The 52,431-nt window shown below is 38.2% G+C and carries 52 protein-coding genes and 1 riboswitch (2 of these 53 cut by a window edge); of the genes, 11 read left to right on the top strand and 41 right to left on the bottom strand.

Annotated features, from left to right (window positions below; genetic code table 11):
* Positions 1–455: the 5' portion of a nucleotidyltransferase-like protein gene (locus AC4QJR_RS05995; protein ID WP_251459024.1), read on the bottom strand. It extends 421 nt beyond the left edge of the window; the window shows 455 of its 876 coding nt (coding positions 1–455); its start codon is at positions 453–455; the stop codon falls past the left edge of the window.
* A gap of 151 nt (positions 456–606) precedes the next feature.
* Here AC4QJR_RS05995 and AC4QJR_RS05990 point away from each other — a divergent pair, with 151 nt between their 5' ends.
* Positions 607–948, top strand: a complete 342-nt coding sequence (locus tag AC4QJR_RS05990) for a YgzB family protein (protein ID WP_098576222.1) — start codon at positions 607–609, stop codon at positions 946–948.
* 91 nt (positions 949–1,039) lie between these two features.
* Here the strand turns inward: AC4QJR_RS05990 and perR are convergent, their stop codons facing one another.
* The 7 genes from perR to AC4QJR_RS05955 form a co-directional block, all read right to left on the bottom strand.
* Positions 1,040–1,477, bottom strand: coding sequence for a peroxide-responsive transcriptional repressor PerR (gene perR, locus AC4QJR_RS05985; protein WP_026564336.1), 438 nt, complete (start codon positions 1,475–1,477; stop codon positions 1,040–1,042).
* A gap of 107 nt (positions 1,478–1,584) precedes the next feature.
* Positions 1,585–2,139, bottom strand: coding sequence for a cob(I)yrinic acid a,c-diamide adenosyltransferase (locus AC4QJR_RS05980; protein WP_496525631.1), 555 nt, complete (start codon positions 2,137–2,139; stop codon positions 1,585–1,587).
* Between the two features lie 249 nt (positions 2,140–2,388).
* Positions 2,389–2,859 carry a thioredoxin-dependent thiol peroxidase gene (bcp, locus tag AC4QJR_RS05975; protein WP_375376842.1) on the bottom strand — a complete coding sequence of 157 codons (471 nt, stop codon included), beginning with the start codon at positions 2,857–2,859 and terminating at the stop codon, positions 2,389–2,391.
* Positions 2,860–2,938: 79 nt separating this feature from the next.
* Positions 2,939–3,334 carry an ion channel gene (locus tag AC4QJR_RS05970; RefSeq protein ID WP_306460612.1) on the bottom strand — a complete coding sequence of 132 codons (396 nt, stop codon included), beginning with the start codon at positions 3,332–3,334 and terminating at the stop codon, positions 2,939–2,941.
* Between the two features lie 74 nt (positions 3,335–3,408).
* On the bottom strand, positions 3,409–4,194 hold the full coding sequence (locus tag AC4QJR_RS05965) for an ABC transporter permease (protein ID WP_496525630.1): 786 nt from the start codon (positions 4,192–4,194) through the stop codon (positions 3,409–3,411).
* A gap of 9 nt (positions 4,195–4,203) precedes the next feature.
* Positions 4,204–4,995 carry an ABC transporter permease gene (locus AC4QJR_RS05960; protein WP_251459027.1) on the bottom strand — a complete coding sequence of 264 codons (792 nt, stop codon included), beginning with the start codon at positions 4,993–4,995 and terminating at the stop codon, positions 4,204–4,206.
* The gene (locus tag AC4QJR_RS05955) at positions 4,996–6,003 is read right to left on the bottom strand and encodes an ABC transporter ATP-binding protein (protein WP_098576227.1); all 1,008 of its coding nucleotides are present in this window, start codon (positions 6,001–6,003) and stop codon (positions 4,996–4,998) included.
* A 158-nt stretch (positions 6,004–6,161) separates the two neighbouring features.
* Here AC4QJR_RS05955 and AC4QJR_RS05950 point away from each other — a divergent pair, with 158 nt between their 5' ends.
* From AC4QJR_RS05950 to AC4QJR_RS05940, 3 genes are all read left to right on the top strand, one after another.
* Entirely contained in the window at positions 6,162–7,457 is a 1,296-nt protein-coding gene (locus tag AC4QJR_RS05950) for a glutamate-1-semialdehyde 2,1-aminomutase (protein ID WP_496525629.1), read from the top strand.
* Between the two features lie 318 nt (positions 7,458–7,775).
* Positions 7,776–12,245, top strand: coding sequence for a glutamate synthase-related protein (locus AC4QJR_RS05945; RefSeq protein ID WP_496526627.1), 4,470 nt, complete (start codon positions 7,776–7,778; stop codon positions 12,243–12,245).
* A 168-nt stretch (positions 12,246–12,413) separates the two neighbouring features.
* Positions 12,414–13,487, top strand: a complete 1,074-nt coding sequence (locus AC4QJR_RS05940) for an FUSC family protein (protein WP_251459030.1) — start codon at positions 12,414–12,416, stop codon at positions 13,485–13,487.
* Between the two features lie 16 nt (positions 13,488–13,503).
* Here AC4QJR_RS05940 and AC4QJR_RS05935 read toward each other — a convergent pair whose 3' ends face one another.
* The 5 genes from AC4QJR_RS05935 to fabL form a co-directional block, all read right to left on the bottom strand.
* Positions 13,504–15,270 (bottom strand): ABC transporter ATP-binding protein, encoded by a 1,767-nt coding sequence (locus AC4QJR_RS05935; RefSeq protein ID WP_496525628.1) that lies wholly within the window; start codon positions 15,268–15,270, stop codon positions 13,504–13,506.
* A gap of 148 nt (positions 15,271–15,418) precedes the next feature.
* Positions 15,419–15,949, bottom strand: a complete 531-nt coding sequence (gene ntdP / locus AC4QJR_RS05930) for a nucleoside tri-diphosphate phosphatase (protein ID WP_098576231.1) — start codon at positions 15,947–15,949, stop codon at positions 15,419–15,421.
* Positions 15,950–16,152: 203 nt separating this feature from the next.
* The gene (locus AC4QJR_RS05925) at positions 16,153–16,410 is read right to left on the bottom strand and encodes a YgaB family protein (RefSeq protein ID WP_496525627.1); all 258 of its coding nucleotides are present in this window, start codon (positions 16,408–16,410) and stop codon (positions 16,153–16,155) included.
* A gap of 299 nt (positions 16,411–16,709) precedes the next feature.
* Positions 16,710–17,153, bottom strand: coding sequence for a gamma-type small acid-soluble spore protein (locus tag AC4QJR_RS05920; protein ID WP_496525626.1), 444 nt, complete (start codon positions 17,151–17,153; stop codon positions 16,710–16,712).
* A gap of 75 nt (positions 17,154–17,228) precedes the next feature.
* A complete protein-coding gene (fabL, locus tag AC4QJR_RS05915) occupies positions 17,229–17,978 on the bottom strand; it encodes an enoyl-[acyl-carrier-protein] reductase FabL (RefSeq protein WP_098576234.1) in 750 nt (249 codons plus the stop codon).
* Between the two features lie 112 nt (positions 17,979–18,090).
* On the opposite strand from fabL, the gene yfhS reads away from it, so the two are divergent.
* Positions 18,091–18,315 (top strand): mother cell protein YfhS, encoded by a 225-nt coding sequence (yfhS, locus tag AC4QJR_RS05910; RefSeq protein ID WP_251459035.1) that lies wholly within the window; start codon positions 18,091–18,093, stop codon positions 18,313–18,315.
* 23 nt (positions 18,316–18,338) lie between these two features.
* Here yfhS and mutY read toward each other — a convergent pair whose 3' ends face one another.
* Positions 18,339–19,439 (bottom strand): A/G-specific adenine glycosylase, encoded by a 1,101-nt coding sequence (gene mutY, locus AC4QJR_RS05905; RefSeq protein WP_496525625.1) that lies wholly within the window; start codon positions 19,437–19,439, stop codon positions 18,339–18,341.
* A gap of 126 nt (positions 19,440–19,565) precedes the next feature.
* Here mutY and AC4QJR_RS05900 point away from each other — a divergent pair, with 126 nt between their 5' ends.
* Positions 19,566–20,546 carry a metal-dependent hydrolase gene (locus tag AC4QJR_RS05900; protein ID WP_496525624.1) on the top strand — a complete coding sequence of 327 codons (981 nt, stop codon included), beginning with the start codon at positions 19,566–19,568 and terminating at the stop codon, positions 20,544–20,546.
* 97 nt (positions 20,547–20,643) lie between these two features.
* On the opposite strand, the gene AC4QJR_RS05895 is transcribed toward AC4QJR_RS05900, so the two are convergent.
* Positions 20,644–20,913 carry a YfhJ family protein gene (locus AC4QJR_RS05895; protein WP_026564354.1) on the bottom strand — a complete coding sequence of 90 codons (270 nt, stop codon included), beginning with the start codon at positions 20,911–20,913 and terminating at the stop codon, positions 20,644–20,646.
* Positions 20,914–21,039: 126 nt separating this feature from the next.
* Here AC4QJR_RS05895 and AC4QJR_RS05890 point away from each other — a divergent pair, with 126 nt between their 5' ends.
* Entirely contained in the window at positions 21,040–21,216 is a 177-nt protein-coding gene (locus AC4QJR_RS05890) for a small, acid-soluble spore protein K (RefSeq protein WP_098576239.1), read from the top strand.
* 68 nt (positions 21,217–21,284) lie between these two features.
* On the opposite strand, the gene AC4QJR_RS05885 is transcribed toward AC4QJR_RS05890, so the two are convergent.
* A complete protein-coding gene (locus AC4QJR_RS05885; RefSeq protein ID WP_098576240.1) occupies positions 21,285–21,602 on the bottom strand; it encodes a YfhH family protein in 318 nt (105 codons plus the stop codon).
* 89 nt (positions 21,603–21,691) lie between these two features.
* On the opposite strand from AC4QJR_RS05885, the gene AC4QJR_RS05880 reads away from it, so the two are divergent.
* On the top strand, positions 21,692–22,369 hold the full coding sequence (locus AC4QJR_RS05880) for an SDR family NAD(P)-dependent oxidoreductase (protein WP_496525623.1): 678 nt from the start codon (positions 21,692–21,694) through the stop codon (positions 22,367–22,369).
* Here AC4QJR_RS05880 and recX read toward each other — a convergent pair.
* Complete coding sequence (gene recX, locus AC4QJR_RS05875; protein WP_496525622.1) at positions 22,364–23,194, bottom strand: recombination regulator RecX; 831 nt, start codon at positions 23,192–23,194, stop codon at positions 22,364–22,366. The genes AC4QJR_RS05880 and recX overlap by 6 nt on opposite strands.
* A gap of 76 nt (positions 23,195–23,270) precedes the next feature.
* On the opposite strand from recX, the gene AC4QJR_RS05870 reads away from it, so the two are divergent.
* The 3 genes from AC4QJR_RS05870 to AC4QJR_RS05860 all read left to right on the top strand — a co-directional run bounded on the left by AC4QJR_RS05870 (position 23,271) and on the right by AC4QJR_RS05860 (position 24,739).
* Positions 23,271–24,179 (top strand): TIGR01777 family oxidoreductase, encoded by a 909-nt coding sequence (locus tag AC4QJR_RS05870; RefSeq protein WP_496525621.1) that lies wholly within the window; start codon positions 23,271–23,273, stop codon positions 24,177–24,179.
* Between the two features lie 120 nt (positions 24,180–24,299).
* Positions 24,300–24,434 carry a YfhE family protein gene (locus AC4QJR_RS05865; RefSeq protein WP_081825373.1) on the top strand — a complete coding sequence of 45 codons (135 nt, stop codon included), beginning with the start codon at positions 24,300–24,302 and terminating at the stop codon, positions 24,432–24,434.
* 116 nt (positions 24,435–24,550) lie between these two features.
* Positions 24,551–24,739 (top strand): YfhD family protein, encoded by a 189-nt coding sequence (locus AC4QJR_RS05860; protein WP_251459048.1) that lies wholly within the window; start codon positions 24,551–24,553, stop codon positions 24,737–24,739.
* 73 nt (positions 24,740–24,812) lie between these two features.
* Here the strand turns inward: AC4QJR_RS05860 and AC4QJR_RS05855 are convergent, their stop codons facing one another.
* The 24 genes from AC4QJR_RS05855 to AC4QJR_RS05740 form a co-directional block, all read right to left on the bottom strand.
* Positions 24,813–25,511: a glycosyltransferase family 2 protein gene (locus tag AC4QJR_RS05855; RefSeq protein ID WP_496525620.1), complete on the bottom strand. Its 699-nt coding sequence runs from the start codon at positions 25,509–25,511 to the stop codon at positions 24,813–24,815.
* 30 nt (positions 25,512–25,541) lie between these two features.
* Positions 25,542–27,389 carry a glycosyltransferase gene (locus AC4QJR_RS05850; RefSeq protein WP_496525619.1) on the bottom strand — a complete coding sequence of 616 codons (1,848 nt, stop codon included), beginning with the start codon at positions 27,387–27,389 and terminating at the stop codon, positions 25,542–25,544.
* 227 nt (positions 27,390–27,616) lie between these two features.
* Positions 27,617–28,855 (bottom strand): homoserine dehydrogenase, encoded by a 1,239-nt coding sequence (locus AC4QJR_RS05845; protein WP_496525618.1) that lies wholly within the window; start codon positions 28,853–28,855, stop codon positions 27,617–27,619.
* A 77-nt stretch (positions 28,856–28,932) separates the two neighbouring features.
* Positions 28,933–29,041, bottom strand: a riboswitch (SAM riboswitch).
* Between the two features lie 92 nt (positions 29,042–29,133).
* Positions 29,134–29,805, bottom strand: coding sequence for a GNAT family N-acetyltransferase (locus AC4QJR_RS05840; protein WP_496525617.1), 672 nt, complete (start codon positions 29,803–29,805; stop codon positions 29,134–29,136).
* A gap of 15 nt (positions 29,806–29,820) precedes the next feature.
* Positions 29,821–30,483: a GNAT family N-acetyltransferase gene (locus AC4QJR_RS05835; protein ID WP_496525616.1), complete on the bottom strand. Its 663-nt coding sequence runs from the start codon at positions 30,481–30,483 to the stop codon at positions 29,821–29,823.
* 20 nt (positions 30,484–30,503) lie between these two features.
* Positions 30,504–31,364 carry a carbon-nitrogen hydrolase family protein gene (locus AC4QJR_RS05830; RefSeq protein ID WP_496525615.1) on the bottom strand — a complete coding sequence of 287 codons (861 nt, stop codon included), beginning with the start codon at positions 31,362–31,364 and terminating at the stop codon, positions 30,504–30,506.
* Positions 31,365–31,483: 119 nt separating this feature from the next.
* Positions 31,484–32,860, bottom strand: a complete 1,377-nt coding sequence (gene argH, locus AC4QJR_RS05825) for an argininosuccinate lyase (RefSeq protein WP_496525614.1) — start codon at positions 32,858–32,860, stop codon at positions 31,484–31,486.
* Positions 32,861–32,920: 60 nt separating this feature from the next.
* Positions 32,921–34,132, bottom strand: coding sequence for an argininosuccinate synthase (locus AC4QJR_RS05820; protein ID WP_098576249.1), 1,212 nt, complete (start codon positions 34,130–34,132; stop codon positions 32,921–32,923).
* 84 nt (positions 34,133–34,216) lie between these two features.
* The gene (gene argF / locus AC4QJR_RS05815) at positions 34,217–35,194 is read right to left on the bottom strand and encodes an ornithine carbamoyltransferase (RefSeq protein ID WP_496525613.1); all 978 of its coding nucleotides are present in this window, start codon (positions 35,192–35,194) and stop codon (positions 34,217–34,219) included.
* Positions 35,187–38,414, bottom strand: coding sequence for a carbamoyl-phosphate synthase (glutamine-hydrolyzing) large subunit (gene carB, locus AC4QJR_RS05810; RefSeq protein WP_496525612.1), 3,228 nt, complete (start codon positions 38,412–38,414; stop codon positions 35,187–35,189). Before carB ends, argF begins: the two co-directional genes overlap by 8 nt.
* Positions 38,401–39,477, bottom strand: coding sequence for a carbamoyl phosphate synthase small subunit (locus tag AC4QJR_RS05805; RefSeq protein ID WP_496526626.1), 1,077 nt, complete (start codon positions 39,475–39,477; stop codon positions 38,401–38,403). The genes carB and AC4QJR_RS05805 overlap by 14 nt, the downstream gene beginning before the upstream one ends.
* A 5-nt stretch (positions 39,478–39,482) precedes the next feature.
* Positions 39,483–40,682, bottom strand: coding sequence for an acetylornithine transaminase (argD, locus tag AC4QJR_RS05800; protein WP_496525611.1), 1,200 nt, complete (start codon positions 40,680–40,682; stop codon positions 39,483–39,485).
* Positions 40,682–41,479 (bottom strand): acetylglutamate kinase, encoded by a 798-nt coding sequence (gene argB / locus AC4QJR_RS05795; RefSeq protein WP_496525610.1) that lies wholly within the window; start codon positions 41,477–41,479, stop codon positions 40,682–40,684. Before argB ends, argD begins: the two co-directional genes overlap by 1 nt.
* A 15-nt stretch (positions 41,480–41,494) precedes the next feature.
* The gene (gene argJ, locus AC4QJR_RS05790) at positions 41,495–42,724 is read right to left on the bottom strand and encodes a bifunctional ornithine acetyltransferase/N-acetylglutamate synthase (RefSeq protein WP_496525609.1); all 1,230 of its coding nucleotides are present in this window, start codon (positions 42,722–42,724) and stop codon (positions 41,495–41,497) included.
* Positions 42,725–42,780: 56 nt separating this feature from the next.
* A complete protein-coding gene (gene argC, locus AC4QJR_RS05785; protein WP_496525608.1) occupies positions 42,781–43,818 on the bottom strand; it encodes an N-acetyl-gamma-glutamyl-phosphate reductase in 1,038 nt (345 codons plus the stop codon).
* A gap of 242 nt (positions 43,819–44,060) precedes the next feature.
* On the bottom strand, positions 44,061–44,489 hold the full coding sequence (locus tag AC4QJR_RS05780) for a DUF4395 domain-containing protein (RefSeq protein WP_496525607.1): 429 nt from the start codon (positions 44,487–44,489) through the stop codon (positions 44,061–44,063).
* Between the two features lie 130 nt (positions 44,490–44,619).
* Positions 44,620–45,384, bottom strand: coding sequence for a type I 3-dehydroquinate dehydratase (gene aroD, locus AC4QJR_RS05775; RefSeq protein ID WP_496525606.1), 765 nt, complete (start codon positions 45,382–45,384; stop codon positions 44,620–44,622).
* A 40-nt stretch (positions 45,385–45,424) separates the two neighbouring features.
* Positions 45,425–45,943 (bottom strand): shikimate kinase, encoded by a 519-nt coding sequence (locus AC4QJR_RS05770; protein WP_496525605.1) that lies wholly within the window; start codon positions 45,941–45,943, stop codon positions 45,425–45,427.
* Between the two features lie 146 nt (positions 45,944–46,089).
* Positions 46,090–46,989 carry a nickel transporter permease gene (gene nikC / locus AC4QJR_RS05765; protein ID WP_098576259.1) on the bottom strand — a complete coding sequence of 300 codons (900 nt, stop codon included), beginning with the start codon at positions 46,987–46,989 and terminating at the stop codon, positions 46,090–46,092.
* A gap of 16 nt (positions 46,990–47,005) precedes the next feature.
* Positions 47,006–48,013: an ABC transporter permease gene (locus tag AC4QJR_RS05760; protein WP_098576260.1), complete on the bottom strand. Its 1,008-nt coding sequence runs from the start codon at positions 48,011–48,013 to the stop codon at positions 47,006–47,008.
* Between the two features lie 128 nt (positions 48,014–48,141).
* Complete coding sequence (locus tag AC4QJR_RS05755; RefSeq protein ID WP_496525604.1) at positions 48,142–49,758, bottom strand: ABC transporter substrate-binding protein; 1,617 nt, start codon at positions 49,756–49,758, stop codon at positions 48,142–48,144.
* 52 nt (positions 49,759–49,810) lie between these two features.
* Complete coding sequence (locus tag AC4QJR_RS05750; RefSeq protein ID WP_251459109.1) at positions 49,811–50,779, bottom strand: ABC transporter ATP-binding protein; 969 nt, start codon at positions 50,777–50,779, stop codon at positions 49,811–49,813.
* Positions 50,760–51,773: an ABC transporter ATP-binding protein gene (locus AC4QJR_RS05745; RefSeq protein WP_496525603.1), complete on the bottom strand. Its 1,014-nt coding sequence runs from the start codon at positions 51,771–51,773 to the stop codon at positions 50,760–50,762. The genes AC4QJR_RS05750 and AC4QJR_RS05745 overlap by 20 nt, the downstream gene beginning before the upstream one ends.
* Positions 51,774–52,040: 267 nt before the next feature.
* Positions 52,041–52,431, bottom strand: partial view of a GyrI-like domain-containing protein gene (locus tag AC4QJR_RS05740; protein ID WP_496525602.1) — the 3' portion only. Its footprint extends 233 nt past the window's final position; the window shows 391 of its 624 coding nt (coding positions 234–624); its start codon lies off the right edge, out of view; its stop codon occupies positions 52,041–52,043.

Genomic DNA, 52,431 nt, shown 5'->3' with positions numbered 1-52,431 from the left:
ACATAATTGTAGGCATCTAAAAACTGATGACTTTCAAATAAAGCTTTTCCATCCACATAGCGTCGAATCAATTTTGCAAATTCTAAACCTATTTTTATTTTGCGCCCATTAAAAGGAAAATCACGCAATTCTGTTTTTAAATTGGCTACATATTCGTTCCGATCAAAAATGATTTTGGCCTCATAAAGCCATTCAAATATTTTCCGATTCGATCCTAATAAAATCCATTCATTCAACTGCTCTTCCGTGATGATATGCATGGCTGCCTTTTTATCGTGGTAGGTATAATGCTTAATAAATAGGGGCTGCTCTGCTTCTTTGACAAGGACTAACAAGATTACATCAAATGAATCTGTTATATGACTTAACTTTTGTTTTTTTTCTACCATCAATACTCCAAGAGTATTCAATTGGCTCGCCCGTTCTTGATAAATAGGCCGAAGGATATCTTCCATCTATTATTCCTCCATTTTTTTCAGGTAGCAATATAACTTCGACAATGATAACAAATCTCCTTCTTTCTTCGGAGACAAATTTCGACATTTCTCATCCTTGCTTTTTCCTTCTTACCATAATTATGGTATAGTTTCTCTAGGAGGGAGTAACATGGCAAGATATTCGAGTAAAATAAATAAAATTCGTACCTTTGCATTATCATTAATTTTTATAGGTTTCATTGTTATGTATGGCGGGATCTTTTTTCGAACTTCTCCACTTATTATGACCATTTTTATGATTTTGGGCCTTCTTTTTATTATCGCAAGTACTATTGTTTATTTTTGGATTGGTATGCTATCAACAAAAACTATCCAAGTAACATGCCCTAACTGCGGAAAGCATACGAAAATGCTTGGTCGAGTGGATATGTGTATGTATTGTCGTGAACCATTAACCCTTGATCCTAATCTAGTAGGCAAGGAATTTGACGAGTCATATAATAAAAAATAAGAAAATAAAAGAGGAAGACTAAACCATTTTGCTAAAAAGCTACTGTGGTTAAGTCTTCCTTCTTTATTCACAAAAATCTGCTACTTTAAGGTTAATGAACCTCTTTACTTGCACATTCCGGACAGGAACCATAGATTTCCATACGGTGGTTTTCAACTTTGAAACCTGTTACATGGGAAGCTAGGTGCTCCACTTCATCTAAGCCTGGATATAGAAAATCAACTATTTTTCCACACTTTTCACAGATGACATGATAATGATGAGATGTAACGAAATCAAATCGGCTTGAAGCATCCCCAAATGTCAGTTCCTTCACAAGACCTACTTCACGAAATACTCGCAAATTATTGTAAACCGTCGCCACACTCATATTCGGAAATTTTCCTTCAAGGGCTTTATAAATATCATCTGCAGTAGGATGTGACATCGAGTTTATTAAATATTCAAGTATCGCATGACGTTGTGGAGTAATGCGTACCCCTGTTTCCTTTAAGGTATCCAACGCTTCTTTTAACTGATTCATCGCCATGCACCTTCTTTCTAAAAAATATTCTTACTTTATAATTGTTATAATTAATTTTACTAAGTAAAATGTACTTTTGTCAATATTGTTATCTTATTAACAAATAATGTTTATTATCCTTTTCCATGTAATGTTTGTTCAGATGCACTTAATTGAAAATTTACATAGCGTGCAGTTACAAACAATAAGTCGGAAAGTCGATTTAAATAAGCTAATACAAGTGGATTAACCTCTTCACCTAATCCAACAGCGCATCTTTCTGCCCTCCTTGCTGTTGTTCGCGCCACATGGAAAGCAGCACCTGCAGGATGTCCCCCTGGCAAGATAAAATTTGTTAACACTGGAATTGCCTCATTCCATTCATCAATCTGTTTTTCCAATTCTTCAACATCTGATAAAGCAAGTGCCCACTTCACTTCCATTCCTTTTGGGGTGGCCAGTTCTGCACCTACATGAAAGAGATTTGTTTGTATTTTATGATATATAGTATCAATTATTTCTTTCCCTTGAAAATTTTCCTTATTTAAATAGCTAAGAGCAAGACCAATCATTGAATTGGTTTCATCACAAGTGCCATATGCTTCCACACGTAAATCGTTTTTCGCCACTCTTTTTCCGTATATTAGTGAAGTTGTTCCTTTATCACCAGTTTTAGTGTAAATTTTCATTTATTAAACCCCCTGTTAATAAGAGCGCCTACAAGGCATTATTATGCGAGCATTTTTTTCATCATAACACCTGTCACTATATTTAGAAAACTCAAAATATAAAAACCCTTTGTGTCTCCATAAAAAAAAGGGCCACTATGGACCCAAAATTTATCTGAGGAGGTATGCCCTAATAAAAGGATATTCAATCTGACGTAACTTGCATTGGACAAATGCCTTCCCATAACAAAATAGGCTTCTGTTAAGGAATTAGCTGAGCTGCTCCCTTATGTATGATAAAGCCTCATCAACATGACCCTTGACTTTGACATTTCTCCATTCTTTCACGAGCTTGCCTTCCTTATCAATAATAAATGTAGACCTTTCAATTCCCATATATTCTTTACCAAAGTTTTTCTTTAACTTCCACACTCCGAAATTTTCTGCTAATTGATGTTCTGTATCTGCTAGAAGAAGAAAAGGCAATCCATATTTCTCGACAAATTTTTGATGACGGTCAACTGGGTCTGGACTTACCCCCAAAATAACTGCATCCACTTCAGTAAATTTTTGAATTTGATCTCGAAAATCGCATGCTTCTGTAGTACATCCTGGCGTCATATCCTTTGGATAAAAATACAAAACGATATTTGTGCCTCGGAAATTTGATAGATTTACTGTCTCGCCATTATTGGCCTCTAACTCAAAATTTGGTACTTGCATTCCAATTTCAACCGTCATCATTTACCACTCCCATATAATAATTCCTTTAGGTAAGCGTAACAAAATTCACCCATATAAAACAACTATCCTGCATCACTTATAATGTTTCCCGGTCAAACATAACTCGAGCTACAAAAGCTGCCGGTAATGTATATCCAATCAACGCCTCTGTTACTGTAATAATCCTGCCTATCCCCTGTGGAATGACATCACCATTTCCGACTGAAAATAAGGTCATCGCACTAAAATAAAAACTAGTCTCAAAAATATTCCTGTTATCTTGATTATTAACTTCCATTAGTAAGGACATGCCAATTAACTCAAAAAGTAAATAAATAAGTCCAAAGCCAAGAATAACCGTCAAATAAACCGAGCCTAAATACAAAAAATTATCAATGGATACTAACTTATCTTTAACTGTATTAGGAATAAAAAGCGTTCTTAAACTCATGAAGATGCAAAAAATAACAATTGGAAGCAAGAAAAAAAACACAATAAACCACCTCAAAATTTTACTTTTTGTAGTTTATTTCTATGCTAGCTTGGACAATAAAATATCTGTTAAAACTAATTCCCTGCTCCTCTATATTTCTTTACACCTTGATTCCAAATCATTACAGCAATGAGGAAGAAAACAACACCAATAACAGGTGTTAAAAATGAATACCAAAACCATTCCTTTTTGCCAAGGAAAAAGGCAGCGGGGTAAACACCAACAAAGGCAAATGGCAGCACCCATGTTAAGACAAATCGAATGAGTTTATTGTAAATATTTACTGGGTACCTGCCATAATTGCTAATGTTGTACATCATGGGCATTAGCGACGTACGAGCGTCTGCCCAAAAACTAATGCAGGCAATCATGATGAAAACTCCTCCATAAACAAGTGCCCCACCAATGACAAAAAGGATAAATAGAAATGGATCAAACCAATGCAATGAAAGATCCAGTCGGTTTCCGGCATAAAACATCACAGCAATTCCTGTAAGAGCTCCTAATAAGGACTCTAGTTCAAGCCTCTCAAGGATGATTTGAAAGAGACTATGGATTGGTCTGGTTAAGATTCGATCCAATTCCCCCTTCACGATATACCGTTCATTAAAATCCCAAATGTTAAAAAATGCAGAAAAAACAGCAGATGGGACAAGAAAAAATCCATAAATAAAGATGATTTCATCCTTGCTCCAGCCATTGAGTAAATTGGTATGACCAAATACAACCAATATAAAAATTAAATTTATCGCTTGTGATAATAGATCTGAGAAAAATTCAACAAAAATATCGGCTCGATATTGAAGTCTCGTTTTTAAATACTGTGATAGGTATTGAAAAAACATCGAAATATAGAACAACTCTAACTCTTACCCCCCTTGAATAATTAGTTGTTTCTTTGCCAAGGACCAAAGAATTTGGATTGGAAAAAATAACAGTATTACCCAAACAAATTGTTGAGTGATTGCATCAATGGCCTGTGCTTGAGAAAAACCTTTGGTCACAATCATACTCGGAAAATAACTAATTCCTTGAAAGGGAAGATATTTCATCACAGCCTGGGCCCAGCCCGGAAAAAAACTAATCGGCAGTAACAACCCAGAGAACAAATCAATGACAACACGTTTGGCTCGAATCAGCCCAGAGTTATTATATATGAAGAAAGTAGTAATTCCTGTTAGTAAATTCAACTCCGTATTTATAAAGAAACTCAACAAAATGGAAATGGCAAACAATCCCCACACACTTAGATCCCACGTAAATTTAACTGGAAAGACAAAATAAACGATAATCAACCCCGGTGCCGAAAAAAAGAATAGCCTGAAAATCCCTTCCCCTAACCCTTGCATAACTTTCATCCCCAAGTAGTTGTAGGGCCTAATTAATTCAACTGCTACTTTACCCTCCATAATTTCCAGGGCCATTTCACGATCAAGGTTGTTAAAGTAAAAGGCACGGGCCATCCAGGAAACAGCAACATACGTGGTCATCTGCGTAACTGAAAGACCAACAATTTGCTCTTTATTCCCGTAAATCGCAGACCATAGAAAATAATAGGCACCAATATTAATACTATAGATTAGAATTCCCGTGTAATAATTGGTCCGGTATGCAAGCATCATTAAAAAGCGGATTCTAATCATCTCAAGGTATTTATCCACTTATACCGCACCCTTTTCATAAATATTTCGAATAATTTCTTCCGTCGACGTTTCATTTATTTTGATATCTTTTATTTTAATTGCAGCTACCAGCTTGGCAATGACTTGAGAAATAACTTCATCATTATCTTCCAGCGTAGCCGTAAAGATTTGCCCTTTTTCGTCCAGGTCCCACTTTACAGGAATTTCACTGGTGAGGTTATGCACAGCAGACAGTTCGACATGTTCAAGAAACTGAAATTGAATCTCTTTCCCTTCCCCCCATTTCTCCTGAAGATTCTTTAATGCCCCATCATATATGACCTTACCTTCATCTAACATGATTACTCGCTCACACAATGCCTCAATATCTGTTAAATCGTGTGTAGTTAAAAGGATCGTAGTCTGATATTTCTCGTTAATCTCTTTTAAAAATTCACGAATTTTTAGCTTTACAAGCACATCTAATCCAATCGTTGGTTCATCCAAAAATAATAATGGCGGATTGTGAATGAGCGCAGCAGCAAGTTCGCATCTCATTCTCTGACCTAGCGATAATTTTCTTACTGGTTTATCTAGCAGCGGTTCGATATCTAACGTGCGAATCACATGACTCATGTGGCTGTTATAATCTTCATCGGACACCTTGTACACTTTTTTCAAGAGGCGAAAGGATTCTTGAACGGCGATATCCCACCACAATTGAGACCGTTGTCCGAACACAACCCCAATTGTCTGGACAAATTTTTCTCGTTCTTTATGCGGGTTCATCCCGTTTACCACGATTTCTCCTGATGACGGAGTTAAAATTCCGGTCAGCATTTTAATGGTGGTTGATTTTCCTGCGCCATTCTCACCGATATAACCTACCATTTCACCTTTTTTCACAGAGAAATTAATATCATTAACGGCAGGAACAATTTTATAATTTCTTGTTAATAAATCCCTAAATGCTCCTTTTAAACCTGTTCGGCTGGAATATGCCTTAAATTCTTTTCGCAAATTATTAACTTCTATTACATTATTCATTTTCTCCCCCCAAAACAATGACCTAGAAATTTAGTTTAGCCAAATAAGATTGATAAAACAACAAGCACGCATTCATGAAATATCCGAATAGTTAAACAGACAAAAATTAGCTGAAAAAGTGCTAAAATGGGATAGAAGTAATTGAAGGAGGGAAATATATGAAATTTATTAATTCAGAAAGATTACATAATGAAGCACTTGAACATATTGTGGGCGGAGTAAACAGTCCATCACGTTCCTATAAAGCCGTAGGCGGCGGAGCACCCGTTGTAATGGAACGGGCTCAAGGGGCATACTTTTGGGATGTGGACGGAAACCAATATATTGACTATCTAGCTGCCTATGGGCCAATTATCACTGGTCATGCCCATCCCCACATTACTGAAGCAATCAAACACGCCGCAGAAAGTGGTGTATTATATGGAACACCCACACCACATGAAGTTAAATTTGCAAAAATGTTGAAAGAAGCCATTCCTTCGATGGAAAAAGTTCGGTTTGTAAACTCTGGGACAGAAGCTGTCATGACAACAATACGCGTTGCCCGTGCTTATACTGGAAGGGATAAAATCATTAAATTCGCAGGCTGTTATCATGGTCACTCTGACCTTGTCCTGGTTGCGGCAGGCTCCGGTCCATCTACATTAGGTACACCAGATTCTGCAGGTGTCCCAAAAAGTATTGCACAAGAAGTAATAACAGTACCTTTTAATGATATTGAACCATTTAAAGAAGCTTTAGAGAAATGGGGGGACCAAATTGCTGGTGTATTAGTGGAGCCCATCGTCGGAAACTTCGGGATCGTCGAACCAAAACCTGGATTTCTACAGCAGGTCAATGACTTAACCCATGAAGCAGGTGCGCTTGTGATTTATGATGAGGTCATTACAGCGTTTCGGTTTATGTACGGTGGTGCCCAAAATTTATTAGGAATCGAACCTGATTTAACCGTCCTTGGAAAAATAATTGGCGGCGGCCTGCCAATTGGCGCCTACGGTGGACGGAAAGAAATTATGGAAACAGTAGCCCCGCTTGGTCCTGCCTATCAAGCAGGAACTATGGCAGGAAATCCAGCATCCATTCTTTCGGGAATTGCCTGTCTCGAAGTCCTAAAACAAGAGGGAATTTACGATTACCTAGACCGTTTAGGTGCCATTCTTGAAGAGGGAATTTTAGAGGCTGCGAAAGAAAATAATATCGATATAACAATCAATCGTTTGAAAGGTGCTCTAACTGTTTATTTTACAAAGGAAAAAATTGAAAACTATGTTCAAGCAGAAAATACAGACGGAGAAACCTTTGCAAAGTTCTTTAAGCATATGCTCCATCAAGGAATAAATCTTGCTCCATCCAAATATGAGGCATGGTTTTTAACAATCGCTCATACAGATGAGGATATCGAGGCCACTTTACATGCAGTAAGAAATGCATTTTCTTTACTCTCGAACGAATAAATATACAATTTTTATGCACAAAAGGAAGTGGAAATCACTTCCTTTTATTCTTTTAAACCCTTTGAAAACGTTTACATTAACATATTCACTAATCAAATCAGTGCCTTTTATCCACTATTTTCTTATCCAAAATAATGTATATTTATTTGATTTCTGAAAATTCTTATGATACTATTAAATTACTAATTTTTTAATTTATCCTTTAACTATATACCCCGTTAAAGTGACAAACGAATACACAACCACGAATTTATACTTAAACTTTTAGTTTCATAGGAGGTGAATGGCCTTAGTAGATTACTGCTAAAGCCTAATATGATGACACAAAAATGGACCCCTTCCCTATTTAAAGATTTCCACAAACAAGAACATGATGCTTGCGGAATCGTTGCATGTCTTGAAAAATCTAAGCGTCCAACTAGAAAAAATATTTTTGATTGTATAGACGCGCTTGTGACCATGAATCATCGCGCTGGATTTATAAATGGTGAAGGCGACGGTGTCGGCATTCATACCGATATCCCAGTGGAGCTTTGGAAAGAAAAATTGCTTCAAGCAGGTCAAGAACCAACACTTGCTGAAAAAGATGAATTTGCTGTTGGGCATGTTTTTATTAGTCAAAAAGTAAACTGGAAAACTACCAAACAGGAATTACTTAATAAGCTAGAGAAATACGGCTTTGATGTAGTATTTGAATCAGATCAAGTAACGGATTCTTCTGCACTTGGCCCAATCGCCATCCAGGAAAATCCTATTTTCTGGCAATTTGCCTGTCTTTCTTCAATAACTGGCCAAGAATTAACCAAGAGCCTTTTCGAAGTATTAATTGATTTTGAATCGAATGATCAAGTTCATGTTGCTTCATTAAGTCACAACCATGTCGTATACAAGGTAATGGGTGCAGGAGATATTCTCCCACGTTTCTACCATGACCTTGCGAATCCACTTGTGGCTTCAACCATGACGCTTGGACATAATCGTTATTCTACAAATACTTTATCAAGCTTCTTCAGAGTACAGCCATTTAGTGTTCTTGGACATAATGGAGAAATTAATACCATTGCCAAACTTCGAGATGAAGCAAGAATGATTGGTGTACCCCTTGTCAAAGATGGCAGTGACTCTCAAGATTTAAGCAGGACAATGGAAACATTAATTTGCCGCGAAGGTTTTTCATTATTTGAAGCAATCGATGTTTTATTCCCGCCAATCATCAATGAAATTAAGGCATATCCTGAAAATCTTCAAGACTTATATACTTACCTAAGAGAAGCATGGGGGCATTTTGCTCAAGGTCCTGCAGGGATTATTTCAAGATATGGTGATGAAGCCGTATTTAGTGTTGATGCACTAGGACTCCGTCCGCTGTGGATGCTCGAGACAGAAAGCTCTTATTTATTTTCCTCTGAACCAGGAATCATTTCTTCGAGCGAATATGTTAACGAACCAAAGCCTTTAGCACCAGGTGAAAAGGTTGGCTTTAAATGGAATGGTGAAACGCTTGAGGTTTTTGAGCAAGATCGTTTTCAAACTGAAGTCTATTCCCGTTTTTCTGAAAAGTTAAATATTAGTGAAGTTAGGGCTCGTTTGCTGCCTCCTTCATTAGGAAAAACAGTTACGATGACATATCCTGACAAAATCCATAATGGACAATATAAAGCATTTGGCTGGGAACGAGATCATATTCAATTAATCGAACAAATGGCGGAAAAAGGTGTGGAACCAATTCGATCTCTTGGTCATGATGCACCACTAGCTGCACTTAACCCAGAAAGAAAAAATATTGCTGATTATTTTAAAGAAAGTGTTGCGGTTGTAACGAATCCTGCAATTGACCGGGACCGTGAGACTGAACATTTTTCAACACGTGTCATTATTGGAAAGCGTCCAACTCTATTCAATAAAGAAAATAGCGAAACAGTTATTGAATTAACTACCCCTTTATTATTGGAAGGGAAAGCAGGCTATGACTTATCTGAGAGTTTAAATCAACCAAGTTTTGATCAAGTTGTCTCTCATTTTCAGGCACGGAAGCTTGTAACTTTTATTTCTGCTACATTCAGTAAAGAAGAAAAATTAGAGCAAGCGTTAGAAAGACTTGCAAATGAAGCCGTTCAGGCAGTTCAAGCAGGAAAAACTTTACTTGTTCTTGATGATGCAAAAGCACATCAGGAAGATTCTTATTGGATTGATCCGCATTTAGTAACTTCAGTCATTGATCAGGCACTTGTTAAAGCAGAAATAAGAAGAGAATGTTCTTTAGTCCTACGTTCTGCTGCAATTCGTTCACTTCATGACATCATTACGGCATTCGGATTAGGTGCAGACTTAATCAGCCCTTACTATATGTTCCTAACGGTTCTTGACGAGACATCAAAACCTCTAATAAACCTTTATAGTGCACTTACTAAAGGGCTAGAAAAAGTAATTTCAACAATTGGTATTCATGAACTACGCGGATATGGCCGATTATTCTCAAGTATCGGCTTACATGAGGATATTGCCAATCTATTAAAAATTGTTAACTTTTTTGGTTCGAAAGAACTTGAAACTGATTTTGAAGCAATGAAACTTGATGCTTTATCAAGAGCCGAAGATTACCACAATGAAAAGGAAAGAGTCGGAAAGACTTTCCATCTCTTCCCACGGATTTGGAAGGCAATTGGTGAAGTAGCATCTACTGGAGATTACGATGTTTATCGTGATAAAATCACCGAACAAGAAACAGAGAATCCAACAACGATCCGTCATTTAATTCAGCTTAAACCAAGTAATAAACAGTTAGTACCAGAAGATGTCGACCTTCGTGTCGGTGACCATGATTTACCGTTCATTATTTCTTCAATGTCCTTTGGTTCTCAGAATGAAACAGCATTTAGAGCCTATGCCGAAGGTGCAGACCGTTTAAATATGGTTAGCTTAAATGGTGAAGGCGGAGAAATTAAAGATATGCTCGGTAAGTATCCAAAAACAAGAGGTCAGCAGATTGCCTCAGGAAGATTTGGTGTAAATGCTGAACTTCTTAACTCTTCTAACCTATTAGAAATTAAAATTGGTCAGGGGGCAAAGCCTGGTGAAGGTGGTCATCTTCCAGGTTCGAAGGTTACAGCAAAGGTTGCTGAAGCACGTAATGCAACCCTAGGTTCCGATTTGATCTCTCCATCTAACAATCACGATATCTACTCAATTGAAGACTTAGCGCAAATGATCTTAGAATTGAAGACGGCAAATGATCAAGCAAAAATTGCAGTTAAAGTCCCTGTTGTACCGAACATTGGAACAATTGCAGTTGGTATTGCAAAAGCAGGAGCAGATATTATCACTTTGAGCGGATTCGATGGCGGAACAGGTGCTGCAAGAATTCACGCACTACAGCATGTTGGATTACCAGTTGAAATTGGCGTAAAAGCTGCCCATAATGCCCTGCTTGAAAGCGGCCTTCGTCACAAAGTAGAACTTTGGGCTGACGGCGGTATGAAAAGTGCAATGGACGTTATGAAAATTATGCTCCTTGGTGCTAACCGTGTTGGCTTTGGGACATTATCTATGCTGGCAATTGGTTGTACGACCTGCCGTGGCTGCCATTTAGATACTTGTCACGTCGGTATTGCCACTCAAATTGAATCAGAAGCACAGGCAAAAGAACACGGTCTAAGACGTTTTGTTCCAAGACAATTAGATTTAGCTGTACAAGGAATAATGAATCTCTTTACTGCATTTGCAACAGAATTAAAGAGTCTATCGGCTTCAATTGGAGTTCGCAATCTACAAGATGCAGTTGGTCGTTCTGATTTATTAGCGCAAATGAAAGGCCAGGGTCAACTTAGCCTCTCTTATTTGCTAAAACCATTAGAAATCAGCCAATTTGCTAAAACAGAAGCGTCAAAATCAATTGAAGAGGTGCAAATGCAAGTAGCTGTCGGAGCAGAATACTTAGATGGCAGTGTGGACCAATTACACTCTTCTCGTGAATTCACTAGTGTTACATCCGAACAGCGAGTACTTGGAAGTCGTGTATCTTGTCACCGTGTCCGCGGAAGACTAGATGGTTCTTATAAGCAGTTACCATCGGTTCAGCTTAATTATAAAGACGGTTCCATTCCTGGAAATGGCTTAGGTGCCTATAATAGTGAAGGAATCGAAATCACTGTTAATGGCGGCGGTCAAGACGGCGTTGGAAAAACATCCTTTGGTGGGAATATCCAAATATTAAAATCAAAAGGTAAGAATGGTCAATACTATAATGGTTCGGTAGGAAAAGGGTTCGGCTATGGTGCTCAAAAGGGTCTTCTTATCGCGCAAGGAAATGCAGACGCAAGAGCTGGAATACGACTTTCTGGTGCAGATTTAATCATCGGTGGTACAGTTAAAAAGCCACTTCCGGAAAATGAAGGTGGGAATATCGGTTCTAATGCAAACATCAAAGGGTTTGCCTTTGAATATATGACAAATGGCCGCGGCCTTGTACTCGGTGACCCAGGTCCATGGATTTGCGCAGGAATGACAGGCGGGGTTGTTTATATTCGTCAGCAGCCAGAAATGGGATTAACCAAAGAAGCCATTCAGAGAAGAATTGCTAAAGGTGCAAAAGTTTCAATTGTTGATCTAAATGAAAAGGGCAAACAGGATATTAACGAACTTTTAGGTAAATATACTGACCTGCTCGAACAGAATGGTCAGACAGAGGAAGCACAGCAGCTTCGTGCACTACTAACGAATGTTGAAAATCACTTTGTGCAAGTACTTCCTGTCAAAGAACAAGCTGATCCATCTGTATCTACAGAATGATTTATAGAAACAAGTTTAAGGACGTCCGCTTTTTTAGCGGACGTTTTTTATTCCAACTTTTTTTTACAAATATCAAAAAAATTCATTTGATATCTCTTGATAATATGGGGTAATCCATGTATAGTAAAATTTTGCTTAAGAAAACCTTTTGAAAGGAAACCAATTAGAATGAAGTTAGGTGCCCGCATATTAAAAACGGGAATTGCTATTGTACTCTCACTTTACTTAGGTCAGTTGTTACACTCTCCCTCACCGGTATTCGCTGGCATTGCCGCCATTTTCGCGATTCAACCAACCATTTATCGTTCCTATTTAACAATTATTGAACAAATTCAAGGAAATCTTATTGGGGCATTACTCGCAGTCGCTTTTGTTCTTCTCTTAGGAAATCATATTATTGTCATTGGATTAGCAGCAATTATTGTCATTGCCATTAATTTAAAGCTTAAACTTGAAAATACAATTGGATTATCGCTTGTTACATTAATTTCGATAATGGAAACCCCGGGTGGAAATTTTATTCCATTTGCTGGAATCCGCTTTTCGACCATTATGATTGGTGTATTTTCTGCCTTTATAGTTAATCTTTTGTTTATGCCTCCAAGGTATGAAAACAAACTTTACTTCAAAATGACGAGCACGACTGAAGAAATCATTAGATGGATTCGGTTAAGCACACGTCATGACTTTGATCATAATCTACTAAAATCAGATATTGTAAAATTAAAAGAGAATATTATTCAAATGAATCAGTTTTACACGATGTATAGAGAAGAACGCAGCTATTTTAAGAAAAAGAGCCTAGAAAAATCACGTAAGCTTGTTATTTATAGACAAATGCATTCAGCTGCCAAGAAGGCACTGGATACATTAAAAAGGCTTCATCGTTTTGAGAATGAATTATTACATCTTCCAGCGTCATTTCAGCAAGCCATACAGGAACAATTGGATTGTCTCATTTACCATCATGAACAACTTATGCTTAGATTCATTGGTAAAATTCCAACCTCTCCCACTGATTCTGAAAATAATGTTTGCTTAAATAAAAAGCAATTATTTGATTTGTTTTTACTCCACCAACAAAAATTTACTGAGCATGACCAGCCGCATTTATTTCATACAATGCAAATCATAGCTTCGATTATCGATTATGGCGAACAGGTTGAACACTTAGATACTTTAATTACAAGTTTTCATTCATATCATCATAATGAAGTATCGATTGAAGAAGACATTCTATAAAAAGAAACCGAAGCAATTATTCTGCTTCGGTTTCTTTTTGTTCTAATTGTTGAACTTGAAAAAGTTTATAGTAATTTCCTTGTTTCGCCATTAACTCATCATGTGTCCCTATTTCTACGATTTGACCATGTTCAATCAGGACAATTCGATTGGCATGAGTTATGGTGGATAATCGGTGTGCAACGATAAAAGTGGTCCTATCCTTAGCTAATGCTTCTAGTGATTCTTGTATTGCATGCTCACTCTCCAGATCCAGAGCAGATGTTGCCTCGTCAAGTATTAAGATAGGCGGATTTTTTAAAAAGACTCGGGCAATCGCCACTCGTTGTTTCTGTCCTCCTGAAAGCTTAACTCCTCGTTCGCCGACCCTTGTATTGTACCCTTCAGAAAGGTTTAAGATAAACTCATCAGCATTAGCAGCTTTTGCAGCCATATAGACCTCTTCTTCAGATGCATCTGGCTTCGCCAATAAAATATTATCCATTACCGATTCACTAAACAAGAGATTATCCTGAAAAACGACACCAATTTTGTCCCGTAGAGATTGAACCTTAAAGTTTCTGATATCTATCCCGTCTAATGTGATTCTCCCACTTGTCACATCATAAAAACGGGGAATCAAACTAACTAGCGTTGACTTCCCCCCGCCGCTCATTCCTACCAGGGCAATCGTTTCCCCCTTTTTCACATGTAAAGTAATATCTTTCAAGACTCTCTCTTCGTTTGCTTCGTAGCTAAAAGACACATTTTCAAATGAAATATCACCGTGTACTTGATTACAAACTTGAGCATCTGGGGAATCAACGATATCATACTTCTCATCTAAAAATTCAAACACCCTGTCCATTGATGCAAATGATTGAGTAATTGTTGTAGAGGAATTCACTAATCTTCGCAATGGATTGTAGAGCTTATCAATATAGGCAAAAAATGCAACCATCGTCCCTAATGATAGCTGGTTCTGAATGACAAGATAAGCAGAATAGCCAATCACAATTAATGGGGCAATATCTGTAATGGTATTAACTGCAGAAAATGCCTTTGCATTCCAGCTGGTATGCTGTAAGGCCTTTTCCAAGAAATTCTTATTTTGCTTATCAAATTGACCCTGTTCAAAATCTTCTATCGCAAAGCTTTTAATTACCGGCATACCTTGAACACGCTCATGCAAATAACTTTGCACCTCCGCAAGTGCTTGTGAACGTTGCCGAGTCAGCTTACGTAGATTCCCAAAAAAATAACTAATCGAAAATGCGTAAAGTGGAAACAACAATATTGATACGAACGTTAGCTTAACACTCATTGAAAACATAAGAATAATGGCGATAATAATTGTGGCAATATCCAGCCAAAGATTCATTAATCCGGAAATGACAAACGTTTTCGTCTGTTCCACATCATTAATGACACGTGAGATTATTTCCCCCGCACGATTATTTGAAAAATATTTAAAACTTAACTTTTGAATGTGAGTATACATCGTATCACGAATATCATAAAGGATTTTACTTGAAGTCCACTGGGCAAAATATTGACGGTAATATTCAATCGGCGGTCGCAGGATGACAAAAACAACAAGCATAATAACCAGAATGAATAAGAGCTTTTCAAGCTTCTGGTCGTGAGAAAGAGTATGACTACCTACAATGTCATCCACAACATATTTAATCAATAGTGGTATCATAAGCGGAATAGAAAATTTAATTACCCCAATGATGATTGTCCCTATCACCTGGAACCGATAAGGTTTTACAAATTGCAGATACCTTAGAATACTGCTCAAAATAGCCCTCCTTTCAAAAAATAATAAGAAGCATGCTATACAATTACTTTTTTACAATAATAAAATCACATTGTTTGCTTCCTTTACACAAAAGCAAATAAAAACCTGTTGATTACATCAACAGGCGCGTAATATCCTCTTTACCCATCTAACGTCTGTATGTTAAATAACGTTCATACCAAATATCAATAAAATCTGGTGCAAATGGGCCATTCCGTTGCCGAATCCATTGAATCAGTTTTTCCACATTCCTTTTTAGGATTTGATCAATCGGATCTGGATAATTCATTTCACGGCGATGACGTTCATACTCATCTTCGTCTAGTAAATTAAAAGTCATATCTGGAAACACCTTAATATCTAGATCATAATCAATATACTTTAGTGCTTCGCCATCAAAAATAAAAGGGGAACTGATATTACAGTAGTAATAAATACCATCCTCACGAATCATTCCAATTACGTTAAACCAGTATTGTGAATGGAAATAACAAATGGCAGGTTCTCTTGTTATCCATGTTCTTCCATCTGATTCTGTCACTAGTGTTCGGTCATTGCCTCCAATAACCAAATTCTGTGTCCCCTTTAATACAGTTGTTTCTTCCCAGACGCGATGGATGTGCCCATTGTGCTTATAGCTATGTATTTGCATTGGTTCACCTTCGATGGGTACGCCCATGTTTCTCCCCTACCTTCATTCCTGAACGCTTTGCAACCCTATTTAAACCGTTAGATAAATAATGACAAAAGGTAACAAAGTACAATTCCTATTTATTACTATTATTATAACGGTTGAGAACAGATTTTAAAACAAAAGAGCCATATTTCGATGGCTCTTTGTAAAAATTTGCGAATTTTTTAGGGAATTATTTGCTTTTCCACCTAAAAGGAAGGTGTTAAGTTCATTTCCCGATAGGAATTGATTACTTCTTCTGTCTGCTTTTCAAAAGTGGACTGGATCCCTTTTAACTCATCTTTCATCAGCCGGATCTCTGATTGGATACTTTCAAGATCCGTTGACTTCTGTAACATTTGAAGCTCTGCTTCGATTTGTTGACAACGCTCAAGTTCTCCTTGAAGAAATAATAATTTCTCCATCGTTACCAATTGCTCGGAAACTAATCTGTTAAAATGATCCATTTCCCTCACCGCCTTCTTATTAGTTCCTAATATGTATTCTTGACCAAGTTGTATTCTCCTTTGAAAATTTATGTAGACATTAGAGAAGTTTTGTCGAAAATAGAAAAGCGGAGGCGCCTTGAACAGGGGCGACAGGCATAAGACGAGCCTGCTTGAAGGTTGCTTTTTAACCTTCAGGACGGATTGGCTTACGACCCCGAGCCCCTAGGCGCTGGAGATAGACAGTTTTCTAAGTAAAATGACCCAGAAAGAAGACACTCTATTCGAATCTAGAGTGTCTTCTTGGTTTTTAACTATTATTAGCTTTGACCGAATTGGCCATTGCCTTGGTTTTTACGGGCTTGAGATTGTTGGTTTTGTTGTCTTACTTCTTGAGCATTTGTTTGGCTTGCAAATTCAGTTCCAAATTGGCCGGATGAGCCCTGAGAACCCTGAGCAAAACCAGATTGAGATCTTTGAGCAGATTGTTGGTTTTGTTGTCTAACTTCTTGAGCATCTGTTTGACTTGCAAATTCAGTTCCAAATTGGCCGGATGAGCCTTGAGAACCCTGAGCAAAACCAGATTGAGATCTTTGAGCAGATTGTTGGTTTTGTTGTCTTACTTCAGCAGCATTTGTCTCGCTCGCAAATTCAGTTCCAAATGAGCCTTGGGACCCAGATTGAGATTGAGCGTTTTGTTGTCTTACTTCCTGGATGTTAGTTCCAGCTGAAGTTTTGTTTGGCTGTTGATTGAATTTTGCCAAGTTAATCACCTCCACGAATATAATGTAACCATGCTTCGTGGAGATTATCCGAAAAAAAATATTATTTAAAAATAATTAAACGAGTAATGAAATTCCACCATCGATAATGATGGTCTGCCCCCTAATCATGCTCGATTCCTCTGATAAAAGGAACATCACACAATTTACCATATCCTCAATTTCCACCATTCGTCCTGCAGGAGTTTTTTCTTTTGCCTCTTGAAGCAGTTCTTCACGATTTGGAAAATGCTTTAATGCTTCCGTATCGACTGCGCCTCCTGAAACAGCATTAACGACGATATTTTTAGGAGCTAATTCAACCGCCAAATATCTTGTAAGTGCTTCTAAGGCCGCCTTTGAAACGCCAACGACCGTATAATTTTCTAAATAGCGAATAGACCCCAGAGAACTAATGCTGACAATTTTACCACCGCCAGTTCGTTCCATTAATTTTGCAGCTTCCTGTGCACAAAACAGCAAAGCTTTGCTATTAATATTTAAAGTCCAATCCCAGTGATTTTCTTCAAGTTCCATTACCGGCCGTTGTACGCCAGAGGCTGCATTATTTACAAACACATCCAGACGTCCAAATTCTGCATCAATTTGGGTGAACATATCTCTTATTTTCGCCACGTCGCCGACGTTTGCTTTAACAACGAGTACTTTTCTGCCTAATGCCTCTATTTGCTCCGCTGTCTCTAGAGCTGATTTTTTGCTTCTAGCGTAATTTATGACAATATCGTATCCTGCTTCAGCTAATCGAAGAGCTGTCGCCTTACCGATACCCCTGCTGCTTCCAGTGATGAGTGCTACTTTTTGAGTCATCAAACTATTCCCTTCTGTATCAAGTAATGTTTTTATTTTATCTTTTCCACGAATAGAAGACAATTAATATTAAACAATAAGAGTAAATTACCTTGGAAAGGAAGAAGTGCTTATGTATGTTGGACGTGATATGACCGAACTGTCAATGATGGCCAAATCTGATTGGAAAAGCAGTGAACTTGCTTTTTTTCATCATTCTTTGCAGCAAATTGCTCCCTATTTAAATAGTGAGGGACAAACGATTCATCGTGAAATTATTGAGGAAATAGAAAGCAGGGGAGGCATTAATAGACAAGAGGCAGATTATACACATGGAACGAAAACAGTATATGATTGAAAAAACGCCGCATTTTGCGGCGTTCATTCCTTTTGGCGTTCTAGATAAAGCTTAAGCATTTTTTGATAGGATACAGGGAAGGCAAATTCTTTCATTTCTTCTAACGAAACAAACTTCCACTGGTCACTTTCCTGAAAATCAGATTGGAACACACCTGTATATACATTAATGTTCCACACCAAATGAGAAAAAACATGTTCAAGCCGCCCAATAATTTTTTCAAGTTTTACTTTTATATTTAGAGAATGCTCAAATAATTCACAAATCTGCTCCCGATCATTTTGTAAGGGATGATGAATTTCAACATTAGGGAACTCCCATAAATTTGCGAGCAAACCTGTTGCCGGCCGCTTGTGAATTAATACCTTTCCATCACCATTTAATAGGATCGCGGCAGCTAGTTGAACATCTCGTGTCTTAGTTTTTTTGGTCTTTATCGGAAGTTCATTTTGAACTCCCTCTTCGAACGCTTGGCAATGCTCTCGAACAGGACATAATAAGCACGAAGGAGAGGTTGGTGTACAGATTAACGCTCCTAATTCCATTAAAGCTTGGTTAAAAGAGGATGGGTCATCGTGTGAAATCAATTCTCGAACTGCTTTTTCAAATATTTTTCGTGAGGAGGATTTGGCAATGTCTTCCCATATGGAGAGAACTCTTGAAAACACCCTCATTACATTTCCGTCCACGGCAGGTTCAGGAATCCCGTAAGCGATACTTAATATGGCACCTGCAGTATAGGGGCCCACACCTTTCAGCCCAGCGATTTGTTCAGGACTATTTGGTACGATACCGCTATACTTCTCATTTACTTCCTTAACTGCTGATTGTAAGTTTCGTACCCTCGAATAATATCCGAGCCCTTCCCATGCCTTCAATACTTTATCTTCCTCCGCCTCTGCTAAATCTTCTATGGTAGGAAACCACTCGATAAAACGATTAAAATAGGGAATGACTGTATCCACTCTTGTTTGCTGCAGCATAATTTCTGATACCCATATTTTATAAGGGTCTTGGTCTTTTCGCCAAGGTAAATCACGTTGTTCGTGTTTAAACCAGGTAATTAAGTCTGATTGAAAAGCAGATTTGTTGATTTTCTCTATATTCTTTAGTTCAATAATCATAACTTTTGTTCCTCCAGATGTAGTTAAACTGTGTGAAAAAAGGCATTATAATAAGTAATATATTTGTTTTACGATAAATCACTGGAGCATGTTTGACAAGAATTATATTTGAAGGAGGATTTCCTTTTGGATACAGGAACACACGTTGTTATGGGTATTGCTATAGGTGGTTTGGCAACTCTTGATCCTGTTGTCGCTAGCAGCCATGCCGCCACGACTAGTGTCTTAATTGCTACGATTGCCGGATCGCAAATACCTGATATTGATACGGTTTTAAAGTTAAAGAATAATGCCATTTACATTCGCAATCATAGAGGCGTTACCCATTCCATTCCAGCTGTAATTTTATGGCCGCTTCTCATAGTTGCCATTATATATCCGTTTTTCACTGGAGCTAATCTATTTCATTTATGGGCATGGACATTTGCAGCGGTCTTTATTCATGTATTTGTTGATATATTTAATGCTTACGGAACACAAGCACTCAGACCCTTCTCTTCAAAATGGGTCGCCTTAGGAGTCATCAATACCTTTGACCCCGTTATCTTTGGAATTCATATTCTTGGAATCATTATTTGGGTATTAGGAGCTGATCCCGGCTATACCTTCTTAGTCATGTATGCCATCATTGTCGGATATTATATCATGCGCTTTAAGGCAAAACATCGTGTAATGGCCGAGATAATAAAAAAAATACCGGATGCAACAGAAATAATTATCGCTCCAACAATGAGGTTCCATCAATGGAGAATTGCTGCCATGAATACGAAACAGTTCTTTGTAGGAAAGGCTATAAATAATGAAGTCGAGATATTAGATTACTTTAACCGAATACCCGTCCCAAAGACTCCAGTAATTGAAGCAGCAAAGAAGGATAAGAATCTGTCAGCGTTTTTATCTTTTTCGCCAGTCTATCGGTGGGAAGTGGATGAATACACAGATTTTTACGAAGTGCGCTTTATTGATTTACGTTACCGGAGCAATGGCCATTATCCGTTTGTTGCTGTTGTTCAATTAGATTGTGACTTGAAACCGATTAGTTCCTATACTGGCTGGGTATTTAGTGAAAAGAAATTACGGAAAAAATTAAGCATCATTCCAAGTTAAAAAAGCGCAAGCGCCCTGGATAGCGGCTTATGGCCTCCTCGAAAGCGCCAGCATCTTATCAGTAAAAAAAGCGGTGACGAAAAGTCACTCGCTTTTTCTAGTTTAAGCTATTTTTTTCCTGCTTCAGAAAGTCCTTGTATTTTGGGTTGGTTGCCACAAATTCGTGTAGCTTTTCCCCATAGTTTTCAATCCATTGCTTAACAATTCTCTCAGTCATGTCACTACCCTTATATTCTCTGCCTGCCTTTGCGTAGGTGGTTTCAAAATCTTCCCAAAGCAGTTCCACCCATGTCCTTGCTTGGTTATAGCTTAGTTGGTTATTTTTACTTAATAGCAGATTTGCTAATTCGTCATGGTAACTGTTCATGTTCACACCTCATTGCCAATTTCTTTTAACATAACCTAAATTAATAAAGCAGATACTAATGGTACGTGGTAAGCAATGAGAATGCTTTGCTTTTCACGTGCTCTCATTCCATTTTGGAGGTATAGCATGAGAAATAAAGAAACTGGGTTCCCAAATCAAAATAACAATAAACTCGAGGGAGAACCTCGGGCTAAGGCAGAATATGCTTCAAAAAGAGCAGATGGCACGATTAATACTCATCCACAAGAGCGCATGCGTGCTTCTGGAGAGCGCGACGACGAATCGCCGCAAGTGTATAAATAGATAGCCATTAACATCGTTAAATAAAGACAAGCCAGAGATTTACTCTTTGGTTTGTCTTTTCATTTTTTCTACTTTTTTAACAAAGAGATTGGCAAGGCCTCTTCATGGCCATCCCCCTTAAGACGATACCCCCATGCAAACACACCATTTAGATAGTCAATTTTAAAATATTGGCCTGGACTACCCTCGATTTCATAAAGTTCTCCTGGTTTAAACTCATTTGGGTTCATTAGGTATGCTTTCGCCATTTGAACCTTTCGTTCTAGAACTGCAAACTCACTTACCATTCCCATTTGTTCTGCTTTTCGTGCTTGCTCCTGAAGTATGCCAATTTCCTGACGTAATTCATGTTCTGTCATTGTACTATAGCGTTTGTCCTGCTGCATTGTTCATTCACTCCCTATTAATCCCTTTATTTTAGTATAGTAACTTTTATATAATTAATAAAGTTTGAAATGAATGAAGGAGATTAGATATGAAAACAATCATAATTACTGGGGCTGGTTCTGGATTAGGAAAAGAATTGGCACACCTTTTTTCACAGAAAGGTTATCATCTACTTCTTACTGGGAGGACGGTTGAAAAGTTAACATCTGCTAGGGATGAAATTGTTGCTGATGGGGGAAAGGCTGATATTCTGCTCTTAGATATTCAAAACGGCGATGATGTATCAAAAAAAGTAAAAGGAATAAGTCATACATATACAATTTCCGGATTAGTCAATAATGCAGGTGTTGGGCATTTCGGTCCATTTGTCGAAATAAATGAACAAGACATGGTAGAAATGATTAATACAAATGTTTTGGGTACTCTTTTGATGACCAAAGAAATTTTACCTTATTTACTTCAAACGACTGATGGAAGAATAATGAATATTATTTCGACTGCAGGTTTGCGTGGAAAAGTAAATGAAGCCGTCTATGCAGCAAGTAAATTTGCTATTAGAGGCTTTACAGAAAGTTTGCAAAAGGAATATGAAGATCACAGCATTAAAATAAATGCCGTTTATATGGGCGGTATGGACACTCCATTTTGGGATCATACCGACCATGTCAAAGACCCTTCCCGTTTCCGTACTCCAAAAGAAGTTGCAGAGATGATTATGGAACAAATCGATCAGGACTCCATTATTATTGAAAGTAAAAAATCATGACTCTTCTTGGTCATGATTTTCCACTTCTGCAAGGTATGATTCAATCAGTTCCATTGGGAAGCCTTTTCGATATAAAGCTTGCTTCATCTTTTGTTGAAATTCAAAGCCGCTGAACTTACTATATTTTCGGAGTGCCTTCTCACCTTGAAATCTGATTGCCTTCATATCCTCATCAGCATCGTTGTTTACTGACGCTTCATTAACGGCAATATTAATGACATCGTATGAATAACCTTTTCTAAGCAACAGGTTCTCCAGCTTTTGTTTTTGGATTTTTAATGATTCTTTAGCGTTCTTTTCGTAAAACTTTCCGCTTATTTTTGCAGCTTTTTCAATTTGCTGCTCCAACGGATATTCCCCTAAGGCAAGCATGATTGTGCCTTCATCAATCCCTTTTTCCTTCAGTTCCATTTTGATGTTCGTTGGACCTTTGTCAGTAGTATTTGCTTGGGTTCGTACATAAGCAAAGGCAAATTCCTCGTCATTTATGTATTTCAATGCGGATAGTTTATGGATAATTTCATTAATGACAGGTTCTTCTATTTCCTTTAAAGCAAGGTAATCCTTGATTTCTTTTTCAGACCTCATCCTTCTTGATAAATAATGGATGGCTTTGTTATATGCTTTACGTATGTCGTCTTGATACTGAATTTCCATAAAGGAGAAATCGTCAAGTTCCATCCCTTTTTTTAATTGGAATTTGATCAGAACATCACTATCGACACTGAAGGCGAATTCCTCTCCCTTCCCCTTGCCGTAATCCATAAAAATATTAAAGCGATCCTGATTTTTTTGCTGAGTGGTGATCTTAGTAATCGTAGCCATGTCATTCACCTCAACATTACTTTACCATAATCCTCATAAAATATTGTAAGATAAACGTACTAAGGGGGCGGAAAAATTGAAAATTACCATTGCTGGTGGAACGGGCTTTGTAGGGAAAGCTCTGACGGAGCAATTGTTGAAAAACAATCATGAGGTAATCATTTTAACTAGAGGCAGAAAAAACACAAATGGAACTAATCGAATTCGTTTTATTCAATGGCAAAGTGAAAATTCAAGCCCCATACAAGAACTTGAGGGTACCGATATTTTTATTAATCTTGCTGGCGAATCGATCAATGGCGGGCGTTGGACACAGCAAAGAAAAGAAAAGATCTTAACCAGTCGCTTAAATTCTGTTAACGCACTGCTAGATATCATTTCTAAATTAAGGACTAAACCAAAGTCACTGATTAATGCAAGTGCTATAGGCATTTATGGAACATCTTTAGAGAAAATTTTTACGGAAAAAGAAAACCATGGGTTCGGGAATGATTTTTTGTCAAATACAGTGCAGCAATGGGAGAATGAGGCGAGCAAGGCCTCTCGGTTAGGAATACGCACCGTTTTTTGCAGATTTGGAATTATTCTGGATAAACACAATGGTGCCCTGCCTAAAATTGCCTTCCCTTACCACTCATTTTTTGGCGGGCCAATTGGGAATGGACGTCAATGGATGTCCTGGATCCATATTGAGGATGTGGTCAATGGTATAATTTTTATTATCGAAAATGAACAAATGGCTGGCCCCATTAATTTTACTGCACCCCATCCTGTAAAGATGTCTGAATTTGGAAAATCACTATCAAGTGTATTGCATCGTCCATACTGGCTGCCTGTCCCAAGTATTGCTCTACGACTGCTTCTTGGTGAAATGAGTACATTGGTTGTTGATGGACAAAAAGTACTCCCGGAAATGCTTTTAGACAATGGCTATCCATTTAAGTACTCAAATCTAAATTCGGCATTGAAAAATATATTTTCATAAAATCCGTATCATTCCTTTCTTAAAAGGTAAAAATGGAAATAAGTACATATAGTGCTTCTATTTTTTACCACATAGCTTGATGACGATTAACTAAAAAAATTGTTGAAAGGAATGAGCAAAATGGCGGAAAAGAAGAAAAAGGATAAGGATCGTGGAAAATACTCTCTAACGAGTATGCAAGAGGTATCTTATCAAAGAGAATTTAAAATGGCAGATCGTGCTGGCGGCTTTCACGACAAGAAAACGAGACTATAGCTATCGAAAGGTTCTGCTGAAGTATTTTCCATTCATGGTTCCCTTTTAAGTTGTAAATCATAGTAAAGGGAGCAATTCTGCTCCTTGGATGTTAACAATGAAAGGGGTTTTTAGTAATGGGTCGTATGCATAATGGAACTGGTAATAGTAATAAAAGTTCACTTCCACAAACACCTAAGAACCTAAAAATTACGGATGGAAATGACGTCGAATATTCTGCAGAATTTGCAGACCATGCAGACCTTGAGGCACAAGCACGAGCGAACGCAGCGAATCAGCGGGTACAATCAAAAAGAAATAAATAAATCTTTATGAAGATGAATTAAAAAAAGAAGCAGGGCATCCTGCTTCTTTTTCGATATATAAGGGGAAAAAGCTTTATATCGAGTTTTTCAAATCCTCATTTGACACTAATGTTTGGAAATCATCTGTAAAGGCGATTATTTCTCCCCATTCCATTAGTTCATTATCGGAAATCTTCCACGTATGTTTATCAGCGTCATTTCTGATAACCGCAAAATGAAATCGGTCAGTTGAAAAGACCTTAAATCCCTTCTCCTTACATTGTTCAATGAAAAAGAAATCCTCAGCTCGATTTACTTTTTCAAATGGAACTTGTTGACAGACATCTTTTCTAAACATTAATGTCGCTCCAGCAACAGTGTCTGTGATTGAATTCTCATTACCTGTTACATGGATCAGCGCTTTTTTATTTTTAAAATAGATAAATACGGAGTTTTTTCCGATAATAGAAATATCTTTATTTTTAAAAGCAGCCATCGAACTTTTAATGTAATCGGGCCCATAATAGTCGTCGTCATCAAATTTTGCAATAATATCATAATTTGATTTCATAATCCCAAAATTTAAACAGTCACCTAAAGTTGCCTTTTCGTGTAGTTGATAAATCTGGACATTGCGATATTTCCTAGCCTCAGTAATCCATCTATCCATATTCATAGAATCCTTATTTAGGATAATGATCAACTCTTTATTCTTCCAGGATTGCTGTTTATAATTTTTAAAAACATTATTGATATTCTCATCTCTTATTGTACAAGTAATAATGGAAACCACACTCTCACTCCTTTAACGCTGAGAATTATTTTATGAGTTCATGACCTTATCTAAAACGGTGGTTAAATTAGTAAACTTTTTAAGGGTTTTAATAGAATTAATTTCTTTTTTCAGCTCATTTATGTCGTCAGAGCCAAAGCCTGCGGCTCCTAAGATATTTATGTGACGGATGTCGATTTGAAGTAAAAGGACAATTGTTTCAAGTATGTGCATGAATTTTTCTTGGAATTTTTGAAATTCCCCTGGATAAGATTGAATGAGTAATTTATATTCTTTTAATAGCTTACTCATTATTAATAAATCAGCAAGACCTGAAATCTCTAATCCGAGTACAAGTACATCGATGTCATGATGCTTCGAAATAAACAGTCCAAGGTTGTTAATTGCTTCTTTCCATTTGCTTTTGCCTACAGGGTGTTCTTGATGATAGGTAATCAAATCATTTCCTGTAATATATGTCGCCCCCATTTTATATAAACGATATCCTAGTTCCCAATCTTCGTAACCGTACAGAACAAAGTCTTCATCGAACAATCCTGCCTGAGTAATAAACTCTTTTTGAATGGAAACATTCCCTGTAAGAAATGCCATCCATGGAAAGGAAAACCCTTCTAAGTCAGCAGCAAAGTTGTCGGTTATCGTTTGGAACCATGGGTATGTTACAACCCCAATATCCTTGAAGGCTTTTCTTGCAATATCACTTTTTTCCAACAACGGGTACGGTTGTTTAATTGAATCTTTATATTTATTAAACCTAGAATTAAGCAAATTATCTTTTTTTGTTAAAGTTGCAATCGTGCTAATTTTCTCTGGAGTAAATTCTGGAAAGATGCATGAATAGATGATTTTTGAATGCATTACCCCTGACAAAATATGCTTATTTTTTGATTGATGGAACTTATGATGTTTTTCAACAAAATCAGGTTCTGTTATCATTTCTGCATCAAGAAAAATAAGAGTGCTCCCTCTTGCTGTACGAATGCCCAAATTTCGTACGCTTGCTCTTCCTAGGTTCTTTTCATTTCGTACATATTTGAAATGATAGGGAGGCTTATAACCTTTTATCTTTTCTTCCGTTTGGTCAGTTGAAGCATCATCTATAAAAATAACTTCCATTTTTGAAGGATTGAACGTTTGATATTCTAGTGAGTAAAGAGTCAGGAGATTTAGTGGATATTTATTTAGGGAAGGAATAATAATACTTACTTCAATATCTTGGCTATTATTTACTGGGGTTTCTTTATTAAGTTTCTCTTTGGAGCTTGTGTCCTTGTTATTTGAGGACTTTTTGGTTTTTGGATTTACTTTCTGTGGTTCTTGTTCATTTACAGTTGGAATTGGCCAAACACCATATAGCCCTTTTTCGTTTCCTGTAAGCTTTTTATTCATAAAATCATTAAGATTTTGTTTTGTCCGGCTATGATCCCAAAGTCTAATTTCGATAATATCACCATTAAAGAACAGACCTGGCAGTCCACCAATCATCCCAGATGGGTAGATATAGTCTTTAGGGCTTCTATCACCTTTTTTTACAAACTTCCCATTAATAAATAGCTGCGGCTCTCTTTCATCATAGACAACCGCAATGTGAATTAGATCATTAATACTGGCTTCATGGACTAACACCGCATATATATTCTCATTCGTATGTTCATAAATCGTTATTCCATTTAGTCCAATTGAAACACTAACTCCCGCATCATTATCGGTCATCCCTTTTCCTGGCCCAATCACATAATTTGTTCCTGTACCATCCACTGACTTTTCCCGAGATTGCTTATCGATATGATGAACATTTTCGGGTAATACCCAAAACTCATAGGTAAATGTATTTTTCAGATTCGTTAATAAACGACCATTTAGGCTATTCCATAACATGACGCACCTCTTCAATTTACTTTTATAAATAACTAGTCCATTTGGGTTTTGCTTTTACACAATATGAATACAATTTGATTTTGACTAGACTTATCCCCATTTATAGGTTGCTTTGTATATATTTTTTTGCTTTTTGTCGATTCCCTCCAATTAGGAGCATAGAAATTCACAAAAAAAAGAGCTTATGCGCTCTTTTTACGGAATAATTGCTTATGATTTCATTCAAACTATATGGCGGCTAATGATACTTCTTTATCATTGCTTTCCATTTCATATTCCCCTAAAATTTGAAAGCAACACTTTATGTTTTGTTCACTCATTAACTGTTTAATTAACTCGGTATTTGTCCGGATGATTGCTGTCTCCTCACTAGTTTGAGTAATCCATGTGACCAATGGGTTTTTAAAATCCTTTGTGAGACCTTGAATTATCCATAATTCGTCTGCATGCTCTTTTTTATCTCCTAAATGAATTGCTGGCGTCTTTGTGAAATACTTATTTGTCCGCTTATTTTGACAGACATAAACTAAATCTTCAATTGCTGCACTTGCTGTTGGAAACATGCCGGCACCTGGTCCTTGTAATGTAATACTACCAACAAGATCTGTGTAAACATTAACGGCATTTTCTACCCCTTCAATAGAATAAAAAGGATGAGACTTTCCAACAAGGACTGGTCTAACAGCGGCTTTAATTTGATCACCTTTCTTACTAATACTTGCAATATGTTTAAACCTAAGTCCAAGTCTTTTTGCTGCCTCGATTAATTCACTTGTAATTGAAGTAATCCCTTCTCGTTCTACATCCTCCCAATTTGGTTCCTCACCAAATGCAATTCTGCTTAGAATCATTGTTTTATAAAAAGCATCAAAGCCCTCGACATCATTGGTTGGGTCTGCTTCAGCAAACCCCTTTGCCTGTGCTAAACTTAGGGCGTCAGCAAAGGACTGCTTCTTCTCACGCATTTCCGTTAAGATGAAATTCGATGTTCCATTAAGTATGCCTTGCACGTGATGAACACGGTTTACGTTTAATAGCTGCCTTAAGGTTTGAATAACAGGTATACCGCCCGCAACTGTCGCTTCGTAACCTACTGAAACATTATGAAGCTTTGCTAACTCGAGCAGGTCATTCCCGTGGTGTGCAAACATTTCTTTATTAGCTGTAATTATGTGACATCCTTTTTGAATCGCTTGTTTTAAAAATGTAAAAGTGGGTTCTTTATTGACGATTGCTTCGACAATAACATCAAGTTGAGGTAGACTTAAAATTTCATTGAAATCTGCAGTGACTAATACATCTTCATTAATATTTCTCTTTTTATGCATATTTCTAATTAGTACGGCTGCGACTTCGACCCTTTTTCCTAATACTCCCTCAAGTTCTTCTGCATGGGATTGTATCGTTCTATAAACACCTTCCCCGACTGTTCCGAAGCCTAGAATCGCTACTTTTATCACAGACATATTGATCCACCCTTCATTTATAATAGACATGGCTAAATAGAAAAAACCCTCTTCATAAGAAGAGGGTTAGTTTCCTCCTCTTATCTGTCAGGTAAATAACCTGCAGGAATTAGCACCTTTTCAAGATTTACCTTGATGGTTGCCGGGCTTCATCGGGCCTAGTCCCTCCGCCGCTCTGGATAAGAGTTTTATGTAATTGTTTGATTAAATTTCCAAGTTATAAAGAGAATTCTAGTTGAATCCATTGCTGTTGTCAATATTATTTGAAATTTCTTTTTTTACAAAGGTAACAGGGTTACTTCTCCCTTGTCTCCTAGACGGTCTATCATTTCTAACCATTCCTTCGGTTTGTTTGAAAGTATGGAGTAATAGATTGTTAGGAAATCCTTTACAAGATTAGTTGGGAGAGATTTAAGCTCATCGTCTAATGGCATGAAACATAAATCTAGCCCAGTTACGGCTTCCCCATTATTTTCCCAGGATGGATGAACATATGAGAAATCTAACCGCTTGTAACCCAAATGGGAAAGCACTTCACGTCGCACATAAGGGTCCATAACCTTTACGCCGCCAAATTCGTGATGTTCAACTCTGTAAGGATCGTATATTTCTGCAAACATTCCGTAAAGCTCTTTTCCATTTTCATTTGCTAATTGTTGTAAATCCTTTAACCGGTTCTGAGCTAAAAATCGACCAAGGCTTAGGCCAGGTTTACCTATAATCGTAAAATCTGTCATGGCAATATTCCAATCAGGATAATAACGGTATTCAGTTGCACCTAAGACTTTATCGCCATCGACTGCCACGAATACTCGAATACTCGGATCTTCTAATGGCTCTTTCCATAGCTCATATGCCAGGACTTCTTCTGGCGGGAAAATTTCTCCCATTAAGTTATGCAGTTTTCTAAAATTCGGATCATCTATACTTGTGATTCTAATATAATCCATAAATATACCCCCCATTTATTTAAAAGGATTTTTCCATTCCATTAATACAGCATTGTTACAGGATTCCTCATCCTCTAGATAGTTTTCAATAATTCCTACCGGGACACGGCCGCAGCGCAGCAAAAATGTAATGACAGGATCCTTTAAATCTCCCGTTATGATTGATGCTAAATATTGCTCCGGTGTCATGTTATCAGCTACTCTATAATAACCTGGCATTCTACCCCCGCCTAGTAAGCGCTCTAAACCTCTCTCAATAACAACATGGTACATAGCATGCATCATCAATTTTCCTAGCCCTAGTTTACGGTACCTGGGTCGGACACTGATATCAACAATGTACAAGGTATTCGCACTTGGATTATGGTTTCGGATGTATCCATGGTCAGTGATTTCTTCCCACGTATGGTTTTTATCGCTGGGATCAAAATCGATAATTAAGGCGGTTAACGAACCGGCTAATTCACCATCAACCTCAATACATAATGCACCTTCTGGAAACAGGTCCACATGATTGGTTAGTTGCTCTTTATTCCACCATAATTCTGATGGAAAAGGAGGTGGGAAGCACTCGGATTGAATCTTGATAAGATCGGCAAAATCCTGTTTGGTATAATTGCGAATGATAACCGGAACAGGCCGCTCTTGGTCAAAAACGTAAAATTCACTTCGATACATACTAAACCCACCCCTTCTGTTTACTTTTCCCAGTCTGTGTATAAATCAGTTCTGCGATCACGCCAGGTTGTAACCGATCCTCGTTCTCTTACTTCATATAACAAATTTAAATCCAGATCACCCGTTACAATCATTTCATTATTAATTTCACCTTCAACCAATATGCCCTTAGGAGGAAATGGAATATCATTTGGAGTAATAATGACCGCTTGACCAAAATTAGCACGCATAAAGTCAACCGTCGGCAGTGAACCCACTGTTCCTGTTAAAACCACATATACTTGATTCTCAATTGCCCGTGCATGGCTGGTATAGCGAACACGATGAAACCCATGACGATCATCTGTACAGGATGGACAGAAAATGACATCAGCACCCTTAGCCTTTGCCATCCGCACGATCTCTGGGAATTCAATATCATAACAAGTAAGCAGGGCGATTTTCCCTTTTTCTGTTTCAAAAATCTGAAAGGAATCCCCTGGTGCCATATTCCATTCATTGACTTCGGTCGGTGTAATATGAAGTTTGGCCTGCTCGCCAATCCTGCCATCTGGATAAAATAAATGAGCGGTATTATACAGCTTGCCATCCTTTTCAATCACATGCGTTCCCGCAATAATATGCATGTTTGTATTTTTTGCAAAATTAGAAAATAGTTCTCTATATTGTTCAGTAAATCTCGGGAGATCGTTGATGCTTAGACTTTGCCCTTGTCCATTCCCAATCGATAATAGCTGGGTAGTAAAGAACTCTGGAAAAAGGACAAACTCTGCCCCAAATTCTTCTGCAGTTTTTATGTAGTGTTCACATTGTGACGCAAACTCTTCAAAGGATTGAATCGTATGTAACTGGTATTGCACGACAGATACACGAATTTTCATTATTTTCCTCCACTCAATTGTAAAAATTTCTCATAAGGAGATTATCTAATATTTTCGTTATTATTACAATTTATTCAAACTAAAAGCCTGCCAAATGGCAGGCTTCTAGAATTTCATCTTTATCGCTGCAGTTTTCCCTCTGCAAGCTTGATTTGTTTCTCGACTTGCTCTGGTGATGTTCCACCAAAGCTATTTCTTACACTAACCACATGCTCTGGAGCCAATACCACATAAATATCTTCCTCAAATAAAGAACTGAAGCCTTGATATTCTTCAAAGCTCAAATCGAGCAAAAATTTATTATTCTGAATCGCATATAAAACGATTTTTCCAATTACTTCATGAGCATCACGGAAAGGCAGACCTTTTCTTACCAAATAATCAGCAATATCTGTAGCATTAGAAAAATCATTGTTGATCGCCTTCCGCATGATATCTTTATTAACGGTCATGGTTTCAATCATCGGTGCTAATAACATTAATGAACCTTCCAGCGTTTCAACGGTATCAAACATACCTTCCTTATCCTCTTGTAAATCCTTGTTATAAGCTAGAGGTAAGCCTTTAAGAACGGTCAGCAAGCCAATTAAATTGCCATAGGTACGGCCTGTTTTACCGCGGAGAAGCTCTGGTACATCTGGATTTTTCTTTTGCGGCATAATACTTGATCCTGTGCAGAACGAATCGTCCAGTTCAACAAACTGAAACTCCTGACTTGACCAAATGACAAGTTCTTCTGATAATCTGGAAATATGAGTCATGATAATCGAACCGATGGATAAAAATTCAAGAATAAAATCACGATCACTAACAGCATCCATACTGTTTGGATAAACCGTTTCAAACCCCAATAACTCAGCGACACGTTCACGGTTTATCGGAAAGGTTGTTCCTGCCAATGCCCCTGAACCAAGCGGGAGCCAATTGATGCGCTTCAAACTATCAATCAATCGCTCTTTATCACGTTCAAACATCCAAAAATACGCCATTAAATGATGAGCGAAGGAGACAGGCTGGGCTCTCTGCAGGTGTGTATATCCAGGTATTAAGGTTTGGACATTCTCTTTCGCTTGCTTAATTAATGCCTGTTGAACATCTTCAACTAACTTAATAAGTTCCGTCGTTTTTGTTCTTAAGTACAGATGCATGTCAGTAGCCACCTGATCATTACGGCTGCGCCCTGTATGAAGCTTCCCACCGACCGGACCAATTTTTTCAATTAATAGTTTTTCAATATTCATATGGATATCTTCGTCTTTTACTAAAAACTCAACCTCATGATTATCTACCAGGTTTTTTATAGAGAGAAGACCATCCTTAATTTTCTCGGCATCCTCTACGGGAATGATACCGCACTCTCCCAGCATTTGCACATGAGCGAGACTTCCTGCGATATCCTCCTTAGCTAGCTTTTGATCAAAAGATATTGAGGCTGTAAATTCCTCTACTAGCTTATTGGTTTCTTTTGTAAAACGACCGCCCCATAACTTCGACATGTAATGTTCCTCCCTACCCTAATAACAGAGCCCTCGAAAAGGACTCGAGGGCAATCCGAATTATTTTAAAATAGATTCCTTTTTATTCACTTCTGAATAGACTTTCGTCGGTAAGCCCCAAATCTTAATGAATCCTACGGCTGCATTATGATCAAACGCATCGCCTTTAGAATATGTTGCAAGTTCCTCATTGTATAAGCTGAATGGAGACTTTCTGCCAACAACTGTATGATTTCCTTTATGAAGCTTGACGCGAATGGTACCTGTCACTGTCTTTTGCGTTTCATTAATAAATGCATCAAGGGCTGGCTTAATAGGAGAATACCAAAGTCCTTCATAAATGATTTTAGCCATTTGCTGTTCCACTTGGGCCTTAAATTGAGATACCTCACGAGTTAATGTTAAAAACTCTAATTCTTTATGAGCATTGATTAAAATGAGTGCAGCAGGGTTTTCATAGACTTCACGAGATTTGATCCCTACTAATCTATTTTCAATATGGTCGATACGGCCAACACCATGTTTGCCGCCAAGCGCATTTAGCGTTTCAATTAATTGTACAAGCGGAAGTTTTTCACCGTTAAGAGCAACCGGTACCCCCTGTTCAAATTCGATTTCAACATATTCTGCTGTATCAGGAGTTAATTCAACTGGATTCGTCCAATCGAAGGCTGCTTCTGGTGCCTCAGCCCATGGATCTTCCAACACGCCTGCCTCACATGCACGGCCCCAAATATTGGCATCAATTGAGAATGGATTATCTAAATCAACGGGAATTGGAATACCGTTTTCCTCTGCATATTTGATTTCTTCGTCACGAGTCATTCCCCATTCACGAACTGGTGCAACGACCTTTAGGCTTGGGTTTAAAGCTTGAATAGAAACTTCAAAACGAACCTGGTCATTTCCTTTCCCTGTGCAGCCATGGGCTACAGCAGTTGCTCCCTCTTTTTCTGCTATCTCCACTAATAATTTAGAGATTAATGGACGAGAAAGAGCAGATGATAATGGATACTTTCCTTCATATAAGCAATTAGCTTTTAAGGCTGGTAAAATATATTCCTTCGCTAATAATTCTTTCGCATCGATCATATAGGCTTTTACTGCACCAACATTTAGTGCTTTATTTTTAATTGCTTCTAGGTCTTTACCTTCGCCAACATCCAGACCCAATGCAATCACATCGTAACCATATTTTTCTTGAATCCATTTTACTGATACGGATGTATCTAAACCGCCTGAATAGGCTAGAACGATTTTTTCTTTTGTCATTTTATAATTCTCCTCTTACTAAGTCTGTATTTTTATCCAACTGATAGAATTATTATACAACAAGTTTCATAGAAAAAGAAACTATTATTCTAGTAAAAGTTTTAAAATTGCTTTTTGAGCATGCAGGCGGTTCTCTGCTTCATCAAAAACAACTGAATGTGGACCGTCAATAACCTCTGCGGTTACTTCTTCACCACGGTGTGCTGGCAAACAATGTAAAAAGATAAAATCATCTTTTGCAAACTTGCACAGTTCATTATTTACTTGGAAGCCTTGGAATGCCTTCAATCTCTTTTCTGTTTCTTCTTCCTGACCCATGCTGGTCCACACATCTGTGACTACCACATCTGCGCCTTTAATCGCTTCTTGGGGATCATTTGTAATGATCAGTGAACATCCAGTTTGTTTTCCCACTTTAATGGCGTCCTCGGTTATTTTACCATTAGGCAAATAGCCTGGTGGACTAGCAATGCTAATATCCATGCCGACTTTCATGGCACCCTCCATTAACGAGTGGGCCATATTGTTATTACCGTCCCCGATATAACATAGCTTTAAGCCAGCTAATTTCCCTTTATGTTCTAGTATTGTTAATAGATCTGCCAACACTTGAGTTGGGTGTTGAAGATCGGTTAAGCCATTTATAACCGGTACTGTTGCATGTTCAGCTAATTCCTCTACTGAATCATGTGAAAATGTTCGAATCATTAATCCATCCACATAACGGGATAACACTTTAGCCGTATCTGATATGCTTTCTCCTCTTCCTAATTGGATATCCTTTGAACTAAGGAATATCGCATGTCCTCCGAGCTGTAACATTCCTACTTCAAATGATACTCTTGTACGGGTTGAGGATTTTTCAAAAATCATTCCTAAAACCTTACCGGCTAAATACGGATGTGGTTTGCCTTGTTTTTGGAGTTTCTTCATCTCTACTGCTTCATTTAATAGATAAAGGATTTGATCTGTACTGAAATCAGAAAGCTGTAGGAAGTCTTTTCCTTTCAGCTTCTGAATAGTTTTTTTACTTGTTTCAAATAAATTAATCGCCTCACCCATGAATAGCACCTCTCTCTTCTAACTTGTAATATTCATTCACAGATCGTACCCCAAAATCGGATCGTGGACCTTTTTCAAGATCGATAATCGCCTCAATTGTATCTAAGTGTGTAAATACAGGTACCTTGTAGCGAACAGCATGCTCGCGAATCTGGAATCCAAATTTAATTTTATTTCGACCTTGATTCGGTATATTAATAACAGCCTTCATGGACTGGTTTCGGAAAAGATCGAGGACCTCATCATCGCCCTTAATTACTTTTTCAACAGGAATTCCATTGTCTTGAAAATAGGCAGCTGTTCCTTCTGTTGCAGCAATCTTGTATTGTTTTTTTACAAGTTGTTGCATGATTGGAAGTGACGCTTGCTTATCCCGATCGGCAATAGAACAAAAAAGATAATTTTCCTCAGATTGACCACCTAGGGATGGAATAGATTTTTCAAGAGCCTCTTGATAGGTAACTCCCATACCAAGTGCTTCACCTGTAGACTTCATCTCAGGTCCGAGCACATGGTCGACACCTTTAAGTTTACTAGATGAAAACACCGGTGATTTAACCGAAAAATAATCTGGTTCATCCATTAGTCCTTTTGTTGAACATAAATCGCTGAGGGTTTCTCCTAATTGAACACGCGTCGCCCATTCGATCATCGGTATTCCTGTCACCTTGCTCATAATTGGGACCGTTCTGGATGAACGAGGATTGACTTCAAGTACATACACCTGTTCTTGATAGATGACAAATTGAATGTTCATTATTCCAATTACCGGTGCTGAGTTAGCTATTTTCCCAGCGTAATCAATTAATGTTTCTTTCACTTTTTCTGAAAGTGACACTGGCGGGAACACTGAGATACTGTCGCCTGAATGAACACCAGCTTTTTCTATATGTTCAAAAATCCCTGGTACGACGATATTTTTCCCATCACAGATGGCATCGATCTCGCATTCTAGTCCAGGTATATATTTATCTACTAATAAAGGCCACATGGAGGCTTGCGAATTTTTCTCAAGCTGCGCTATATATTGGTTCAATTCCGCTTCTGAAAATATCGTAAACATCGATTGGCCGCCTATGACATAGGACGGTCTTACTAAAACTGGATATCCTAACGCAGCCGCTGCTTTTTTCAGTTCTTCGGGGTGTGTTACGGTCTGCCCTTCAATATGTGGAATATTTAAATCCTCCAACAGCTGATAGAATTCTTTCCTATCTTCTAAACGATCGACATTTTCCACGGTCGTGCCTAAGATATTTACTCCCTCTTCTTTTAATGCATGGGCTATGTTAATTGCTGTTTGCCCGCCAAACTGGATCAATACACCATCGACCTTTTCTTTATCGATGACATGAAGCACATCCTCAGCGGCGAGTGGTTCAAAATATAGGCGGTCCGCAACAGAATAATCGGTACTAACTGTCTCAGGGTTATTATTAATAACCACTGCCTCGTATCCTTTTTTCTTAATTGCTTTTGCTGCATGTACCGAGCAGTAATCAAATTCAATTCCTTGCCCGATTCGAATCGGACCTGAACCAATAACAAGAATCTTTTTCTTGCTTGTTACCTCAACCTCGTCAAATCCATGCCAGGTAGAATAATAGTAAGGAGTGACGGCATCAAATTCTGCTGAACAAGTATCAACCATCTTATAGCCTGGTTTCCAGTTCAGTTCTTTCCATTTGCTTCTTACTTGTTTCTCTGGAATGGCATATATTTGAGATATTAGCTTATCGGCGATATTATTTCGTTTTGCCTGTTTAAGCAAGGAAACAGGCACATCACTCCAGTTATAGGACGCCAATTCCGCTTCTAACGTAACGATTGAGCTAATTTTGTGTAAAAACCATGAATCAATCTCGGTGATTTGTTGAACTTTTTCAAAAGAAATTCCTCTTCTAAAGGATTCTGCAATGATGAAAAGTCTCTGGTCATTTGCTTGTTCAAGAAGTCCAATTAAGTTCTTTTCATCCATTGTTTTATTTCCCTCAAGACAAAGCCCATAAACATTCATTTCCATCGAGCGAATTGCCTTGTTTAAGGCTCCTTCGAAGGTCCGATCAATCGCCATTACTTCCCCAGTCGCCTTCATTTGCGTTCCTAAAGTTCGATCTGCTTCAGGAAATTTGTCAAAAGGGAAGCGAGGTAGTTTCACCACAATATAATCAATCGCTGGCTCAAATGAGGCAAACGTATTACCTGTTATTGGGTTCACAATCTCATCCAAATGATACCCAATCGCACATTTCGCTGCCATCCGGGCAATTGGATAACCAGTTGCTTTAGATGCAAGTGCTGATGAACGGCTCACCCGTGGATTTACTTCGATAATGTAATACTGATTCGATGCTGGATGCAGTGCAAACTGGATGTTACAGCCGCCGATAATCTTTAATTCTTTAATTACTTTTATTGAAGAATCACGAAGCATTTGATACTGGACATCTGTTAATGTTTGCGATGGAGCGACGACAATCGAGTCACCTGTATGAACGCCAACTGGGTCCATATTTTCCATATTGCAAACAATGATGCACGTATCATTGGCATCTCTCATGACCTCATATTCAACTTCTTTCCAGCCTTTAATACTTCTTTCTACTAATACTTGATGAATAGGACTAGCTGCTAAGCCTTTTTTTAGAACAGTTTCAAATTCTTCTTCATTGTAAGCAAAGCCGCCGCCATCTCCTCCAAGTGTATATGCGGGACGAATAATGACTGGATATCCAATTTCTTTAACGAAAGATACCCCTTCCTCGAAGCTGTGAATAATAGCTGATTCAGGAATGGGCTCTCCAATTTCAAGCATCAAACTACGGAATTTCTCTCTATCCTCGCCATTTTTGATGGACTCGACAGATGTTCCTAATAATTCCACATTGTATTTACTTAAAATGTTTTGTTCGTAAAGTTCAACGGTTAGATTCAAGCCAGTCTGGCCGCCTAAGGTGCCAATAATTCCGTCTGGTTTTTCTTTCTTGATGATTTTTTCAATGGTCTCCACATTAAGCGGTTCAATATATACCTTATCGGCAACTGCTTCATCCGTCATGATGGTTGCCGGGTTATTATTAATTAAAACAACTTCTATTCCTTCTTCTTTCAAGGCAATACATGCTTGTGTGCCTGCATAATCAAATTCTGCGGCCTGCCCAATGACAATGGGGCCTGATCCAATCACTAATACTTTTTTTAAGGATTTATTTAATGGCATATACTGTCTCTCCCATTGATGCTATCTGACTTACGAAATCTTTTAAGATATACTCTGTATCACTTGGCCCCGGATGGGCTTCTGGGTGAAATTGTACAGTTTGAATTGGAAAATTCTTATGCTTCAAACCTTCAATCGAACGATCATTAACGTTTCTGTAGCTGATATCAAATACTTTGCTGTCAATACTTTCATCAACTACAACATATCCATGGTTTTGAGCAGTGATTTTCACTTTTCCAGTCATTAATTCCTTTACTGGATGATTGCCGCCGCGATGTCCATAGGCTAATTTAGTTGTTTTAGCCCCATATGCAAGGGCTATTAATTGATGCCCTAGACAAATTCCTAGTGTAGGATAATTTTGGCTTACCTTTTTTATTTCCGGAAACCACTTTTTCAATTCCATCGGGTCCCCAGGGCCGTTACTCAATAGGACACCATCTGGATTTAAAGCTTGGATTTTTTCATAAGGTGTATTGTATGGAACAATGGTAACTGCACAGTTCTCATCCAGCAGGGCGTTAAGAATTGACTTTTTGTATCCAAAATCCATTAGCACCACATGCGGACCGCTGTTTTTGAAATATTGAATTTTTTTGGTTGATACCTTCTCAACCCAAAATGAGTTAGTATCTGATTCTAAATTTTCATTATTCTTTGTTTTGCTTAAATACCCTTTAACCGTCCCGCGGCTGCGAATGGTTTTTACTAAAAGTCGAGTATCAACTCCCGCAATCCCGGGAACTCCTGCTTCTTTAAGATTTTCAGAAAATTTATTGATGGATTGATAATGGCTTGGTGTTTCACATAAATCACCAATGATAACCCCAGACAATGCTGGTGTGACACTTTCATTGTCCATTGCATTTATTCCATAATTTCCGATGATCGGATAACAGAATGTAATGATTTGTCCAGCGTATGATGGATCGGTGATAATCTCTTGATACCCAGTCATGCTAGTATTAAAAACCACTTCTCCGAGAGAGTCTTTTTCGGCACCAATTAATATTCCTTCAAAGACTTCGCCCGTTTCCAAAGTAAGGTATCCATTCTGCAAATTACTCACACGCCTTTCTCAATACTTTGGAAAGTTTTTTCCAATGCTTTAATAAATTCATTTATTTCTTCCGATGTAACAGTTAACGGTGGTAAAATCCTTACCACATTTGGACCGGCTGTAAGAATCAGAAGGTTGTTTTCGAGTGCTTTTTGAACAATTTCTAGAGCATTCGATTCAACAACAATTCCTTTTAACAGACCAAGTCCGCGGATGTCTTTTATCAATGAATACTGTTCCTTCAAGACATGCAGTTGTTTATCTAAGTATGTTGCCATTTCGTTTGCTTGATTTAATAGGTTCGTGTCATTTATATGTGTAACCGTTGCGACTCCAGCAGCTGTGGCTAATGGGTTCCCTCCGAAAGTACTGCCATGACTGCCTGGGTCGAAACCTTTGGCTGCTTCCTCATTAGCGATAATCGCTCCAATCGGAAAACCTGAGCCAAGCCCTTTGGCAATACTAATGATGTCGGGTTCAATTCCGTATTGTTCATAAGCAAAGAGGGTACCAGTTCTGCCAATCCCTGTTTGAATTTCGTCAACCATTAGGAGTATTTCTCTTTCCTTACAAATCTTCGCTAATTTTTTGACCCATTCTTGGTTTGCCGGGATGACTCCACCTTCACCTTGAACAAGTTCTAGGAGAACAGCTGCAGGCTCAATCGTATAGAGCAGCTCCAACGCTTCTTCATCATTAAATGGCAGATAACTAAACCCTGATACTAATGGAAAAAATCCCTGCTGAATTTTTTCTTGTCCTGTAGCCGATAAGGTTGCTAACGTTCTTCCATGAAAGGATTGCTGAAAGGTGACAATTTCAGGTGCTTCTTTTCCCTTCACTTTGTGGGCATATCTTCTAGCTAATTTAATCGCTGCCTCATTAGCTTCGGCTCCACTATTACAAAAGAAAACTTGGTCACCGCAGCTTTTACCCGTAAGAAGCGCTGCCAGCTTCTCCTGATTTGGAATATTATAGAGGTTTGAACAATGCCACAAGTTTTGCAATTGCTCCTCAAGTGCAGCTTTTACAACATCTGGGACATGCCCTAGGTTACAGGTTGCTATACCGGAAGTGAAATCTAGATATTGTGCTCCCTGTTCATCCCATACATAGCTCCCTTTCCCTTTAACTAGAGTGACAGGGAAGCGGCTGTATGTTGCCATCACTGGCGAGGTCAGGGAGGTGGAATTATTGATAGACATTACGCGATCCCCTCTTCTAAGACAATTTTTGTGCCGGTCATTTTACCGTTCGTATAATCTATTAAGCTGCTTTTTTCAGATCCATTGATAATACTAACTTCAGGAATTTTGTGGACAAGGCCATCAATGGCGGCTTTTACTTTAGGTATCATTCCACCATAAATGGTCTTATTATCGATCAGTTCCTCGATGGTTGCCTTTGAAACTTTATCAAGTTTTGTCTTGGCACCATTTTTTTCAACCAAGATTCCAGGTATATCACTAATGAAGCAAAGATTTGCACCCAATGCTTTGGCAATCGCTGAAGCAGCAATATCGCCATTAATGTTATATCGCTGCCCGCCAGCATCGATGCCGACCGGTGAAATGACTGGAACATTACCTTGGGCAATGATTCCTTCGATTACTTTATGGTTGACACCAATTACTTCACCAACGAATCCTAATGTATCTGCATTTTCAGTTGGTTCAGCTTGTAATAGTGAACCATCTACACCACTAATGCCAATCGCCTTGCCCCCAACTTCGATAAGGTTTCGGACAACTTGTTTGTTGACAGAGCCGCTCAATACCATTTCAACAATATCTAATACTTCGTGATTGGTTACTCTTAGACCATTCACAAAAGTGGTGTCAACGTTTAGATTTTTTAATAATGATGTAATTAGTGGACCCCCGCCATGGACGATGATGGGCGTCCATTCGCCTCCTTTATGAAGTGCGACAATATCTTCATAAAAGGACCTTGGGAGATTATCTAACACACTTCCGCCGCACTTAATGACTATATATTTCATTCTTTCGTCCCCCTCTTATGTGCGGTAGGATGCGTTGATCTTCACATAATCATAAGTTAAGTCGCATCCATAAGCTGTAGCGCTATATTCACCTTGGTTTAATTCAACACTCAATTTAACAATTTCGGATTCTAAGTATTCTTTTACTTCTTCTTCAACAAAGTGGCTTGGCAAACCATTTTCAAATACTGTGAAAGGTCCAATCGCCACTTTTACCGTGTTAGGTTCAACCGCTACACCACTGTAGCCAATAGCAGTAACTATTCTCCCCCAGTTTGGATCTGTTCCATAAATAGCAGTTTTAACAAGGTTTGAGGATATAATTGCTTTGCCGACTGCACTTGCTGCGTTTTGACTGTATGCGCCATTCACTTGAACTTCTACTAGTTTTGTAGCACCTTCACCATCTCTTGCAATTTTTTTAGCAAGTGACTCACAAACAATTTTTAATCCTTGTTTGAAAATTTGCCATTCTGGGTGATCTTTTGTTAGTTGAGAATTCTCAGCTAATCCATTCGCCATAACGAGGACCATGTCATTTGTACTCGTATCACCATCAACGGTAATCATATTGAATGTTTGATTCGTTACATCTCGAAGTGCTGCAAGCAGATCTTCTTGCGCAATGTTTGCATCTGTTGTAACAAATCCAAGCATGGTGGCCATGTTTGGATGGATCATTCCAGAACCTTTAGATGCTCCCCCAATGGAAACAGTTTTTCCATCAATTTTAAATTGAACTCCTATATGTTTGACACATGTGTCTGTTGTTAAGATCGCATTTTTAAAGTTATTTTCATCTTGATTCTCTGGATTTAAGAGTTGTTTTATACCTGTTAACACTTTATCCATCGGTAACAGTTCTCCGATAACACCAGTTGAAGTAACAGCTACGAGATGGTCTTGTAATCCCAACTCGTTTGCAAAACTTTTTTGCATCGCGAATGCATCCATTAATCCTTGTTCCCCTGTACATGCATTGGCATTTCCAGAGTTCACGATAATGGCTTGAACCTTGTTTTCCTTCGCGATACTTTCTTGGGTGACTAATAATGGAGCGGCTTGAAAGATGTTGGTTGTATATACTCCTGCAGCCGTAGCAGGAACCTCTGAAACGATATATCCTAAATCTAGTCGTTTTCTTTTAATTCCACAGTGCATTCCGCCCGCTTTGTATCCCTTTGGTAAGGTTACACTACCTTCTTCTATAACAACGATTTCGTTTGTAGATGTTGCTTGTGTCAATTTAATTTCCCCCTTCAAATTCCCTTCGTTCCCCAATTTAACAAGGTAGTATTTTCTTATGGATACATCGGAATGTCAGTGAGCCCCGTTCGCTCATCCCAGCCGTTCATCAAATTCACATTCTGGATGGCCTGCCCGGCGGCCCCTTTAACCAAATTATCGATAACTGATATGATTGTAAGTCGATTCGTTCTTTCGTCAACATGAAGACCAATATCGCAATAATTTGAACCGGATACTTCTTTTGTCGAAGGAATATTCCCTTCAGGCCGCACTCTTATAAAATGAGACTCTTGATAAAAATGTTTATATAAATCTATAACTTTTTTCGTTGAAATTTTTTCTTTAAGATTCACATACATCGTGCACATAATTCCCCTGGTCATTGGTACAAGATGTGTAGTGAATGAAATCGTTAGTTGATTTCCACTTTCATCTGAAAGTACTTGCTCTATTTCAGGAATATGTTGATGTGCACCTAGTTTATACGCTTTTAAGTTTTCATTGATTTCGGAGTAATGAGCTGTTAAAGAAAGTCCTCTTCCTGCTCCGGATACTCCCGATTTTGCATCAACGATGATCGATTTTTCATCTATTAGATTTGTTTGTAATGCTGGTATAAGGCCTAGAGTTGTGGCAGTTGGATAACAGCCAGGATTAGCTATTAAGTTAGCAGTCTTTATTTTTTCTGCATAAATTTCACTTAATCCGTAGGTTGCTTGTTGCAAATATTTATCCTCTGCTGGTGAATGCTTATACCATGATTCATATATATCACCCGACCTGAGCCGGAAATCTCCAGATAAATCAATACATTTAATTCCAGTCTCTAAGAGCTGTGGGACATACCTGCTACTGACTCCCGAAGGTGTAGCCAAAAATACAATTTCGTTCTTTTCAGACAATCTATCAACATCAAATTTTTCAAGTGGTTGATCAGTAACTTCAGATAGGTGAGGATAAATTTCACTAAAGCTAGACCCTGATTGTGAGTTGGAAACAATTGAACCAATCTCCAAAAAAGGATGTTTATTGATTAACCTCACTAATTCAATTGCTCCATAACCAGTACCACCAATAATTGCAGCCTTCAATTTATCCAACTCCTAAGTTGCTTTTATAATGAATTATTATACATATTTACATATAAATATTCAATGAAAAAATAGCTTAATTTTCTGTTTTAATTGAAAATTACCCTCTTTATTTTTGTAAACGCTTTCATTAATAGGAGTAAAATTATACATTTTTTATGCATTCTTATGTATATTAAAAAGACAGTGAACGGTTAAGTTCACTGTACTACTAAAACTGCATTAAAAATTAGCATTTATTTTTATTGAGACATTTTCCGTCGATGTTTATATTGGTTCCATTGGAAGTGGATGAAACATCCAACACAAAAACCTAAAATGGCTACAAACGCCGCGACAGTAACAAGAATAGTGAACACGTAACCTAGGGCAGTCCAACCAAGTAAGAAACTGATAAAGCCTATTCCAAGGCACGATACGGCCAACTTCTGATTAAATTGCTGCTGCTCCCAATCTTCTGGGATATAGGACTTCGAGTCTTTTCTTAAGAATAATTTAGCAACATACATTACCGGATTAAATCCAACTAGCAATCCAAGTAAACCCGAAATTAATGGTATCAATAATAACCACTTACTACCTGACAACCAAGTTAACACAACACTTATGACAATAACCCACTGGTTTGTTCTTACAAGTGGACGAGGTATGGAACGAGTATTTTCTGTCATGACCTTTCAATCCCCACTTTTCCTATTGGCTTTATATACTTAGAGTCATACTAACCTGAATGAATTCGATTGTAAAGTAATTTTTCCTCTCAGAACCTAAAAAAAACACTCAACTGAGTGTTTTTAAGATTTATAGGCTTTCATGCAGAAGATTTAATACGCTTCTTAATTCCTTAACTCCCACTTGTCCAGGGGCAGATGCTTTTTTCGCTGCTCCAAAAGTTAGAGCTGACCCAAATACTTCTCCGGCCAATCGACTAATGACTCCCTTACCTGCCATAGACATCGTTATAAACGGACGATTCGCATATTGCTCCTTCATTGTATTGGTTGCATCTAGGAGGGTGAGCACATCAGCTGTACAATTGGGCATCACAGCAATTTTCGGTAAATCACCACCTAATTCTTGCGCTTTTCTTAACCGAGTGATAATTTCTTCTTTTGATGGCGTTTTATGAAAATCGTGGTTTGAAATAATCACCAGGACATTTTCGGCATGAGCCATACCAATTAAGTCTTTTACTGCCTTTTCATCATTGAATAATTCAACATCTATGATATCAACCAGGCCAGTTTTTACAATAATCTTGTTTAATTCAAAGTAGAAAGAAGTCGAAATTTCCTTATTGCCGCCTTCCTTATGACTTCGAAAAGTAAAGAGGAGTGGTGTATTAGGAAGGATTGCGCGAATATCAATCAGTGCCTCTTTCACTTTCTCGGTATCTTCTACATACTCAAAAAAGTCGACACGCCACTCGACTAGATCTAAGTCGATATCTTTAAGTAAATTTGCTTCTTCCTTTAATTGTGCAGCGGTCTCTGCCACTATGGGCACACAGATTTTTGGGATTCCTTCCCCAATTGTAAGGTCTCTTACAGTAACAGTTTTAGGCATTTTCTCCGCTCCTTATTGATCTTTTGAAACTTCTAATAGTTTAGTCCACATAAGAAATTAATTCATTTACAATTAAGTCCGCAATTTCTTCCGAAGTTTTGTAATTGGTGGAAATCCTTAAATGATGGTTCTTGTAAATATCTTGTCTTTTATAATAAAGCTCTTCCATTTCTTTTATTGACTTTCCTTGTAAAACAGGGCGGCTGTCAATGATCAACTCAATTCTATCTTTCCAGGCTTCCAATGATAGTTCGAGAAAAATCACAATACAAGATGCTAAGCAAGTTTCTCTTATCTCTGTTTGGAGGAAGGACCCTCCACCAACAGAAATAACTTTTTGCTTTTGTTCCGCTAGACTCACAATTAAGCTTTTTTCTCTATCTCTAAATTCAGTCTCACCAAATTCAGTAAAAATCTGGGACACCGGCATGTTATACTCTTTTTCAATTCGTTCATCAATATCAATAAATTCACGATTGAGTTTTGTAGCAACCTTCTTGCCAATCGTAGTTTTCCCAACACCCATAAACCCAATAAACACAATACTCTTGTCACTCATCTCCAAATTACTCCAGACCTCCCGTTGCTTAAAACAAATTATTAAGCATAATTATAATGCTATTTTGAGATTTTAGACAATTTTTTAGGATTAATTTATCGGTGCCTGACACCAAAAGAAAGAGACCCGCACAGGGGTCTCTATATCTATTGTTTCATTTTCGGGTCTAGGATATCCCTTAGTCCATCACCCATTAGGTTAAAGCCAAGGACTGTCAGCATAATGGCTACCCCTGGGAAGAATAATGTCCAAGGTGCCTGCGTGATATAGTTTTTGGAATCAGCAAGCATTTTTCCCCATTCAGGTGTCGGAGCCTGTGCCCCCATTCCAAGGAAACCAAGAGCTGCTGCCTCTATAATAGCGGTGGCAATCGCCAAAGTAGCTTGGACGATTACTGGTGATATACTATTTGGTAAAATATGACGAAGTAGAATTCGTGTATCCTTCATTCCTACTGCACGGGCCGCCATAATATATTCTTCCTGTTTAACACTTAATACTTTAGAGCGAACGAGTCGTCCAAAGTTTGGGATATTAATAACCGCTATTGCGATCAGTGCATTTTGTAAGGATGGTCCCAAAATTGAAACAACCGCAATCGCCAAAAGAATACTTGGAAAGGCTAACATAATATCAAAAATGCGGGAGATAATTGCATCTACCCAGCGGCCGTAGTAACCAGCAACAATTCCAAGGAATGTCCCTGCCACAACAGACCCTAAGACGGAGAAAAAGCCCACCCACAAAGATATCCTAGCGCCATAAACAATCCGAGAAAAAATATCACGTCCAAAGTCGTCGGTCCCAAACCAGTGATCACTAGAAGGAGGGAGCATTCGATCAGTTAAGACTTGAGCTTTATAGCTATATGGAGCAATAATCGGGGCAATTATTGCAATAATGATAAAAAAGACAACAATCCCTAAACCAGCTAATGCCAGCCGGTTTTTATAAAATGAGATCCATGCTTCCTTCCAGGGAGGTGTCAGCTTTTCTTCAACAATTACCGTCGTTATATTTGCCGGTTTTTTTGCAAGTTCCGCCACTTTTCATTCCCCTCCTCTATTTCGTATATTTAATTCGTGGGTCAACAAATACATACAATAAATCCACGATTAAATTAATAAGAACAAAAATTGCCGCAATAATTAATATCCCTGACTGAATAACTGGATAATCACGGTAGCCGATTGCATCATATAGATATCTTCCAATTCCTGGCCAACCAAAGATAGTTTCCGTTAGAATTGCTCCTCCAAGTAAAAGGCCCGTTTGCAGCCCAATAATCGTAAGAACAGGGATGACAGCATTTTTTAAGGAATGCTTATATACGACCCAAAACATGCTCAGTCCTTTTGCTCTCGCTGTACGGACATAATCCGACTTCATCACCTCAAGCATGGTCGCCCGTGTCATTCTAGCAATAATCGCCATTGGAATGGTGGCAAGTGCAATGCTTGGCAAGACCAAATGCTTTAGGACCGTGATAAATTGATCGGTTCTTCCTTGTATTAAAGTATCTATTAAATAGAAATTAGTAATCGCTGAAACAGGGTCTCTTACATTCTCTCTTCCCGTCGTTGGCAGCCATCCTAATTCAATGGAAAATACCCATTGTTCCATTAAACCAAGCCAAAAAATCGGCAGTGACACTCCTATCAGTGCAAGCACCATCGCAACATAATCAAACCATGATTTTGAGAACCAGGCACTGACGATCCCTGCATTGACCCCAACAACGATGGCAATCAACATAGCTACAACAGTTAGCTCTGCTGTTGCTGCTAAGTAAGGCCATATTTCTTCGTTGATTGGCCCCCTTGTCCGTAGTGACTCACCTAAATCCCCATGAAGAAGGGCATTAATATAATCTACGTATTGTATGTACCAAGGCCTGTCTAGCCCTAATTCCTTCGTTAACGTGGCAATTGATTCTGCCGTTGCTCTTTGACCAAGAATTACCTGAGCGGGATTTCCTGGAATAGCATGGATAATAGCAAATACAACAAGCGTCATCCCTATTAATACAGGTATTAATGAAAACACCCGGCGAACTGTATATGTTAACAATTTATTTCACCTCACTGTATAGCATAAGCGCCTGGCTAGACGCTGCCACTCAACCTTTTTCTTCATTAATTATGAATATGCATAGCTAACAAAAGGGGAGGCTAAAATTCCTCCCCTTTCAGCCATGATTATTTAAATTCAACTTTAGTTAATGCTTCAGATCCAGTTGGGTGTGGTAAGTAATTGGCCACATCTTTCCCTGCTGCTAACAGCGGTGTAGAGTGAACAAGTGGTACCCATGGAGCATCATCATGGATAATCACTTGTGCTTCTTCGTAAAGTGCATTACGCTTTGCTTGATCTATTTCTGTTTGTGCTTTAATTAAGACTTCATGTAACTTGTCATTGCTGTATTGGGAATAGTTGTTACTTCCAATACTATCTTTATCAAGCAATGTGTATAAGAAGTTATCAGGGTCTCCATTATCACCTGTCCAGCCGAGCATGAACATATCAAATTCACCTTTTGCTGCTTTATCTAGGTAAGTAGCCCAGTCCACAGATTGGATTTTGGCTTTGACGTTGATTTTGCTAAGGCTCTCTTGAATAACTTCGGCTACTTTTTGTGCTTCTGGCATATAAGGACGAGCAACAGGCATTGCCCATAAGTCGATTTCAAATCCTTTTTCGTATCCAGCTTCTTTCAACAATGCTTTAGCTTTCTCTAGATCATATGGATATGGTTCAACTGATTTATTGTAGCCTTCGATGGAAGGAGGCATTGGATTGACAGCCTCTAGAGCCTTCCCGCCATAAAAAGCATCAATAATTGATTTTTTATCGACAGCATAGTTAATCGCTTGACGAACCAATTTGTTATCAAATGGTTTACGAGTAGTTGTTAAACCGATATAACCAACGTTCATAGAAGGACGTTCAATTACTTGGAGATTGGCATTTCCTTTAACCGTAGCTTCATCTGAATTATTTAGTCCATCCATTACGTCAATCTCACCATTGGCAAGAGCGTTCAGACGTGCAGTATTTTCAGGAATCACACGGAAAATAACTTTGTTTAACTTAGGCAGGCCTTTTTGCCAATAGTCATGGTTCTTTTCAAGTGTAATAGTATCGTTTTCTTTCCACTCAACAAATTTAAATGGACCCGTACCAACTGGATTTTGTCTAAACTTGTCACCGTATTTTTCAACAGCTGCAGGGCTTGCAATTCCAAACGGAGACATTGCTAGATTCTTTAAGAATGGAGCCTGTGGACGTTTTAGTACAAATTGAACCGTATTGGCATCTAGGGCTTTTACTTCTTTAATTACATGGCCCTCATCCTTTTTATAACCACCAAACATAGTGTAATAAGGATATTTATCGGCATCTCCATTCATCCAGCGATCAAAGTTAAAAACAACCGCATCTGCATTAAAATCAGTACCATCATGGAACTTAACGCCTTGACGAAGCTTGAAGGTGTAAGTTAAGCCATCAGGTGTCACTTCCCACGATTCAGCAAGACCTGGATTAATTGTGGTATCTTGATCACCATATTGGATTAATGTTTCAAAAATGTTTTCTGTTACTTTAAATGCTTCGCCTTCAGTTGTTGTAATTGGATCTAGTGATGTAGAATCTCCACCACGGCCATATACTAGAGTATCCTTTTTCGCTCCGCCACTTGTGGCAGGATCTTTCTTGCCGCCTGCTTCTTCATTCGTTTTGCTGCTGCAGCCAACTAAAAACATACTGATGGCTAGTAGAGAAATCAATAGCAGTTTAAAAGATTTCTTCTTCATAAGCTTTTTTAACCCCCTATATTTTTGTTTTCTTTATCATAAATGCAGCAAATCACTTGTTATATAAGTGACATGCGACAAAATGACCGTTCAGGTTTTGTTCCGCTGGTCTAGTATTTTTACAAATATCCATCACCTGTGAGCAGCGTGTATGAAAGGCACAGCCTGAAGGAGGATTTGCTGGACTGGGAAGTTCTCCTTCAATTAAAATAGTTTCCCTCTTAATATCTGGATCTGGTATTGGTACAGCTGAAAGTAGTGCTTTTGTATATGGATGCTTTGGATTCTCGTAAAGCTCCTCACTTTCAGCTAACTCTATTAATCTTCCTAAGTACATCACTCCTACGCGATCACTAATATGGCGTACAACTCCTAAATCATGAGCGATAAAAATGTATGTAAGCTGGAATTCTTTTTGAATATCCTTCATCAGATTGAGAACCTGGGCTTGAATGGACACATCGAGTGCTGACACAGGCTCATCTGCAATAATCAGTTTCGGTTTCGTCATTAACGCTTTTGCAATTCCAATCCGCTGACGCTGACCGCCACTGAATTGGTGGGGATATCTTTTGGCATGATAGCTGCTTAAGCCTACGACTTCAAGCATGTCTCTCACTTGCTTATTACGTTCCTCCTTTGTCCCAATTCCATGAACAATCAAAGGCTCTTCTAAAATCTGTTCGATAGAATGTCTTGGATTAAGCGATGCATAAGGATCCTGGAAAACCATTTGGATATCCCGGCGCGTTTTTCTTAATTCCGCTTTTGACATACTAGTAATCTCTTTATCTTCAAAGACAATCTTTCCGTCGCTAGCTTCAATCAAGCGCATAAGGAGCCGGCCCGTGGTAGATTTACCGCAGCCGCTTTCACCAACAATGCCCAATGTCTCTCCTTTTTTAACGTAAAAAGATACATCGTCAACCGCTTTGACCTCTCCTTGTTTCCTTCCAAACAGGCCGCCTGTAATCGGAAAGTACTTTTTTAAACCATTAACTTCAAGAAGTAATTCTGACATGGTTGTCACTCTCCCTCTTCAATGTATGTAGGAAACAGCGCACTTCATGTCCGTCTTTTTCCGTTTTAAATAAATCCGGTGTTTCTTCTTGGCATTTAGTGAATGTCTCTGTGCATCTTGCCGCGAATCGACATCCCTTATGAATCGTCCCTGGAGTTGGGACTGCACCCGGAATACTATACAGCCGTTCTGTTTTCCCTCTTAAATCGGGTACAGATTTTAACAGGCCCTTCGTATAAGGATGCTGTGGATTTTTGAGAATCGTTCGAACATCACCCTGCTCCACGATTTGCCCAGCATACATGACAATGACGCGTTCACAAATTTCAGCCACAACACCTAAATCATGGGTAATGAGAATGATCGTTGTATTTGTCTTCCTATTTAAATCCTTCATCAATGCTAGGATCTGCGCTTGAATTGTCACATCGAGTGCTGTTGTTGGCTCGTCCGCAATCAATACCCTTGGATTGCAGGCCATTGCCATGGCAATCATAACCCGCTGTCTCATTCCGCCCGAAAGCTGGTGAGGATGGTCTTTAATTATTCCTTCTGCCCGTGGGATTCCAACAAGCTTTAATAATTCAATACTTCGTGCCATTGCTTCTTTTTTTGAAAGGTCTGTATGTAAGCGAATCGCTTCAATTAATTGATTGCCAATCGTAAAGAGTGGATTTAATGATGTCATGGGTTCTTGGAAAATCATTGAAATCTGATTCCCGCGGATGTTGCGCCACTCTTTTTCAGATATATTTTTCAAGTCTTTTCCTTCGAAAATAATTTCGCCATTCTCGATTTTCCCGGGTGGTGTTGGAATCAGCCCCATGGCTGTTAGTGAAGTAACACTTTTACCACTACCAGATTCACCTACAATCCCTAGTATTTCGCCATCTCTTAAATCAAAGCTGATACCATCTACAGCTGGAACGAATTTCTTCCCTGATTGAAATGACACCTTTAAGTCTTTAATTCGAAGAATAGGATCCTTTTCCACATTTACACCTTCCTGTTCATTCGTATGTGTTTATGTATTCTTATTTATCAGAAGTATAACAATATAGTAAATTTTAAAATAATTATGACATATATAACTTTAGTGGTACGATCCATATTTGTCAATTACGTGAAAAAAGTTCAAAAAATTCCAGTTCTACAGAGCCGCGTTGATGCAATAAAGTAAATTTGGTTTTTTTTACCAAAACTCTAAATTTAAATACTAAAATACTAAAAGATCCTAAAATTAATAAAAAACCCTGCAAGACTATTGCTGTCTTACAGGGAATCTCAATACTGTTTTTAGTTTTTGTGCAACCGTCCTGCGCGGGTCAGATAGATAAATTTCCCGGTGGATTTTACTTGTTCGAATATAGCCATTTTCCTTGCAAAAGAACTCCATTTTGGTGAAACTTTCCTTTTCATTCTCAAAAGGTCCGATATGCATAATTTGGCAAGAAAGACCGTCTGTCAGCTCACCAAATATTGCTTTCTCAAGGTATGGATTTGGTTTTTTCTTTTTCGTTTGCTCCAAAAATTTTTCAAATAGATTCTCGGTTAGAAAATCAGGTTGTCTGATCATAATCGTATATTTGTAATTACTTTTGTCTTGTACAGGCTTTGACTTATCAATTAAATCCCAAATACCTTCAAGTGGA

The sequence above is a fragment of the Neobacillus sp. BP17 genome (assembly GCF_059579525.1).
The sequence above is the reverse complement of the archived record's forward strand: the minus strand, read 5'-3'. Positions and strand labels throughout refer to the sequence as shown.

Coding starts and splice junctions, on each gene's coding strand:
- AC4QJR_RS05885 (WP_098576240.1), bottom strand. CDS start 21,602: ATGCAGCAGGACAAACGCTATAGTACAATGACAGAACATGAATTACGT.
- fabL (WP_098576234.1), bottom strand. CDS start 17,978: ATGACTCAAAAAGTAGCACTCATCACTGGAAGCAGCAGGGGTATCGGT.
- yfhS (WP_251459035.1), top strand. CDS start 18,091: ATGTATGTTGGACGTGATATGACCGAACTGTCAATGATGGCCAAATCT.
- AC4QJR_RS05820 (WP_098576249.1), bottom strand. CDS start 34,132: ATGACAAAAGAAAAAATCGTTCTAGCCTATTCAGGCGGTTTAGATACA.
- perR (WP_026564336.1), bottom strand. CDS start 1,477: ATGGCGATGAATCAGTTAAAAGAAGCGTTGGATACCTTAAAGGAAACA.
- AC4QJR_RS05945 (WP_496526627.1), top strand. CDS start 7,776: ATGACACAAAAATGGACCCCTTCCCTATTTAAAGATTTCCACAAACAA.
- recX (WP_496525622.1), bottom strand. CDS start 23,194: ATGGCTACGATTACTAAGATCACCACTCAGCAAAAAAATCAGGATCGC.
- aroD (WP_496525606.1), bottom strand. CDS start 45,384: ATGCCTAAAACTGTTACTGTAAGAGACCTTACAATTGGGGAAGGAATC.
- ntdP (WP_098576231.1), bottom strand. CDS start 15,949: ATGGGCGTACCCATCGAAGGTGAACCAATGCAAATACATAGCTATAAG.
- argB (WP_496525610.1), bottom strand. CDS start 41,479: ATGAAATATATAGTCATTAAGTGCGGCGGAAGTGTGTTAGATAATCTC.
- AC4QJR_RS05955 (WP_098576227.1), bottom strand. CDS start 6,003: ATGAATAATGTAATAGAAGTTAATAATTTGCGAAAAGAATTTAAGGCA.
- AC4QJR_RS05980 (WP_496525631.1), bottom strand. CDS start 2,139: ATGAAAATTTACACTAAAACTGGTGATAAAGGAACAACTTCACTAATA.
- mutY (WP_496525625.1), bottom strand. CDS start 19,439: ATGATTATTGAACTAAAGAATATAGAGAAAATCAACAAATCTGCTTTT.
- argH (WP_496525614.1), bottom strand. CDS start 32,860: ATGTCGAAGTTATGGGGCGGTCGTTTTACAAAAGAAACCAATAAGCTA.
- argF (WP_496525613.1), bottom strand. CDS start 35,194: ATGGGTGAGGCGATTAATTTATTTGAAACAAGTAAAAAAACTATTCAG.
- AC4QJR_RS05865 (WP_081825373.1), top strand. CDS start 24,300: ATGGCGGAAAAGAAGAAAAAGGATAAGGATCGTGGAAAATACTCTCTA.
- AC4QJR_RS05845 (WP_496525618.1), bottom strand. CDS start 28,855: ATGTCTGTGATAAAAGTAGCGATTCTAGGCTTCGGAACAGTCGGGGAA.
- AC4QJR_RS05755 (WP_496525604.1), bottom strand. CDS start 49,758: ATGAAGAAGAAATCTTTTAAACTGCTATTGATTTCTCTACTAGCCATC.
- AC4QJR_RS05990 (WP_098576222.1), top strand. CDS start 607: ATGGCAAGATATTCGAGTAAAATAAATAAAATTCGTACCTTTGCATTA.
- AC4QJR_RS05925 (WP_496525627.1), bottom strand. CDS start 16,410: ATGGATCATTTTAACAGATTAGTTTCCGAGCAATTGGTAACGATGGAG.
- argD (WP_496525611.1), bottom strand. CDS start 40,682: ATGTCTATCAATAATTCCACCTCCCTGACCTCGCCAGTGATGGCAACA.
- AC4QJR_RS05860 (WP_251459048.1), top strand. CDS start 24,551: ATGGGTCGTATGCATAATGGAACTGGTAATAGTAATAAAAGTTCACTT.
- AC4QJR_RS05780 (WP_496525607.1), bottom strand. CDS start 44,489: ATGACAGAAAATACTCGTTCCATACCTCGTCCACTTGTAAGAACAAAC.
- AC4QJR_RS05835 (WP_496525616.1), bottom strand. CDS start 30,483: ATGTATCGAAGTGAATTTTACGTTTTTGACCAAGAGCGGCCTGTTCCG.
- AC4QJR_RS05830 (WP_496525615.1), bottom strand. CDS start 31,364: ATGAAAATTCGTGTATCTGTCGTGCAATACCAGTTACATACGATTCAA.
- AC4QJR_RS05840 (WP_496525617.1), bottom strand. CDS start 29,805: ATGGATTATATTAGAATCACAAGTATAGATGATCCGAATTTTAGAAAA.
- AC4QJR_RS05940 (WP_251459030.1), top strand. CDS start 12,414: ATGAAGTTAGGTGCCCGCATATTAAAAACGGGAATTGCTATTGTACTC.
- AC4QJR_RS05770 (WP_496525605.1), bottom strand. CDS start 45,943: ATGAGTGACAAGAGTATTGTGTTTATTGGGTTTATGGGTGTTGGGAAA.
- AC4QJR_RS05880 (WP_496525623.1), top strand. CDS start 21,692: ATGAAAACAATCATAATTACTGGGGCTGGTTCTGGATTAGGAAAAGAA.
- bcp (WP_375376842.1), bottom strand. CDS start 2,859: ATGACGGTTGAAATTGGAATGCAAGTACCAAATTTTGAGTTAGAGGCC.
- AC4QJR_RS05950 (WP_496525629.1), top strand. CDS start 6,162: ATGAAATTTATTAATTCAGAAAGATTACATAATGAAGCACTTGAACAT.
- AC4QJR_RS05895 (WP_026564354.1), bottom strand. CDS start 20,913: ATGAACAGTTACCATGACGAATTAGCAAATCTGCTATTAAGTAAAAAT.
- AC4QJR_RS05850 (WP_496525619.1), bottom strand. CDS start 27,389: ATGTTATGGAATAGCCTAAATGGTCGTTTATTAACGAATCTGAAAAAT.
- AC4QJR_RS05750 (WP_251459109.1), bottom strand. CDS start 50,779: ATGTCAGAATTACTTCTTGAAGTTAATGGTTTAAAAAAGTACTTTCCG.
- AC4QJR_RS05890 (WP_098576239.1), top strand. CDS start 21,040: ATGAGAAATAAAGAAACTGGGTTCCCAAATCAAAATAACAATAAACTC.
- carB (WP_496525612.1), bottom strand. CDS start 38,414: ATGCCATTAAATAAATCCTTAAAAAAAGTATTAGTGATTGGATCAGGC.